At 68.4% G+C, this 54,991-nt stretch carries 59 protein-coding genes (2 of these 59 cut by a window edge); 27 read left to right on the top strand and 32 right to left on the bottom strand.

The window, feature by feature from the left end:
- A protein-coding gene (locus EV649_RS32305; RefSeq protein ID WP_241998950.1) for a transposase crosses the window boundary here: on the top strand, positions 1-1,229 show its 3' portion. Its footprint begins 571 nt before the window's first position; 1,229 of the gene's 1,800 nt are visible here — the last part of the coding sequence; its start codon lies off the left edge, out of view; the stop codon is at positions 1,227-1,229.
- The gene (locus EV649_RS32300; protein ID WP_130387443.1) at positions 1,226-2,551 is read left to right on the top strand and encodes an AI-2E family transporter; all 1,326 of its coding nucleotides are present in this window, start codon (positions 1,226-1,228) and stop codon (positions 2,549-2,551) included. The genes EV649_RS32305 and EV649_RS32300 overlap by 4 nt, the downstream gene beginning before the upstream one ends.
- Positions 2,552-2,622: 71 nt before the next feature.
- Here EV649_RS32300 and EV649_RS32295 read toward each other — a convergent pair whose 3' ends face one another.
- Positions 2,623-3,381, bottom strand: coding sequence for a phytanoyl-CoA dioxygenase family protein (locus EV649_RS32295; RefSeq protein ID WP_130387442.1), 759 nt, complete (start codon positions 3,379-3,381; stop codon positions 2,623-2,625).
- Positions 3,382-3,465: 84 nt separating this feature from the next.
- On the opposite strand from EV649_RS32295, the gene EV649_RS32290 reads away from it, so the two are divergent.
- Positions 3,466-4,200 (top strand): AraC family transcriptional regulator, encoded by a 735-nt coding sequence (locus EV649_RS32290; protein ID WP_198682810.1) that lies wholly within the window; start codon positions 3,466-3,468, stop codon positions 4,198-4,200.
- A gap of 1 nt (position 4,201) precedes the next feature.
- Here the strand turns inward: EV649_RS32290 and EV649_RS32285 are convergent, their stop codons facing one another.
- From EV649_RS32285 to EV649_RS32240, 10 genes are all read right to left on the bottom strand, one after another.
- Complete coding sequence (locus EV649_RS32285) at positions 4,202-4,954, bottom strand: ChbG/HpnK family deacetylase (protein ID WP_157996360.1); 753 nt, start codon at positions 4,952-4,954, stop codon at positions 4,202-4,204.
- A gap of 64 nt (positions 4,955-5,018) precedes the next feature.
- Positions 5,019-5,765, bottom strand: a complete 747-nt coding sequence (locus tag EV649_RS32280; protein ID WP_130387439.1) for a PIG-L family deacetylase — start codon at positions 5,763-5,765, stop codon at positions 5,019-5,021.
- Positions 5,766-5,775: 10 nt separating this feature from the next.
- Positions 5,776-6,651: a carbohydrate ABC transporter permease gene (locus EV649_RS32275; RefSeq protein ID WP_130387438.1), complete on the bottom strand. Its 876-nt coding sequence runs from the start codon at positions 6,649-6,651 to the stop codon at positions 5,776-5,778.
- Positions 6,648-7,586 carry a sugar ABC transporter permease gene (locus tag EV649_RS32270; protein WP_130387437.1) on the bottom strand — a complete coding sequence of 313 codons (939 nt, stop codon included), beginning with the start codon at positions 7,584-7,586 and terminating at the stop codon, positions 6,648-6,650. The genes EV649_RS32275 and EV649_RS32270 overlap by 4 nt, the downstream gene beginning before the upstream one ends.
- Complete coding sequence (locus EV649_RS32265) at positions 7,583-8,866, bottom strand: extracellular solute-binding protein (protein WP_130387436.1); 1,284 nt, start codon at positions 8,864-8,866, stop codon at positions 7,583-7,585. Before EV649_RS32265 ends, EV649_RS32270 begins: the two co-directional genes overlap by 4 nt.
- 1 nt (position 8,867) lies before the next feature.
- Positions 8,868-9,833 carry a GNAT family N-acetyltransferase gene (locus EV649_RS32260; protein WP_130387435.1) on the bottom strand — a complete coding sequence of 322 codons (966 nt, stop codon included), beginning with the start codon at positions 9,831-9,833 and terminating at the stop codon, positions 8,868-8,870.
- On the bottom strand, positions 9,830-10,936 hold the full coding sequence (locus EV649_RS32255; protein WP_130387434.1) for a DUF1343 domain-containing protein: 1,107 nt from the start codon (positions 10,934-10,936) through the stop codon (positions 9,830-9,832). Before EV649_RS32255 ends, EV649_RS32260 begins: the two co-directional genes overlap by 4 nt.
- A gap of 95 nt (positions 10,937-11,031) precedes the next feature.
- Complete coding sequence (locus tag EV649_RS32250) at positions 11,032-11,796, bottom strand: alpha/beta fold hydrolase (RefSeq protein ID WP_130387433.1); 765 nt, start codon at positions 11,794-11,796, stop codon at positions 11,032-11,034.
- 27 nt (positions 11,797-11,823) lie between these two features.
- Positions 11,824-12,117: a hypothetical protein gene (locus EV649_RS32245; RefSeq protein WP_130387432.1), complete on the bottom strand. Its 294-nt coding sequence runs from the start codon at positions 12,115-12,117 to the stop codon at positions 11,824-11,826.
- A 52-nt stretch (positions 12,118-12,169) separates the two neighbouring features.
- Positions 12,170-13,192 (bottom strand): acyl-CoA desaturase, encoded by a 1,023-nt coding sequence (locus EV649_RS32240; protein WP_130387431.1) that lies wholly within the window; start codon positions 13,190-13,192, stop codon positions 12,170-12,172.
- Between the two features lie 269 nt (positions 13,193-13,461).
- Between EV649_RS32240 and EV649_RS32235 the strand changes: the two genes are divergently transcribed.
- Entirely contained in the window at positions 13,462-14,760 is a 1,299-nt protein-coding gene (locus EV649_RS32235) for a sensor histidine kinase (RefSeq protein ID WP_130387430.1), read from the top strand.
- Positions 14,712-15,359, top strand: coding sequence for a response regulator transcription factor (locus tag EV649_RS32230; RefSeq protein WP_130387429.1), 648 nt, complete (start codon positions 14,712-14,714; stop codon positions 15,357-15,359). Before EV649_RS32235 ends, EV649_RS32230 begins: the two co-directional genes overlap by 49 nt.
- Here the strand turns inward: EV649_RS32230 and EV649_RS32225 are convergent.
- The 4 genes from EV649_RS32225 to EV649_RS32210 are packed head-to-tail and all read right to left on the bottom strand — an operon-like array spanning position 15,337 to position 18,587.
- Complete coding sequence (locus EV649_RS32225) at positions 15,337-16,080, bottom strand: amino acid ABC transporter ATP-binding protein (RefSeq protein WP_130387428.1); 744 nt, start codon at positions 16,078-16,080, stop codon at positions 15,337-15,339. The genes EV649_RS32230 and EV649_RS32225 overlap by 23 nt on opposite strands.
- Positions 16,077-16,928 carry an amino acid ABC transporter permease gene (locus EV649_RS32220; RefSeq protein ID WP_130387427.1) on the bottom strand — a complete coding sequence of 284 codons (852 nt, stop codon included), beginning with the start codon at positions 16,926-16,928 and terminating at the stop codon, positions 16,077-16,079. The genes EV649_RS32225 and EV649_RS32220 overlap by 4 nt, the downstream gene beginning before the upstream one ends.
- A complete protein-coding gene (locus EV649_RS32215; RefSeq protein ID WP_130387426.1) occupies positions 16,925-17,779 on the bottom strand; it encodes an ABC transporter substrate-binding protein in 855 nt (284 codons plus the stop codon). The genes EV649_RS32220 and EV649_RS32215 overlap by 4 nt, the downstream gene beginning before the upstream one ends.
- 10 nt (positions 17,780-17,789) lie before the next feature.
- Positions 17,790-18,587: a helix-turn-helix domain-containing protein gene (locus EV649_RS32210; RefSeq protein WP_241998949.1), complete on the bottom strand. Its 798-nt coding sequence runs from the start codon at positions 18,585-18,587 to the stop codon at positions 17,790-17,792.
- Between the two features lie 50 nt (positions 18,588-18,637).
- Between EV649_RS32210 and EV649_RS32205 the strand changes: the two genes are divergently transcribed.
- Positions 18,638-19,420 carry a phytanoyl-CoA dioxygenase family protein gene (locus EV649_RS32205; RefSeq protein WP_130387425.1) on the top strand — a complete coding sequence of 261 codons (783 nt, stop codon included), beginning with the start codon at positions 18,638-18,640 and terminating at the stop codon, positions 19,418-19,420.
- 2 nt (positions 19,421-19,422) lie between these two features.
- Here EV649_RS32205 and EV649_RS32200 read toward each other — a convergent pair whose 3' ends face one another.
- On the bottom strand, positions 19,423-19,791 hold the full coding sequence (locus EV649_RS32200) for a hypothetical protein (protein WP_130387424.1): 369 nt from the start codon (positions 19,789-19,791) through the stop codon (positions 19,423-19,425).
- A 130-nt stretch (positions 19,792-19,921) separates the two neighbouring features.
- On the opposite strand from EV649_RS32200, the gene EV649_RS41840 reads away from it, so the two are divergent.
- Positions 19,922-20,239: a hypothetical protein gene (locus EV649_RS41840; RefSeq protein WP_241998946.1), complete on the top strand. Its 318-nt coding sequence runs from the start codon at positions 19,922-19,924 to the stop codon at positions 20,237-20,239.
- Here EV649_RS41840 and EV649_RS32190 read toward each other — a convergent pair.
- Both EV649_RS32190 and EV649_RS32185 read right to left on the bottom strand, forming a co-directional pair.
- Complete coding sequence (locus EV649_RS32190) at positions 20,194-20,499, bottom strand: hypothetical protein (protein WP_130387423.1); 306 nt, start codon at positions 20,497-20,499, stop codon at positions 20,194-20,196. The genes EV649_RS41840 and EV649_RS32190 overlap by 46 nt on opposite strands.
- Before the next feature lie 16 nt (positions 20,500-20,515).
- Positions 20,516-22,294: a 3-hydroxybutyryl-CoA dehydrogenase gene (locus EV649_RS32185; protein WP_130387422.1), complete on the bottom strand. Its 1,779-nt coding sequence runs from the start codon at positions 22,292-22,294 to the stop codon at positions 20,516-20,518.
- 105 nt (positions 22,295-22,399) lie between these two features.
- Between EV649_RS32185 and EV649_RS32180 the strand changes: the two genes are divergently transcribed.
- Positions 22,400-24,484 (top strand): hypothetical protein, encoded by a 2,085-nt coding sequence (locus EV649_RS32180; protein ID WP_130387421.1) that lies wholly within the window; start codon positions 22,400-22,402, stop codon positions 24,482-24,484.
- Position 24,485: 1 nt separating this feature from the next.
- Here EV649_RS32180 and EV649_RS32175 read toward each other — a convergent pair whose 3' ends face one another.
- The 3 genes from EV649_RS32175 to EV649_RS32165 are packed head-to-tail and all read right to left on the bottom strand — an operon-like array spanning position 24,486 to position 26,139.
- Entirely contained in the window at positions 24,486-24,941 is a 456-nt protein-coding gene (locus tag EV649_RS32175; RefSeq protein WP_157996359.1) for an NUDIX domain-containing protein, read from the bottom strand.
- Entirely contained in the window at positions 24,938-25,810 is an 873-nt protein-coding gene (locus EV649_RS32170) for a class I SAM-dependent methyltransferase (protein WP_241998944.1), read from the bottom strand. The genes EV649_RS32175 and EV649_RS32170 overlap by 4 nt, the downstream gene beginning before the upstream one ends.
- A gap of 5 nt (positions 25,811-25,815) precedes the next feature.
- Positions 25,816-26,139, bottom strand: coding sequence for a hypothetical protein (locus EV649_RS32165; protein WP_130387418.1), 324 nt, complete (start codon positions 26,137-26,139; stop codon positions 25,816-25,818).
- Between the two features lie 49 nt (positions 26,140-26,188).
- On the opposite strand from EV649_RS32165, the gene nucS reads away from it, so the two are divergent.
- From nucS to glmS, 3 genes are all read left to right on the top strand, one after another.
- On the top strand, positions 26,189-26,848 hold the full coding sequence (gene nucS, locus EV649_RS32160; RefSeq protein WP_130387417.1) for an endonuclease NucS: 660 nt from the start codon (positions 26,189-26,191) through the stop codon (positions 26,846-26,848).
- 88 nt (positions 26,849-26,936) lie between these two features.
- The gene (locus EV649_RS32155; protein WP_130387772.1) at positions 26,937-27,215 is read left to right on the top strand and encodes a hypothetical protein; all 279 of its coding nucleotides are present in this window, start codon (positions 26,937-26,939) and stop codon (positions 27,213-27,215) included.
- A 60-nt stretch (positions 27,216-27,275) separates the two neighbouring features.
- Positions 27,276-29,096 carry a glutamine--fructose-6-phosphate transaminase (isomerizing) gene (glmS, locus tag EV649_RS32150; RefSeq protein ID WP_130387416.1) on the top strand — a complete coding sequence of 607 codons (1,821 nt, stop codon included), beginning with the start codon at positions 27,276-27,278 and terminating at the stop codon, positions 29,094-29,096.
- Between the two features lie 87 nt (positions 29,097-29,183).
- Here the strand turns inward: glmS and glsA are convergent, their stop codons facing one another.
- On the bottom strand, positions 29,184-30,623 hold the full coding sequence (glsA, locus tag EV649_RS32145) for a glutaminase A (RefSeq protein ID WP_130387415.1): 1,440 nt from the start codon (positions 30,621-30,623) through the stop codon (positions 29,184-29,186).
- Positions 30,624-30,786: 163 nt separating this feature from the next.
- On the opposite strand from glsA, the gene EV649_RS32140 reads away from it, so the two are divergent.
- Together EV649_RS32140 and EV649_RS32135 are read left to right on the top strand one after the other, a co-directional pair.
- Complete coding sequence (locus EV649_RS32140) at positions 30,787-31,902, top strand: mandelate racemase/muconate lactonizing enzyme family protein (protein WP_130387414.1); 1,116 nt, start codon at positions 30,787-30,789, stop codon at positions 31,900-31,902.
- The gene (locus tag EV649_RS32135; protein ID WP_130387413.1) at positions 31,899-32,585 is read left to right on the top strand and encodes a FadR/GntR family transcriptional regulator; all 687 of its coding nucleotides are present in this window, start codon (positions 31,899-31,901) and stop codon (positions 32,583-32,585) included. Before EV649_RS32140 ends, EV649_RS32135 begins: the two co-directional genes overlap by 4 nt.
- Here EV649_RS32135 and EV649_RS32130 read toward each other — a convergent pair.
- From EV649_RS32130 to EV649_RS32115, 4 genes are all read right to left on the bottom strand, one after another.
- Positions 32,566-33,816 carry a glucarate dehydratase family protein gene (locus EV649_RS32130; protein WP_130387412.1) on the bottom strand — a complete coding sequence of 417 codons (1,251 nt, stop codon included), beginning with the start codon at positions 33,814-33,816 and terminating at the stop codon, positions 32,566-32,568. The two genes, EV649_RS32135 and EV649_RS32130, sit on opposite strands and share 20 nt — an antisense overlap.
- A gap of 115 nt (positions 33,817-33,931) precedes the next feature.
- Positions 33,932-35,422 carry a tripartite tricarboxylate transporter permease gene (locus tag EV649_RS32125; protein WP_130387411.1) on the bottom strand — a complete coding sequence of 497 codons (1,491 nt, stop codon included), beginning with the start codon at positions 35,420-35,422 and terminating at the stop codon, positions 33,932-33,934.
- Positions 35,422-35,907, bottom strand: a complete 486-nt coding sequence (locus EV649_RS32120; RefSeq protein WP_130387410.1) for a tripartite tricarboxylate transporter TctB family protein — start codon at positions 35,905-35,907, stop codon at positions 35,422-35,424. Before EV649_RS32120 ends, EV649_RS32125 begins: the two co-directional genes overlap by 1 nt.
- Positions 35,904-36,905, bottom strand: coding sequence for a tripartite tricarboxylate transporter substrate binding protein (locus tag EV649_RS32115; RefSeq protein WP_130387409.1), 1,002 nt, complete (start codon positions 36,903-36,905; stop codon positions 35,904-35,906). Before EV649_RS32115 ends, EV649_RS32120 begins: the two co-directional genes overlap by 4 nt.
- 112 nt (positions 36,906-37,017) lie before the next feature.
- Between EV649_RS32115 and EV649_RS32110 the strand changes: the two genes are divergently transcribed.
- The 7 genes from EV649_RS32110 (at position 37,018) to mmuM (ending at position 43,992) form a co-directional block, all read left to right on the top strand.
- Positions 37,018-37,896, top strand: a complete 879-nt coding sequence (locus EV649_RS32110; protein WP_130387408.1) for a LysR family transcriptional regulator — start codon at positions 37,018-37,020, stop codon at positions 37,894-37,896.
- A gap of 52 nt (positions 37,897-37,948) precedes the next feature.
- Positions 37,949-38,863, top strand: a complete 915-nt coding sequence (gene kdgD / locus EV649_RS32105) for a 5-dehydro-4-deoxyglucarate dehydratase (RefSeq protein WP_130387407.1) — start codon at positions 37,949-37,951, stop codon at positions 38,861-38,863.
- Positions 38,860-40,179 carry an enolase C-terminal domain-like protein gene (locus tag EV649_RS32100; RefSeq protein ID WP_130387406.1) on the top strand — a complete coding sequence of 440 codons (1,320 nt, stop codon included), beginning with the start codon at positions 38,860-38,862 and terminating at the stop codon, positions 40,177-40,179. The genes kdgD and EV649_RS32100 overlap by 4 nt, the downstream gene beginning before the upstream one ends.
- Positions 40,180-41,004 carry a M55 family metallopeptidase gene (locus tag EV649_RS32095; RefSeq protein WP_130387405.1) on the top strand — a complete coding sequence of 275 codons (825 nt, stop codon included), beginning with the start codon at positions 40,180-40,182 and terminating at the stop codon, positions 41,002-41,004. It begins immediately after the preceding gene.
- A gap of 71 nt (positions 41,005-41,075) precedes the next feature.
- The gene (locus EV649_RS32090; protein WP_130387404.1) at positions 41,076-42,161 is read left to right on the top strand and encodes an esterase-like activity of phytase family protein; all 1,086 of its coding nucleotides are present in this window, start codon (positions 41,076-41,078) and stop codon (positions 42,159-42,161) included.
- A 42-nt stretch (positions 42,162-42,203) separates the two neighbouring features.
- Complete coding sequence (locus tag EV649_RS32085) at positions 42,204-43,130, top strand: FAD-dependent oxidoreductase (protein WP_130387403.1); 927 nt, start codon at positions 42,204-42,206, stop codon at positions 43,128-43,130.
- On the top strand, positions 43,114-43,992 hold the full coding sequence (gene mmuM, locus EV649_RS32080; protein WP_241998939.1) for a homocysteine S-methyltransferase: 879 nt from the start codon (positions 43,114-43,116) through the stop codon (positions 43,990-43,992). The genes EV649_RS32085 and mmuM overlap by 17 nt, the downstream gene beginning before the upstream one ends.
- A gap of 537 nt (positions 43,993-44,529) precedes the next feature.
- Here mmuM and EV649_RS32075 read toward each other — a convergent pair.
- Positions 44,530-45,897: a PLP-dependent aminotransferase family protein gene (locus EV649_RS32075; RefSeq protein ID WP_130387401.1), complete on the bottom strand. Its 1,368-nt coding sequence runs from the start codon at positions 45,895-45,897 to the stop codon at positions 44,530-44,532.
- Between the two features lie 38 nt (positions 45,898-45,935).
- A complete protein-coding gene (locus tag EV649_RS32070; RefSeq protein WP_241998931.1) occupies positions 45,936-46,715 on the bottom strand; it encodes a hypothetical protein in 780 nt (259 codons plus the stop codon).
- Between the two features lie 350 nt (positions 46,716-47,065).
- On the opposite strand from EV649_RS32070, the gene EV649_RS32065 reads away from it, so the two are divergent.
- A complete protein-coding gene (locus EV649_RS32065; RefSeq protein ID WP_130387399.1) occupies positions 47,066-48,133 on the top strand; it encodes an acyl-CoA desaturase in 1,068 nt (355 codons plus the stop codon).
- Positions 48,130-48,357: a hypothetical protein gene (locus EV649_RS32060; RefSeq protein ID WP_130387398.1), complete on the top strand. Its 228-nt coding sequence runs from the start codon at positions 48,130-48,132 to the stop codon at positions 48,355-48,357. Before EV649_RS32065 ends, EV649_RS32060 begins: the two co-directional genes overlap by 4 nt.
- Before the next feature lie 88 nt (positions 48,358-48,445).
- Here EV649_RS32060 and EV649_RS32055 read toward each other — a convergent pair whose 3' ends face one another.
- From EV649_RS32055 to EV649_RS32045, 3 genes are read right to left on the bottom strand one after another with little or no spacing between them, the layout of a single operon-like run.
- Positions 48,446-49,249 carry an ABC transporter permease subunit gene (locus EV649_RS32055; RefSeq protein ID WP_130387397.1) on the bottom strand — a complete coding sequence of 268 codons (804 nt, stop codon included), beginning with the start codon at positions 49,247-49,249 and terminating at the stop codon, positions 48,446-48,448.
- Positions 49,246-50,145: an ATP-binding cassette domain-containing protein gene (locus EV649_RS32050; RefSeq protein ID WP_130387396.1), complete on the bottom strand. Its 900-nt coding sequence runs from the start codon at positions 50,143-50,145 to the stop codon at positions 49,246-49,248. The genes EV649_RS32055 and EV649_RS32050 overlap by 4 nt, the downstream gene beginning before the upstream one ends.
- Positions 50,142-51,140, bottom strand: coding sequence for an NAD(P)-dependent alcohol dehydrogenase (locus EV649_RS32045; protein ID WP_241998928.1), 999 nt, complete (start codon positions 51,138-51,140; stop codon positions 50,142-50,144). Before EV649_RS32045 ends, EV649_RS32050 begins: the two co-directional genes overlap by 4 nt.
- A 97-nt stretch (positions 51,141-51,237) precedes the next feature.
- On the opposite strand from EV649_RS32045, the gene EV649_RS32040 reads away from it, so the two are divergent.
- From EV649_RS32040 to EV649_RS32025, 4 genes are all read left to right on the top strand, one after another.
- Positions 51,238-51,924 carry a TetR/AcrR family transcriptional regulator C-terminal domain-containing protein gene (locus EV649_RS32040; protein WP_241998926.1) on the top strand — a complete coding sequence of 229 codons (687 nt, stop codon included), beginning with the start codon at positions 51,238-51,240 and terminating at the stop codon, positions 51,922-51,924.
- A gap of 77 nt (positions 51,925-52,001) precedes the next feature.
- Positions 52,002-52,187 carry a hypothetical protein gene (locus EV649_RS32035; RefSeq protein WP_130387394.1) on the top strand — a complete coding sequence of 62 codons (186 nt, stop codon included), beginning with the start codon at positions 52,002-52,004 and terminating at the stop codon, positions 52,185-52,187.
- 69 nt (positions 52,188-52,256) lie between these two features.
- On the top strand, positions 52,257-52,718 hold the full coding sequence (locus EV649_RS32030; protein ID WP_130387393.1) for a carboxymuconolactone decarboxylase family protein: 462 nt from the start codon (positions 52,257-52,259) through the stop codon (positions 52,716-52,718).
- Positions 52,715-53,434, top strand: coding sequence for an isocitrate lyase/phosphoenolpyruvate mutase family protein (locus tag EV649_RS32025; RefSeq protein ID WP_130387392.1), 720 nt, complete (start codon positions 52,715-52,717; stop codon positions 53,432-53,434). The genes EV649_RS32030 and EV649_RS32025 overlap by 4 nt, the downstream gene beginning before the upstream one ends.
- On the opposite strand, the gene EV649_RS32020 is transcribed toward EV649_RS32025, so the two are convergent.
- Positions 53,408-54,409 (bottom strand): sigma-70 family RNA polymerase sigma factor, encoded by a 1,002-nt coding sequence (locus EV649_RS32020; RefSeq protein WP_130387391.1) that lies wholly within the window; start codon positions 54,407-54,409, stop codon positions 53,408-53,410. The genes EV649_RS32025 and EV649_RS32020 overlap by 27 nt on opposite strands.
- A 144-nt stretch (positions 54,410-54,553) precedes the next feature.
- Between EV649_RS32020 and EV649_RS32015 the strand changes: the two genes are divergently transcribed.
- Positions 54,554-54,991, top strand: the 5' portion of a protein-coding gene (locus tag EV649_RS32015) for an SDR family NAD(P)-dependent oxidoreductase (RefSeq protein WP_130387390.1). 273 nt of this gene lie beyond the right edge of the window; 438 of the gene's 711 nt are visible here — the first part of the coding sequence; the start codon lies at positions 54,554-54,556; its stop codon lies off the right edge, out of view.

Genomic DNA, 54,991 nt, shown 5'->3' with positions numbered 1-54,991 from the left:
GCGCGCTGCACGAGGCCGAGAAGATCCGGACCGCGATCCAGCGCGAGTCGGCGGCGCTGCGCGCGCGGCTGGCGGACGAGCGCGAGCAGCAGGCGAAGGAACTGGCCGACAAGCACCAGCAGATCGCGGCCGACACCGACAGCCTGACCACCCAGATGAAGGAGGCCGCCGAGGCGTCCGAGCGCCGGGTGGCCGAGGCGACCGAGCAGGCTCGCAAGATCCGTGCCGAGGCCGAGGAGTCGGCCGAGCGGACGCTCGCGCGTTCCCGCCGGGAGGCCGAGCAACTGCTGACCACCGCGCGCACCCGCGCCGAGGCCGAGCTGGCGAACGCGGCCGACGAGGCGGAGCGGTCCCGTACCGTCGTCGCTCGCGAGACCGAGCGTCTGGCGAAGCGGCGCGACGGCATCCTCACCCAGATCGCCGGCCTGAACGAGATCGCGAGCAACATCGCCCGGCAGGCCGCCGAACTGGACTCCGAGACTGCCGCGGCCCCGTACGTGAACCCGTTCGCGCGGCCGGCCGAGTCCCCCCGGACCCCGCTCGACGCGCCGGGCACGGGCGCCGGCAGCCCCTTCGCCGCCGACCCCTCGGCGGCGTTCTCCTCCGCCCCACCCGCCTCCACCTTCGAGTCGTCAGCCCCCAGCTCAACGCCGTCCGACTCAACTCCGTCCGACCCGGCGCCGTCCGACTCGGGGGATGACGACAGCCCTTTCCCGGCGACGACGCCGGCTGACAACCCGTTCCCGGGGGCGACGCCGGCAGCGGGATCCTCGCGCGAGGCGTCGTACGACACCGACGGACCGTTCACCGGTTCCAGCCCGTTCGTCGGCATCGGCGCCGGGGACGCCCGCGTCGACGAGACCCGGATCGACACCGGCCTGCGCATCGACCCGAAGGACGTCGGCGACCTCGCCGGCCAGACCAGCAAGACCGCCGGCGGCCCGGCCGACCCTGCTGCCGACGCCGCCGACCTGGCTGAGCTTGCCGCGCTTGCCGATGACGAGGACCTCGCCGAGACGGCCGGCTCCAAGGATTCGGACGGGGACGAGGAGCCGAAGGACTCGACGATGGTGGACGAGTTCCGGCTGGGTGACCTCGCGAGCGACGAGACTCGTGTCCAGACGCGGCGCTCCAGGTCGGCGAAGTCCTCCGACGACGAGTCGCCCGCGGACGACGAGAAGACCGATGTGGCCACCTCGCGCGCGCGATCCCCGAAGGACAAGATGTGACGCCATCCGGCGACGACACCTCCACAGCGACCCCCGACAAGGACCTCTCCGACGCCACGCGCGAAGCGAAGTCCGCCGCCGCGGAAGCCCAGGCCGCCGCCGACAAGAGCGAACAAGCCGCAATCGACGCCGACGATGCAGCTGACAGGGCTGCCGAGGAAGCGGACGACGCAGCTGACAAGGCTGCCGCTGCTGCTGCCGCCGAGCATGAGGACGGCGACACCAACCTCGCGGACGAACTGCTGATCGAAGAGCGGCACCCGTCGGTCGGGATGGGTACGCCGGGTCCGCCGCTGCGCCGGGGGAACCCGTTCACGTTCGGGTTCTTCGCGGCACTCGGCGTACTCGTCGCCTTGGGTCTGTGGAACGCGGCCGGCCAGGCCCGCTCGGTCCTGATCCTGCTCCTGGTCTCGATGTTCATCGCGGTCGGCCTGAACCCGCTGGTCGAGTGGTTCATGCGCCGCGGCCTGAAGCGCGGCCTGTCCGTCGGCGTGGTGTTCCTGCTGATGATCCTCGCGGTCGCCGGCGTCGCCGTCGCGATCGTCCCGGTCGTCTCAGACCAGATCAACAGCCTGATCAAGAACGCGCCCGAGTGGCTCGACCTGCTGACCAAGTCGAAGACGCTCAACGAACTGGACAACAAGTACCACTTCATCCAGAAGGCGCAGGACTACATCCAGGACCCGGCGCTGGCGCAACGCGCGTTCGGCGGGATCCTCGGCGTCGGCAAGGTGGTCGCGGGCGCGCTGTTCAACACGTTCACGATCCTGGTGCTGACGCTGTACTTCCTCGCCTCGCTCCCCACGGTGAAGCGTGCGGCGTACAGCCTCGTCCCCCGCACCCGCCGTACCCGCGTCTCGATCCTCGGCGACGAGGTCCTCGGCCGGGTCGGCGGCTACGTCAGCGGCCAGTTCCTGGTGGCGCTGACCGCCGGTGTCATGATGTTCATCTTCCTGGAGATCGTCGGGCTGCGCGAGTACGCCGTGGCGCTGGCGATCGTGGTGATGTTCTGCGACTTCATCCCGATGGTCGGCGGTCTGATCGGCGTCGTCGTGGTCTCGCTGATCGGCTTCACCGGCGGCGTCGGGATCGGCCTCGCCTGCCTGGTCTACGGTGTCATCTACCAGCAGGTCGAGAACTACTTCGTGGCACCGCGCATCATGCGCCGGGCCGTCGACATCCCCGGCGCCGTCACCGTCATCGCCGCCCTCCTCGGCGGCGCCCTCCTCGGCGTGGTCGGCGCCCTCCTCGCCATCCCCTCAGCCGCCGCCATCCTCCTCATCATCCGAGAAGTCTGGGTCCGCAAAGCCGACGCCTCCTAACCGACGAACTCACCCACTCGGGGAGAGTTACCTACCCGATCCGGGCAGGAACTCTCCCCAAGCCGTTGGTACTACCTGACGTCGAGGATGAAGTGTTGGGCGGGGGTTAGGCGGTTGTAGGTGTTGAGGCGGATGTAGGTCTGTTGGTCGAGTTGTTGGGGTTGGTGGCGGCGGGCGAAGTAGGAGTGCAGGGCTCGGCGGGGGTTGTTGGTGTGGTTCTGGGTGCCGCCGTGCCAGAGGTGGCTGTTGAAGATGACGACCGTGCCGGCTTCGCCGGTCAGTTGGATTTGGTCGGGGTGGTCGGCGCCCGGGTTGGGCATCTCGTCGCCGGGCATGGTGCCGCGGCGGTGCGAGCCGGGGACTACGCGGGTGGCGCCGTTCGACGGGGTGAAGTCGTCGAGGAGCCAGATCGAGTTGCAGACCTCGTACTCGCCCGGTTGGACGGGATGTCCGAAGTCCGCATGCAGGCCCTGGTGCCCTTCACCGGGTAGTGCCGCGCGGCTGTTGAGGGACGAGAGTTTGAACTCGCCGAGCACGTGCTGCATCGCGGCCAGTACGCGCGGGTGACTGAAGCACACCTCGAACCTCGGATCCTTGTTCACCAGATCCGCCAACCGGTCCGTACCCCGCTCCTGATGCACCTCGAGGCCGGCACGATCCCCTTCGGCCGCGGTCAGTTCGGCCAGTCGTTCGTTGATCGCGGCCACCTCGTCCGCCGTGAGAATCCCCTTCAGTGGAAGGAATCCGTCGCGGTCGAGCTGGTCCTTCTCGTCCTGCGTGAGTACGTCGTCCGTGACGCCGAGATCGCGTAAGGCGGTAGCCATATCCATCGCAGTGCTCCTTCACAGATGCACGAATCGATGCCAGCATCGTTCCGACGTACCTGGGAATCAATGCAGGAGGCGACAGGGCTTATGCACAAATCGCCACGACTGCTCGGCGCCGGCGTACACACCGCCGCGCCCGGCAAGGACTACCCGTCACACGCGCACACGTCATGGGAGCTCGTGTACTACGTTCGCGGCCGGATCACCTGCCCCGTCGGCGACGAGACGTACGACGCCACTCCGGGAACCGTGCTCCTCACCCCGCCGCACACCTGGCACGCCGAGCAGAGCCGCACCGGGTACGCGAACCGCTTCCTCCAGGTCGACGCCGCAACCACCCACCCGTGGCCGCGCCTGTGCTACGACGACACCGACCACACCCTGCGCCGCGTCTTCGATGCACTGGTCCGTGAAACCGAGAGCGAGGACCTCCGCTCGCTCCTCCTCGCCGAACTCGACCTCCGCCTCCGCCGCGCCGCGGACACCCCGCCCAGAACGCCCGCCGAACAACTCGTCGCCCAAGCCGAACAGCTCTTCGAGGAACGCTTCGCGGCCGGTCTCCGCATCGCGCACGTCGCAGCCGACCTCGGCGTCTCGCAGTCGGGCCTCCGGGCCGCGTTCACCCGCCTCCGCAACACCAGCCCACAGGCCGCCCTTCAGGCAGTACGCCTACGCCACGCGCTCGCCCACATCCGCAACTCGACGCTCCCACTCCAGGCCATCGCCGACCTCACCGGCTACCACTCAGTCAGCCACCTCACCCGCCACATCAAAGCCGCCACCGGTTCACCACCTGGCGCCCTGCGCATCAACGGCGCGTAAATCAGAAGGCAGCCTGGACCGTCGTGAGTTCGATGTTGTGGGACTCGATGGCCTGGCGGATTTCGGGGTCGAGGACCATTGCCTGGTCGGTGAGGCGGTATTCCTCGGCCCAGCGGTACGTGTAGGAGCCGGGGCGGTGGATCGCGGCCAGTTCTGGTTGTGCGGCGGCACAATGGGTGACGAGGAGGTGGACGCCGGGGGTCAGCTTGTCGAGGTAGTCGAGTAGCCAGGGCTTCTTGTCCGCGGCATCCCGATCGCTGAGCGTCTCGATCGACGCGAACCGTTTCGACTCCTCAGGCCCGTAGATGAACGGCTTCCCGAGTGCCGCCGAGACCTCGTCGTACGCCGCCGGCGCAGCCTGACCCATGTGTACGTCGAGATACTCGAGCGTCAGCCCTTCCGCCGCGAACTTCGCCGCCTGCGCCGACAACTCCCGTACCGCGTCCGCGTGACTGACCGCAGCCTTGGATTCCTCGACCGTACGCCGGAACGTGCCGTCCTCCCCCACCAACGACGCCCCGTCCGTCAACGGGCGCCACCGCAGGAAGTCCCACTCGCACGTCAGCGTCTGATGCACGCCCACCGGGATCGCGAACTCGCGTGCAAGCGCCGCCGCCTCGGTGAACCACGGACAGGCCGCCATGGTCGACGCCTGCGTCACGATCCCCTCGCGAAACGCCTGCACCGTCCCCACGTTGACCGCATGACACATCCCGAAGTCGTCACCCTGAACAACCAACTGAACCTGAGCCACGCCCACTCCTACCATCCGCCGACAGAGCCACCACCGACCGTACGACCAAACGCCGACAGATCTCCTATGGTCCGGCGAGTTTGGTGACCTCTGGGGACTGATTGGTGTGGAAGGCGCAGGCCCGCGGGTACGACGCCAGGCAGCCGCGGGTAGTCATCAGCGCGGTGTAGTAGTCGATGTACCGGAACCCGTACGTCTCGCCGCGGGCGAAGGCCTGGTGGCGGATCGCGGACACCCAGCGGTAGAAGGCCTCGTCGGAGATCGGGACGTACAGCGAAGGCGTGAAGCCCTCCATGTCCTCCCAGTTCTCGGCGTGCAGGAACGAGCGCACACCGTGCCGCGGCAGGGCGGCGAGCTTTTCAGCAAGTGCGGCGTACGGCGTGATGGCGGCGAAATCGTCCGCGGGATCGATGGGCAGGCCGGCCAGGAAGCGGGCGCGCTCGGCCAGCACGGCGGTGTGTTCGTGATCGCGGTGGATCGAGTGCTTCCAGTGCGTGATGATCGTGTCGGGCTGCTTCTCGCGGATGATCTGGGCGAGCTGCAGGGCCACGTCGTCGGTGTCGGGGAGAAAACCGTCGCTGTGGTCGAGGACCATGAAGTCCGCGCCGATCGCCTCCGCGAACGCCGTACCCTCTGCGATCTTCTGCTTCTTGTAGTCCGTCGGCGTCAGCCGCGGGTGACCGCGCTCCCCCGGCGTCAGCGCGACGATCGTCGCCGACGCGCCCTCCAGGAAGAGCTTGGCCAGCGTCGGCCCGGCGGTCAGGTCCATGTCGCCGATGTGCGCCCCGATGGCGAGCACTGATCTGGTCACAACGGTCTCCTCACTTCAGGCCACTGAGTACGACGCCACGCACGTAGTACTTCTGGAACACCAGGAACACGACCAGCACCGGCAGCGTGCTGATCACCAGGCCGGCCATCACGATCGGCATGGTGCGGTCCGGATCGAGGAAGCTCTGCAGCAACTGGATCCCGACCGGCAGCGTCTGCAACGACGGGTCGGACGACGAGATCAGCAGCGTCCAGATGTACTCGTTCCAGGTGCCGATGAACGTGATCAGCCCGAGCGTGATCGCCACCGGCTTGGTCTGCGGCAGCACGATCAGCCGCCAGATCTGCCACTGGTTCGCGCCGTCGATCTTGGCCGCCTCGAGCATCTCGTCCGGCAGCGAGATCATGAACTGCCGCATCAGGAAGATCCCGAAACCGGACACCGTGAACGGCAGGATCAGCGCGAGCAGGCTGGTCGTCAGCCCGCCGTCGCCGCCGCGCCCGAGGAAGTCGTTGCCGCCGGCCAGCGGCCAGTTCAGCATGATCAGGAATGTCGGGATCAGCAGCAGGAACGGCGGCAGCATCATCGTCGCGAGAATGAACCGGAAGATCACCGCCCGCCCGCGGAACCGCAGCTTGGCCAACGCGTACCCGGCCAGCGCCGACGTGATCAGCACCGACACCGTCACGCTGACCGTGACGATCACGCTGTTGCGGAACAACCGCGGCAGCTCGAGCTGCGAGAACGCCTCGCGATAGTTGTTCAGGTTCAACGACTCCGGCAGCAGCTTGTACGGGATCACGCCGTACTCGCCCGCGCCCTTGAACGAGCTCATCACCATGTCGAGGAACGGCATCACCATCGCGACGCCGCCGAGGATCACGACCAGGTACGCGAACCACGGGAACTTGCCATGCCGCCTCACGAGGTCTCCTCTCCGCGCCGCCGGGCGATCCACAGCTGCAGCAAGGTGATCGCCAGGATGATCACGAACAGCACCATCGCCATCGCGCTCGCCGTACCCCACGCGCCGTACTTGAACGCCCGCTGGTACATCTCGAACGCCGCGACGTTGGTCGCGTTCACCGGCCCGCCGTCACCCGTCATCACGATGATCAGCGCGAACGACTGCAACCCGCCGATGAACTGCGTGATCAGCACGAACAGCAGGGCCGGCCGCAGCAACGGCAACGTGATCGACCAGAACATGTGCCACGAGTTCGCCCCGTCCACCTCGGCCGCCTCGTAGTACATCTCCGGGATCGCCTTCAGCCCGGCCGTCAGGATCAGGACGGCGCCGCCGATCGAGGCCCAGGCCTGTACGACGGTCACCGACGGCAGCGCGTACGACGCATCGGACAGGAACCCGATGCTGTTCACGCCGAGCTTGTTCAGGACGCCGTTGATCAGCCCGGCCGGCTGGTACATCATCTTCCACACGTTGCCGATGGCCACGACCGTCGCGACCACGGGCAGGAAGTACAGCACCCGCCAGAACCCCTGGAACGCCAGCCGATCGATGCAGTAGGCAACCAGCACCGACCCGAACGTCGCCAGGAACACCGACCCGAAGGCGAACAGCAACGTGTTCACCAGGATCGGCTTGACGAACGTCCCGTCGAAGCTCAGGACGTCGCCGAAGTTCGCCGTACCGGCCCACTTCAGGGTCCCGAGATCGAAGCCGCCCCAGTCCGAGAACGCGAGCACGATCGCGAAGATGAACGGCAGGATCAGGAACACGCAGAAGAACACCAGCGCCGGCGCGAGGAACAGGTACGCCGCCCGTCCCTCGCGCTGCAGCTTGCCGACCCGCCGGGCCGGCACCGCCAAGGTGCCGACCCTGCCGACCGCGGACGTCATTGCGGCTTGACCGCCTTGGCGGCCTGCGACAGCGCGTCGTCCGGATTCTTGCCGTCGGCAAGCACACCCATGATCGCGTTGTGCAGCGCGGTCTTCGCCTCGTACGCACCCGGCTGGTTCGGTTCGGCCATCGCGTACGTCGCCGCGTCGTAGATCGGCGCCATGTTCGGGTCGGACAGTGTCTTCTTGTACGCCGCCTGGTCAGCGGTCCGCGGCGGGATGAGACCCTGGTCGGCCAGCCACTTGCCGGTCTCCGTGACAGTCCCGTCGGCGGCCTTGTGCTCGTTCATCCACGTGAGGAACTTCCATGCCTCGTCGCCGTGCTTGCTGCGCTGGTTCACGCCCATGAAGAACCCGTACGCCAGCGAGCCCTTGCTGCCCGCGGTCGGGCCGGGGATCGCCGTGACGCCGACGTCGGAGGAGTACTTGTCCTTCATCTGGGTCTTCAGGCTGCCGATCCACCAGCCGGCCTGGATCGCCATCGCGACACCGCCGCTGCGGAACTGCTTGGTCGGCATGATCGAGGGGTTGGTCGCCTTCGCGGCCGCGAGGTCGGCCTCGAACTTCAGGGCCGCCTTGCCCTGGGCGTTGTCGAACTGCGCCGTACCGTCCGAGCCGAGGAACTTCCCGCCGGCGGCGTCGAGCAGCGACAGGAACGGGTGCACGGACTTGTTGTCGCCGTCCTGGATCAGGCTCAGGCCCTCGACCTGGATGTTGCCCTTGGCATCGCGCTTGACCGTCTTCTTGGCCGCGTCGGCGAGCTCGGCCCAGGTGGTCGGCGGCTTGCTGACACCGGCCGCGGCGAGGATCTTCTTGTTGTAGAAGAGCACGTAGGTGTTCAGCTCGGTCGGGTAGCCGAGCAGCGTGTCGCCGGTGGTGACCGCGCCGAGCGCGGCCGGGCTGTACTCAGCCTTGATCTTCGTCGCGATGTCGTCCGGCACCTTGGCCACGACGTTCGCCTTCATCAACTGGCCGCCCCACAGGCCGTACGCGCTGACGATGTCGGCGCCGCGGCCGCCGGTCTGGCGGACCGTCATCGTGGTGAGCAGGTCGTCGAACTTGACCACCTGCGCCTTCACCTGGACCTTCGGGTTCTCCTTGTTCCACTGCTGGATCATCTTGTCCAGCCCTTCCTTGGACGGGCCGTCGCTGTAGTGGCTCAGCAGCGTCAGCTCGACCTTGTCACCGCTGCCGCCCGCATCGCCGCCACCGCCGCAGGCCGCGGCCGTGGCGAACAGTCCTAGCGCAACGGCAAGCCGCAGACCTCTGGAAATCCTCATGTCATTCCTTCCCGCCATCCGGGGGCAGGGGCGCCCGGAGGATGGTGAACGTGCGGGTGATGTCGAAACCTGTCTTCAGGTACAGCTGCCCGGCGGCGGACTTCTCGCCGGTCCACAGGAACCAGGCGCTGTGCGCGCCGGCGGCGACCATCCGCTCGAGTGTCAGGTGCAGCAGCACCTTTCCGAGCCCGGTGCCGCGGGAGGCCGGCAGGACGCCGAACGGTCCGAAGCGGTCGATCACCGCCTCGTATGTCCCGTGCATCGCCCAGCCGAGGATCGCTCCGCTGGGGTCGCGTGCCATCACGATGCGGTCGAGTAGCAGACCGGACACGGCGCCTTCGCGGATCGCGCGTGCCCAGTCCGGGTTGAACTCCGCGCCGGCGATCGCAATCAGCGCGGTCAGCTCGTCGCCGGATGGTGTACCAAAGCTGTAGCCCTCGGCCGTCAGCGCGTCGATCCGCTTGCGGACCTCGTCCGGAATGGCATACCCGACGAGGCTGCGGTCCATCGCGACCGCGTCGTACCGGCGCTCGAAGCCGAGGCCGGCGAGCAGCCGGGCCGCGGCCGGATACCGGTCCGCATCGAGGCCAGGGAGGAAGTAGTTCGGCGTGTACGACGAGAAGTACACCTCGGACCGTCCGTGGGACCGGAGCCAGTCCATTGCCGCAGACAACAACTCGCGCCCGAGGCCGCGACCGCGATGCTCCGGATGCACGAAGAAGAACGGGATCCAGCCCGAGGCGGGCTCCAGGTCGTCGGCGTCGACAGCGATCAGCCGGCGGACGGCGTACGCTGCCCCGACGATCTGATCATTGATCACAGCTACCTGCAGACCGGCCGCGTCGAAGTTGCGGTCGAGCAGGAACAGGTCGCGGAACCGCTGGTAGTTGATCGGGTCGGCCGGCGCCGCGGCGGTCCAGGCCGCAGCCAGCGCCGGCCCGTCGCCGACCTGGAACGAACGGATCATCGGGCAGTCCCTTCGTAGAGCAGTACGCCATCGCGTACCCACTCGGCCGGTGTGGTTGCCGCGGGCAAGAGCTCGACCGGGTCGTCGCCGGCCTCCAGCGCTTTCCGCAGCGAGTCCGAACCCCACAGCTTGTCGAGCGACGGCAGCAGACCGAAGTCGTCGGGATAGAGCTCGTTCAGCACCCGCAGCATCACCAACGCGGTCCGCACCGGCTCGAACGCATCGCGGTCCACGACGTGCAGCTGTACGCCGGACAATGCCTGGCCCGCGTACTTGTGGAACACCGGCTCGAACCACGTCCGCCGGAAGATCACCCCGGGCAGCCCACACGCGCGCAACGCCGGCACCAGCCGGTCGTCGACGTACGGCGCCCCGATCGTCTCGAACGGTCGCGTCGTACCGCGGCCCTCACTGAGGTTCGTGCCCTCGAACAGGCCGGTCCCGGGGTATACCAAAGCTGTCTCCGGTGTCGGCATGTTCGGCGACGGCGGCACCCACGGCAGACCGGTCCCGGTCGACGTACGGCTCCAGCCCTCCGCCTCGACGACCGTTGCCGCACCCAACTGAAGGGCGAGCTCGCCGACCGTCAGCCCGTGCCGGAGTGGGATCGGCGCCCGTCCGACGAAGCTCTCGAACCCGGGCTGCAGCATCGGGCCCTCGACCCGTACGCCGCCGAGTGGGTTCGGCCGGTCCAGCACCACAAATGGCATACCAAGGCGGGCAGCCGCCTGCTGGCAGTCGTACATCGTCCAGACGTAGGTGTAGAACCGCGTCCCGATGTCCTGGATGTCGAACAGCAGCACGTCGACACCGGAGAACAGGTCGTCGAGCTCGGCCACCGTACGCCGGTAGGTGTCGAACACCGGCAGCCCGGTGTCGGGGTCGACGCCTTCGCCTTCGCTCTCACCCGCTTGCGCCGTACCGCGGAGGCCGTGCTCGGGACCGAACAACGCCGTCAGCGGCAACCCGGCCGCACGCAACGCGACCGAGGTCGGCGTGAGGTCCGGCAGCACGCCGGTGAAGTTCGTGATCAGTCCCAGGCGCCCGTCCGGCACCAACCCCGGGTCCTCGGCCAGACGCTGCGCGCCGGTCCGGACCACCATCGCTACCACCAACCCAGATCGTGGATCCTGCAGGAACTGGGTTGAAAACTTACCGATATGTTCAGGTGGAGGTCAATGGATTACTTACAGCCGTTTTAACCGAGAAAAGGTGTGAGCGCGGCCAGGAAGTCGTCGAGGCGCTCGGCGTGCACCCAGTGGCCGGCTTCGGGAACTTCGGCGTACCGAACGTGCGGAAAGTACGCCGCGATAGTCGCGCGGTGGTCCTGCTGGACATAGTCGGACTTACCGCCGTAGATGAACAACGTCGGCCCGTCGTACCGCCGCCCCTCGACCGCGGGCCAGCCGGAGATCGCCGGCAGCGCGGCCTCGATCACGGGAAGGTTCGGCCGCCACCGGGCGCCGTCGGCGTCGAGGATCAGGTTCTGCAGCAGGAAGGCGCGCGTCCCCGGCGTCGGTACGGCGTCGGCGAGCTGGGCGTCGACCTCCGCGCGACGAGTGATCGAGGACAGGTCGGCGTTCCGCATCGCGCGGGCGTACTCGACGAACGCCGGCGGATACGCGACCGGCGCCGCGTCCACGACGACGAGCCGCTCGACCACCACGGGGTACTGCAGCGCGGTGAGCATCGCGGTCTTGCCGCCCATCGAGTGCCCGACGAGCGCGACCGGCCCGACCCCGAGCGACTCGATCGTCTCGCGGACGTCGTCGGCCATCTCCGGGTAGCTCATCGTCTCGACATGCGGCGAGGTCCCATGGTTGCGCAGGTCGAACGCGAACACCCGGTGCCGGTCGGCGAGCCGGCGCGCGGCGGTCATCCAGTTCCGGCCCGAGCCGAACAACCCGTGCATCACCACGACCGGCGTACCAGTCTCGCCGTACGCCGTGACCGAAAGCTTCATGCCCAACAACCTTTCACCGAGCAACCTTCACCGACTGCGCTGCCAGCAGGCCGTGTGCCAGTGGCGCCGCTCGTCCAGCGATTGGCTGCCACCGATCGCACCGAGCAGGCTGGGGTTCTCCGGCCACACCACGACATGCGGGGTGGCCGGCAGGATCTGCTGGTCGCAGCCCGGGCAGCGGTACGACTTCGCGGACGCCGAGCCGGACACCCGCCGGACGTTCCACTCACCGTCGGCCTTCGCCTCCCGGCTCTGGGTACCACCAAGGAGCGGCCGGTCATTGACCGGCCGCTGCCACTTGGAAGGCCTTCTGCGCGACATAGCTCTTCCAGGCTATCCGTATGAGCCAGGTCACTCCGGCAGGAGGCAGAGCTCAGCTCGCGCGGAGTTCCTCGCCGACGTCGTGCATGTGGCGCAACCCCATTCGGTACGAATCGATCAGACTCGTTGAAACGTAGGGCATTGCGATGCTCTCGCAGTACTTGCGCACGATCGGCTGGGCGAACCGGAGGTTGGCGCGCGGCATGCTCGGGAAGAGGTGGTGCTCGATCTGGTAGTTCAGCCCGCCCATCATCCAGTCGGTGACCAGACCGCCGTTCACGTTGCGTGAGGTGAGCACCTGCTTCTCCAGGTGGCCCCAGTTGGTGTCGTCGTCGGGCATCTCCATGCCCTTGTGGTTCGGCGCGAACACGCTGCCGAGGTGCAGCCCGAAGATCATGTGGTGGACGACCGCGAAGACGACCGCCTGGCCCGGCGACAGGATCAGGAACAGCGCGGTGAAGTACAGCGCCAGGTGCGCGGCCATCAGGCCGATCTCCGTCTTCTCCGTACGCCGGCGGGCGAGCAGGAAGCGGATGCCCGACACCTTGAGGTTGAAGCCCTCCAGGGTGAGCAGCGGGAAGAAGATCCGCGCCTGGTTGCGGGTCAGCCAGCCTTCGAGGCCCTTGCGGCCGGAGGCCTGCTCAAGGGTCCAGACCAGTACGCCCTCGCCGACGTCCGGGTCCTTGTCGGTGTGGTTCGGGTTGGCGTGGTGCCGGTTGTGCTTGTCGTTCCACCAGCCGTAGCTCATGCCGAGCATGAGGTTGGCGTGCAGCATCCCGATCCAGTCGTGCAGCTTGCGCGAGCTGCCGATCTGCTGATGCCCGGCGTCGTGCCCGAAGAACGCCGCGCGGGTGGTCAGGATCCCCATCGGCAGCGCCAGCAGCAATGCCCACCACGAGCTGCCGATCACCGCGACGGCCGCCCAGGTCAGGCCGAGCAGAACCACGTTGATACCGATCGCCATCGCGTAGGCCGCCGTACGGCGTTCCAGCAGGCCGGCGGCCTTGATCTCCCGTAACAGCGGGGAAAACTCGGAACGGCGGGTAGCAGCAGGTGACGCGACAGGCTGTGCCATCAGGTCCTCGTCTCGGTAGCGGGGGAAGGCCTAGGCGTACAGCCGCGGCCAGCGTAATGCATCAAGCCTCGTCGCCCTAACCTCCGAAAGCATGAGAGTTACTACCCAAATACCGGGGGGTGACAGCCCTCCGGCTGGAGGGGAGTTAACTCCACCGCGCCTGAGGAAACGCTGAGTCATGATGGAGACATGGACGAACGCAGTGAGTTCATCAGAAGGCACAGCGCATCTCGTGTCTCATCCGCGCCCGGAGCGAAGCGAGGACGTGGATGAGCACCGTTGCCACGACTGAAGCGCCGCCGATGCGCTACCCGAAGCTTGCGCAGCCGTGGATCGCGCTGTTCCTCGCGATCCTGGCCGAGTTGGGCATCGCCCTGTTCGTGCTCAGCGTGGTGTCCGTCCCACTGATCGCCGTGTGGGTCGGGATCCCGATGCTGCTGGTCGTCGTACCGGCTGCGCGGTGGTTCGCCAACTGCCACCGCACGCTGCTGGCCGGCTTCCTCGGTGAGCGGATCCCGCGCCCGTACAAGAAGCCTCCGATGCCCGGCATGCTGATGCGCCTGCGGACGATCCTGACCGATCCGCAGACCTGGCGGGACATCGTCTGGTTGCTGGTGAACGCGGTCATCGGGTTCACGCTGTGCCTCTTGAGCGCCGTACTGTTCCTGGCCGGGCTCTTCTACCTGGTCTACCCGCTGCTCGTCGGCGTCACCCCGGAGGGTGTGTTCACCGAGCCGTTCGGCGGCCTGTTCACGGTGAACTTCTGGACCAGCTTCCTGGTGATGCCGGTGGCGCTGATCGCGTTCGTGATCTGGCAGGCCGCCGGTGAGCGGCTGCTGAAGGCGAACGCGTTCGTGGCTCGTTCGCTGCTCGGCCCGACCGAGAGCGCCAAGCTGGCGATGCGGGTCCGCGAGCTGGCCGAGTCCCGGGCGGAGACCGTCGACACCCAGGCGGCCGAGCTACGCCGGATCGAGCGCGACCTGCACGACGGCGCCCAGGCCCGGCTCGCCGCGCTCAGCATGAACCTCGGCATGGCCGAGGAGATGGTGGCCCGCGACCCGGCCCAGGCGGCTGCACTGCTCACCGAGGCCCGCGAATCCGCGAGTACGGCGCTGTCCGAGCTGCGTGACCTGGTCCGCGGAATCCACCCGCCGGTGCTCGCCGACCGCGGTCTGGACGGCGCGGTCAAGGCGCTCGCGATGTCCGTCCCGTTCAAGGTGGACGTCACCTTCGACGTACCGGGCCGTCCGCCCGCGCCGGTCGAGTCAGCGGCGTACTTCGCGGTGGCCGAATGCCTCGCGAACGCGGTGAAGTACTCGGCGGCGACCACCGCCTGGATCCAGATCACCCACGAGGACGAGAAGCTGCACATGATCGTCGGCGACGACGGCGTCGGAGGTGCCGTGATCAGGCCCGGTGGCGGTCTGTACGGTATCGAGCGGCGGCTGGCCGCCTTCGACGGTACGTTGACCGTGGTGAGCCCGAGCGCCGGGCCGACCACCGTGATCATGGAGCTGCCTTGCGAGTCCTCATCGCTGAAGACCACGCCCTCCTCCGGGACGGCCTGATCCGCCTGCTGGAGGCGCACGACTTCGAGGTCGTCGAGGCGGTCGACAACGGGCCCCGGCTGGTGCCCGCGCTCGTGGAGCACCGCCCGGACGTCGCAGTGGTCGACGTACGGCTGCCACCGACGTTCACCGACGAGGGCCTGCGGGCCGCGATCGAGGCCCGCAGCCAGGTCCCGGGGCTGCCGATCCTGGTGCTCTCGCAGTACGTCGAGCAGCTCTACGCGCGGGAGTTGCTGACCGGTGGCGGAGGCGGTGTCGGGTACCTGCTCAAGGACCGGGTGTCGAACGTCGCGGACTTCCTCGACGCGGTACGCCGGGTCGCCGCCGGCGGGACCGCGATGGACCCGGACGTGATCGGTCAGCTGCTGGCCAGGAACACCCGCGACGAACCGATCAGCCGGCTCACGCCGCGCGAGTCCGAGGTCCTCGGCCTGATGGCCGAAGGCCGCTCGAACGCCGCGATCGCCGCAGCCTTGTTCGTCACCGAGAAGGCCGTCAGCAAGCACACGAACAACATCTTCTCGAAGCTCGACCTGCCCCCGTCCGAGGACGACAACCGTCGCGTGATGGCAGTCCTCACCTACCTGTCGTCCCGCTGACCCGCCGCAGGAACTCCTGGGTGCGGGCCTCGCGGGGAGCGTCCAGGACCTGGGCGGGTGGGCCGATCTCGAGTGGCCGACCGTGGTGCAGGAAGCAGACCTGGTCGGCGACCTCGCGGGCGAAGGCCATTTCGTGGGTGCAGACGAGCATCGTCATCCCCTCGGACTTCAGCTCGCGGAGCAGGTCGAGGACCTCGCCGACGAGTTCGGGGTCGAGCGCCGACGTGACCTCGTCGAGCAGCATCAGCTGCGGCGAGTTCACCATCGCGCGAGCGATCGCGGCGCGCTGCTGCTGACCGCCGGACAGCTCGTCCGGCTTGGCCGACGCCTTGTCCGCGAGGCCGACGCGCTCCAGCATCTCCAGCGCCCGGGCCCGTGCCGTGTCCCGCGGCACCCGGTGCACGCGGATCGGCGCCAGCGTGATGTTGTCCAGCACGGTCAGGTGCGGGAACAGGTTGTACGCCTGGAACACGATCCCGATCCCGGACCGCACCTTGTCCGCGTCGACCCGCGGATCCGTGATGTCCGCGCCGGCCAGCTCGATCACGCCGTCGTCGACCGTCTCCAGCAGGTTCACGCACCGCAGCAACGTCGACTTCCCGGACCCCGAGGCCCCGATCAGTACGACGCACTCCCCCGCCGCGACCTCCAGGTCCATTCCGTCCAGTACGACGTTCTCGCCGTACGCCTTCCGCACACCGCGGAGACTGAGCAAACTCATACCGGCCCGCCTCCCCCGCCGTACCAGCCCTGTCGTCGGGCGACGTAATCGGTCAGCCGGGTCAGCGGGATCGTCAGCGCGACGAACAGCAGCCCGGCGACGACGTACGGCGTGAAGTTGAAGTCCTCGGCCGTCTCCAGTTGCGCGGCCCGGATCGCATCGATGACACCGAGCACCGCGATCAGCCCGGAATCCTTCTGGAGACTCACGAAGTCGTTCAGCAGCGGCGGCAGCACTCGCCGTACGGCTTGTGGAAGGACGACGAAGCGCAACGTCTGCCGGTAGGTCAGCCCGAGCGACCGCGCCGCCGCCCGCTGCGACGGATGCACCGACTCGATGCCGGCCCGGAACACCTCGGCGACGTACGACGAGTAGGTCAGGACGAGGGCCGCGCCGCCCCAGATCACCGCCTGGTTCGGCAAGCCGCGCAACTGCAGAGCCGGTACGCCGAAGCCGAGCAGGAAGATCACCAGCAGCAACGGCAGACCGCGGAACACGTCCGTGTAGGCGGCCGCGAATACCCGCAGCGGGAAGAAGATCGGCCCCCGCAACGTCCGCATGATCGCCAGCGTCAGCCCGAACACCACGATCAGCACCGCGCAGACCAGCATCACGCGCACGTTCAGCCAGAGGCCCTCGGCAACGACCGGCAACGCCTCCCAGCCGCGGTGGACGTCGAAGAACGTCGCCCGGACCCGCGGCCAGCCCGGCGTGGAACCGATGCCCACGACAACCAGTGCGAGCAGGATCACCGAGCTGACCACCGCGATCACCGTCGACCGCCGCGCCCGCCTGCGCCGGTACGCGATCCGCTCGCGCTGCAGCGCCGACGGTTGCCAGGTACTCACGAGAGTTCGGGCGCGCCGGACTCGGTCAGGTACTGCTTCTGCAGGTTCGCCAGGGTGCCGTCGGACTTGAGCGCGTCGACCGCCTGCGTGATGCAACCGGTCAGCTTCGAGTTCTTCTCGAGCACGAACCCGAACTGCTCCGCCTGCCCACCGGCCGGCAACTGCCCGACGATCTTGCCGTTGTCGAGCTGCGCCGCGGTCATGTAGAACGCGGTCGGAAGGTCGACAACGATGCCGTCGATCTGCTTGTTCTTCAGCGCCTGCACGGCCAGGTCGTTGGTGTCGAACACGGCCGGCTTCTGCTTCGGCTTCACCTGGTCGCGCAGCGCGGTATAGCTCGTCGTACCGACCTGGGCTCCGAGCTTCGCATCAGCGAGGTCGGCGACGGACTTCGCGTTCGCGATCTTGCTGCCCGCGGTGGTGATCACGGTCTGGCGTACGTCGTAGTAGCCGGAGGAGAAGTCGACCGCCTTGCGTCGGTCCTCGGAGATCGACACCTGGTTCACGTCCAGGTCGAACGCCTTCGGGCCGGGCGCGAACGCGGTGTTGAACTGCACGGTCTGCCACTTCACCGCGGTCTGCTCGAACCCGAGCTTCTTCGCCACCGCGTAGGTGACCGCCGACTCGTATCCCTTGCCGTTGCTCGGGTCGTCGCCGCTGAACCACGGTTCGTACGCCGGTTTGTCGGTGCCGACCGTCAGCGTGCCGGCCGTCTTCACCGCCAGCTTGTCCTTCGCACAGGCATCCGCCCCCGACGGCGTCGAGGACCCGGACGAGCTCTCCTCCGGCGCACACGCCCCCAGCCCCACGACCGCCAGTACCGCCAGCCCCACCACAGCACGCGTTCTCATGGGCAGAACTCTAAGACCTGCGACGGTACGCCGTGGGGCTTGATCCAGTGTGCAGACGGAAGCGGGTCGCGAAGTAGAGCGGGTCGGCGTACCCGACCTGGGCCGCGACCGACGCGACCGACCGGCTGGTGAGCTCCAGGAGCCGCGCCGCGGCATCCAACCTGCGGCGTTCGACGAACTGTTGCGGGCTGACGCCGAGCTGCTCGCGGAACAGGTGCGCGAACCGTGACACCGACAGATTCACGGCACGAGCCAGCCGCGGTACGTCGAGGCTCGCGGTCAGGTCCTGGTCGATCAGCTCGATCGCGCGCAACAGGCGGTCGTCGATCTGCACGGCCTTCGGGTTCTGGGTGTCGCACCACAGCAGCGCCGCCTCCAGCGAGTTGGCGCTGAGCTGCTCGGCCTGCGGCAGGACGCTGTGTTGATGCCGTACGGCGTCGCGCAGGTGGTCGGCGATGCGCTCGAAGGTCGGCGCGGCGGGATGGAGCTGAACGATGCCGGGAGCAACTTCCGGCCAGTCGAGCAGCGGCAGCCAGTCCGGCTTCGGGTGCATGTGCGCGTACCGGAAATGCCAGCGGTCACCGACCGTGGCGTAGTCGTGCAGGGTGCGCGGGCGGACGAGGGTGACGCTGCCCGGCGCGGCCGCGACCTGACCGAATCGTCCCTGGCCGTCGAGGGTCTGGACCAGCAGCCAATCGGTCGTTCCGCGCCGCCGATACGTCGCGTAGTCAGGGCCTTCGTCGAACTCACCGGTCACCAGCCGGCGAACCACCGGATGCGGCGCCTCAGCAGGATATCGAAGGTTCACAGCTCGATAGCTTATCGCTGCGCCCGGCTCGGCCGCCGCATCCTGGAGACATGACAGTCGTGGACATCTACCAGCGGGACGGCATCGTCCAGGTCCCCCAGTTGCTCGAACCCGACGAGGTCGAGCGGATCAAGACAGTCTTCATGGAGCAGGTCGCCGTCGACCACTCGCTCGCGATCGACGACGGCGTACCGGATGACGACCCGCTGGCGAAGTACCCGCGGTTCGTGCACCCGCACCGGGCGAGCGACACCGAGGCAGGGAAGGTCGCGATGGAGCTGATGCTCGACGACCGGATCCTCGATGTCGTGCAGGCGCTGATCGGCCCCGCGCTCGGCGCCCAGTCGATGTTCTACTTCAAGCCGCCGGGTGCCCGCGGGCAGGCGCTCCACCAGGACAACACGTTCCTGCGCGCCGACCCGGAGACCTGCCTCGCGGCCTGGATCGCCGTCGACGACGTGGACGTGGACAACGGCGGGCTGGCGGTCGTCCCCGGCTCGCACAAGACCGAACTGGTCTGCCCGGAGCCCGCCGACCTGACCGAATCCTTCACCAGCGTCGAGGTCCCGGTGCCGGACGGCCTCAGCAAGGTGCAGACGAAGATGAAGGCCGGCGACGTCCTCTTCTTCCACGGCAGCGTCGTCCACGGCTCCCGCCCGAACTCCACCGACGACCGCTTCCGGCGCTCGCTGATCTTCCACTACATCCCGGAGGACAGCGTCGAGATCGCGGCCTTCTACAACCCCCTGGTCCGCCCCGACCGCCGCGAAACAGTCCTCCCCGAAGCCATCGGCGGCGGCCCCTGCGGCGAGTACGCCGAGATGGAGCCCTGAGCTCAGGCTCCCGCGACTGCCCCGGTGCCGACCGTCCACCCGGTCGTCGAGAGCCGTCCGACGAGTCGGGCGGCTCGGACCATCTCGTCGACCTGCGGCTCCAACTCGTCGCCTCGCGCACGCAGCGAGCGCGCCGTGTCGACGAAGCGCTGGTGCTCCTCGAGCGTCGGCGGACGATCCCGTTCGGCGATGAGCGCCGCCCTGGCCCCGAGCGGTGCCTGCATGGTGCCGTCGGCGTTGCGATGGTTCTCGTAGAGCACGTTGCCCGCCCGGTCCACGACGTAGATGTCGTCGGCGTACCCTCCTGCCTCGACCGCGTGCGCCGCGTCCGGTACGCCCGGGTAGACCTGGTCGTGCAGATCGAGGTCCACCCATCGGCTTCGCCCGATCCCCGGTCTCCAGCCACGCGCTGGTCACCACGTCGTACGGCGGATCGGCGGACAGCAGGCTGTCCAGACACCGTTCGCTCAGGTCCGGCGGGAGGCTCCGCACCACGTTGCTGTGGGCATCGATACCGCCGTCCCGCAGCACGGCGTCGTACCGCGGATGTGCCCCGGCATCGTCGTCGGCCTCGTACGACGCGGCGGTGTCAGGTCCGAGTGCCGTCTGGACGAGGTCCTGGACAGTCGACTTGGCCGCGCCCGGCTGACCGCCGATCACGACAGCGACCGGCGGCACGCCGGGACGCCGGTCCGGGCGTCGCGGCGGCGTGACTTCCGCGATCCGCCGGCTGACGACTTCCTCGGACTCGGCCGGGGACAGGGTCAGCGAGGTCATCCGTCGAGGTCGGCGCGCAGACGGACCAGCAGGTCGGGGTAGGTGTCCAGGATCTCGCGGCGCTCCGCGTCCGACAGCGTGAGCCGGCCGCGGAACCGTTCCGTGTGGACGGCGCGTTGCGCCTCCAACTCGGTACGGCGAGAGTCGTCGGTCTCCTCGCTGACGAGCGAGTTGTAGCACGCGAGCACCGCGCGAATCAGGTTGCGAACGCGCTCCTGCTCTTCACGCTGCTCGTGCGTCAGCGGCTCGACCAACCGCCCACCGATTGCTTCGGTGAGGTGTTTCCGCGGCTCGTCCGGCACAGAGCCAGCCTAGCGATCAATTGCTGTAGTCGCGGAAGCCGCGGCCGGTCTTGCGGCCGAGGTAGCCGGCCGTGACCAGGTGCTCCAGCAGCGGGGCCGGGGCGAACCCGGGCTCGCGGAACTCCAGGTACAAGGTGCGCTGGATGGCGAGCGAGACGTCCAGCCCGACCACGTCGAGGAGGGCGAACGGGCCCATTGGCAGGCGGCAGCCCAGCTTCATCGCGGCGTCGATGTCGTCGACGCCGGCGTAGTGCGCTTCGAGCATCCGGACCGCGTCGTTCAGGTACGGGAACAGCAGCGCGTTCACGATGAAGCCGGCCCGGTCGCCGCAGCGCACCGGGTGCTTGCCTGCGGCAACAGCAACGGCAGCCACCGTGTCGGCGACCTCAAGTGCGGTGCTGACGGTACTGACGACCTCGACGAGCTGCATCACCGGTGCCGGGTTGAAGAAGTGCAGCCCGACCACGTCGCTCGGCCGCTTGGTCGCCATCGCCAGGTCGATCACCGGCAGACTCGACGTCGTGGTCGCCAGGATCGCGCCCGGCTTACAGATCTCGTCGAACGTCTCGAACAGCGCCTGCTTGACGCTGAGCTCCTCGACGACGGCCTCGATCACCAGGTCGACACTCGCGAGGTCGTCGAGCTTCGCCGTACCGGTCACCCGGCGCAGCGCCGCGTCCCGCTCCTCCGTGGACAGCTTGCCGCGCTGGACGCCCTTCTCCAGCGAGCGCTCCAGCACGCCGCGGACCCGGTCGACCTTCTCGGTACCGCGGGCGACGTACAGCACGTCGTACCCGGCCTTGGCGAGGACCTCGACGATGCCGACCGCCATCGTGCCGGATCCGACGACGCCGACCTGCTTGATCGGCCGGACAGCGATCTCGTCACCGTTGCGGTGCGGGGTGTTCTCGTCGTCGACCACGACCGGCGAGTCCGCCGACTCGTAGGTGTAGAAGCCGCGCCCGGTCTTCCGGCCGAGCAGGCCCGCGGTGACCATCTGCTTGAGGATCGGGGCCGGCGCGTGCAGGCGGTTGCGGCCCTGCTTGTACATCGTGTCGAGAATCTCGTACGCCGTGTCGAGGCCGATCAGATCGAGCAACGCCAGCGGGCCCATCGGGTACCCGCAGCCGAGCCGCATCGCCGCGTCGACGTCCTCACGGGTCGCATAGCGGGACTCGACCATGGAGACCGCGTGGTTCAGGTACCCGAACAGCAGCGCGTTGGCGATGAACCCGGCGCGGTCCGCGGCGACCACCGGGACCTTGTCGAGCCGGCGGGCCAGCGCCTGCACGTCCTCGACCACGTCCGGCTCGGTGACCACGGTCTTGATCACCTCGACGAACTCCTGCACCGGCGCCGGGTTGAAGAAGTGCATGCCGACCACGCGCCGCGGGCGCTGAGTGGCGACGGAGATCTCGGTGACCGACAACGACGAGGTGTTGGTGGCCAGGATCGCGTCGTCGCGGACGACCTTGTCCAGTGCGGCGAAGATCTCGCGCTTCAGCTCGAGCCGCTCGACGACGGCCTCGATCACCAGGTCGCAGTCCGCCAGCGCCTCCAGTGAAGTGGCGAAGGTGACTCGGTCGAACAGCGCCTGCTGATCCTCGACCGACAGCTTGCCGCGCTTCACGGCCCGGTCGGTCGAGTGCTGGATGTGCCCGCGGCCGCGCTCGACGGCTTCCTCGTCACGCTCGACACCGACGACCGTCAGGCCGTTGCGCGCGAACACCTCGGCGATCCCGGCGCCCATCGTGCCGAGACCCACCACACCCACCGTCGTCAATTCCCGAGCCATGCCGTGCACTATGCCAGTCCAGGCACTGGTAAGCCCATGAGCTGGGTCACCGGGGAGGTCAACCTCACACGCCGCCTGACCTCGCCGCGGCCGATAGTTGTGCGCATGTTCGCCCGGATCCTGGCCGCTGCCGCGGCCCTCTGCCTGCCCGCAACGGCGGCGGCCGCGGCGGACCCGGGCTCAGCGGTCCCAGGCTCGGCAGTTCCGGGCGCGGTGGTCACCGCGCCCGTGGTGGTCGTCGGCATCGCCGGCCTCACCTGGGACAACCTGACCGAGGACGGCGCACCGACGCTGTGGCGGATGCTCGGCGACGGGGCCGACGCCGCGGCGATGACGGTCCGCACCGTGCACTCACCGCCGTGTCCGCTGGACGGCTGGCTCTCCCTGTCGGCCGGCCGGGCGGCCACCGATCCGCAACCCCACCGCGACCGCGACTGTACGGCGATCCCACCGGTGGCCGCCGGCACCGTCGACGGCTGGGCCAGGCTGGTCACGGCACAGCATGCCTCGGTGTACGACCCGACAATCGGCCTGCTCGGTACGACGCTTGCCGCCAGCAACGTCTGCGCCTCCGCAGTCGGTCCTGGCGCCGCGGCGGCCCTTGCCGACCGGCAGGGCCGGGTGGCCAGGTACTACGCCACCGCGCAGGCCGCCCGGTGGGACTGCCCGGTGACCGTGGTCGATGCCGGCGTACTCGATCGCCGCCGCGACCCCGGACGAGCGCTCCGGCAGGCCGATGACACGGTCCGCGAGGTGCTCGAGCGTGCGCCGTCCGATGCGACCGTGATCGTCCTCGGCGTCTCCCAGCCGGTGCACTCGACGCTGGCGATGAGCGCCGTACTGGTCACCGGCCCCGGCAAGGGCGACCAGCTTCTGACCGCGCAGTCGACGCGGTGGCCGGGCATCGTCCGGTTGCTCGACATCCCCTCGACGATCGTTGACGCCGTCGGCGTGACCGAGCCCAACGACTTCACCGGCGCACCACTGATCGCCGCAGGTCACCGCCCTTCGGCGGAGGACACCGCCAGGAAGCTCGGCGACATCACGCAACGTGACCGCGATCTGCGCCGGAGCTCGGGCTGGTTCGTCAACGGTCTGGCCGCGGCCGTCCTGCTGGCGATCGGTGCACTGGCGTTGCTCCGGCGCTCCGGGCGCAATCCACGGGCGGCCGAGTTCGGCCTGCTGGTGCTCGCCGCACTGCCGTTGTGTTCGTACCTGGTCCGGCTCATCCAGTGGTGGCGCTGGCCCGTGCCGTTGGTGGCGTTGTGGCTGGGGATGCTCCTCGGCGCGGTGGCGACCGCGCTCGTCCTCCGGCGGCTGCCAAGAGCCGTCACTGTCCTGTCAGGTGTCACGGTCGCCGTCCTCGCCCTCGACGCGGTCACCGGCACGGTCCTGCACCACGGGAGTCCGCTCGGACCGTCGCCACTCTCGGGCGGGCGGTACTACGGCTTCGGCAACACCACGTTCGTCGTGTTCGCCGTCCATGCCGTGATCTTCGCGGCCGGCGTCGCCAGGTGGCTGAGGGCCCGCTCCGGTGCGTCAGTCGCGGCCGGTGCCGTCGCAGCGATCGGTCTGGTCACAGTCGCCGTCGACGCGTGGCCCACCTGGGGAGCGGACGTCGGCGGCGGCTTCGCGATCGTCCCGGCCTTCGCCCTGCTCACGCTCGACGTTCTCGGCCGGCGGATCGGGATTGGCCGCCTGCTGCTCACCGGCGCCGCCGCGGTCGCCGCGGTGGCCATGATCAGCGTGCTCGACTGGCTTCGCCCGGCCACCTCGCGCTCACACGCCGGGCGGTTCGTCGAAGACCTCCTGAACGGCGGCGGTATCGACGTCGTGACCCGCAAGGCCGGCTACGCCATCGGTTCGCTGTCCGCCGGACCACACCTCTGGCTGGCGGGTGCCCTGCTGCTGTACCTGATCGCTGTCGTGGTCGCGCGCCGCCAGGTGGCGCCGGCCTGGTTCGAACGGGCCGTCGCCCGGAGGAGGTACCTCTGGGGTTGCTTCGTCGCCGTCGTGACCGTCGCGGCCATCGGCTCGGCCGCCAACGACTACGGTCTGCGCATCGCCCTGCTGACCTTCGCCGTCGCCGGGCCACCTTTGGCGCTGACGATCGCCCGGACCTGGACCAGAACCGACGGGACCAGGACCGAGGAGACCAGCGCCCCGGAGCTGGATCACCGGCGAGGCTGAGTCAGCCGGACTCCTCCAGGACCACCGGGGTCTCCATCCACCCTTCGAGCAGCCACCACGGGTCGGGCGCGGTCTGCAGCGCGGTCGCGATCGGCCGCGGCCGGAGGTCGCAGGCGGCGAGGTCTGTCACCGGCAGCCACACGGCGCGATAACTCCCCCGCTCCGAGTCGACCGGGCTGTCCAGCTCCGGACCGTCCCCGGTGCCGAACTCGCCGCCGATCATGTCGGCGACGAAGTAGTGCTGCGTGCTGTCGCCGAAGTGGACGACCGCGACGGCAGCACGGATCTTCACCAGTAGGCCGAGTTCCTCGTGGACCTCCCGGCGCGCGGCCTCCGCAGGGCTCTCTCCGTCCTCGACCTGACCGCCGGGCAGCACGTGATAGGTCCGCCCGTCGCGAACCCGCTCGATCGCGGCGATCCCGTGTTCGCTGAGCAGTACGACGCCGGCGCGGATCACGATCGCGTCGCCAGGATCTGAAACCAGGTGCCGATCCTCGAGTCGCCGCGCTCCAGCCGCGCGACCGTCCAGCCGGTCGCGGTCAGCAATTCGCGGAGCGGATCTTCCTGCCAGAGAACGAAATGTCGTGGCAGATCCAGGTGCCGGTTCGACCATTCCTCGCCCTTGCCCTCCCGGGTCGCGAACGCGAGGATCGGCGCGGAACGGGCCGCCTTCCGCAGTACGGCGGCCAGTTGGGCGCGATCGAAGTGCAGGAACACCGCGCTCGAGTACACCGCGTCGTACGGGCCGCCGTAGCCGTCGGTGAGCGCGTTCAGGTGGTCGGCGGCGTACCCGTCGGATCGCATCATGTCGACGAACGCCTGCGTCGCGTCGGTACGGCGTACGACGTACCCACGGCTCTCGAGCTCGATCGCGTCCTTGCCGGTGCCGCTGCCGAGTTCGAGCACCTGACTACCCGGCGCGAGGCGTTCGGCGAGCAGGTCGATCAACAGTCGGTTGGGGTCCTTGGGGATCGAGTCGCGGAACTTGCCGGCGGCCTGTTCGTACGCCGCGAGTGTGAGCTCGTTGTCCGACGCGACCCGGGTCCAGCCGTCGCCGGTGTGCTCGACGACGGCGGGCAGTTTGAGACCGAGATCCAGCCCGAGGACGACGACGGTCTCGCCGCGATGCAGGTCCGCGATCGACTGCAGCTCGGCGTCCGGCCGCTGGGTCAGCTCGGGTACGACGGTCAGCCGCACCGCGAGTGCCTCGGCCAACCGAGCGCCCGCAGCCGCCTCGAACGAACCGGCGTACACCTGCACGACGCGCTCACCGACCACCGCGTCCTGGACGTCACCGGGCAGCAGCAAGATCCGAGCTGGACACATGAGATTCATTGAGCGACGTACTCCAGGGCCTCGGCGGCGTAGTCCGGCCAGACGGCGGACTGGTCGAGCGGGATCCTTACCCACTCCTTCATCGGCCGACCCATCCCAGGATCGAACTGCTCCGCGCCGGGGACCGCCAGCGCCTTCTCCCGCGGCTCGGGCGGGAGCTTGAACGTCATCGCGTCGCCGTACATGCCGGCGAGGACCTTCTTGCCGATCTTCAGGCACGGCATCCCGAACATGCTGCCGCGGACCACTCCGGCCGCCTCGAGCCCGGCCGCAACCGCGTCGTACGCCGCGACCGCCTCGTCGCTCACCTTCGGCATCATGCTCACCACCTTCCCACTCCGGGAGCCCAGTGCACTACGGTGCTTTCTCGTGCGCTTGGTGATTGCTACGTGTTCTGTTGACTACTCGGGGCGGCTGACGGCTCATCTGCCGATGGCGCCCCGGCTGCTGATGGTGAAGGCGGACGGATCCGTGCTGATCCACGCCGACGGCGGGTCGTACAAACCGCTGAACTGGATGTCGCCGCCGTGCAAGCTGACGGAGGACGAGGGGGTCTGGAGCGTCACCAACAAGGCTGGTGAAGAGCTCCGCATCACCATCGAGGAGGTGCACAGCGACACGGCGTACGAGCTCGGGACGGATCCCGGCCTCATCAAGGACGGTGTCGAGGCGCACCTCCAGGAGCTGCTCGCCGAGCACGTCCACACGTTCGGCGAGGGCTGGACGCTGGTACGCCGGGAGTACCCGACCGCGATCGGCCCGGTCGACCTGCTGCTCCGCGACGCCGACGGCAAGCACGTGGCGGTCGAGATCAAGCGCCGCGGCGAGATCGACGGCGTCGAGCAGCTGACCCGGTACGTCGAGCTTCTGAACCGCGACCCGCTGCTGGCCCCGGTCCGCGGGATCTTCGCCGCCCAGCTGATCAAGCCGCAGGCACAGTTCCTCGCCACCGACCGCGGCCTCGACTGCCTCACCGTCGACTACGACGCCCTCCGCGGCATGGAGTCCGACGTCCTCCGCCTCTTCTGAACATCAGCTCCTGACAAAGCAGGTATTTTGCCCGATTTCGGGCAGATGCTTGGCGTTGGCCCCGGAAAGACTGCATGGTGGACGCGTGATCAGTGAGGCGGCGGCGGAGCCGGTCGACGAGCTGGCCGATCAGGTCAGCCGCACGACCGGACTGTCGGCGGATGTCGCGCGGCGCGTGGTCGCCGACGTACTGGCCTATTTCACCGAGACGACCGAGGAGTACGTCCGGCGCCGGCACCGTGAGCTACAGACGTACGGCGCCCGCAACGACGAGATCTTCGCCCGTCTCGGCACCGAGCTCCGGCACTGGCCGGTCCGCTCACCCGAACTCTCCGCCCGCCAGCTACGACGGATCGTCTACGGCTGACGGAGCAAATCCCGGGGCAAATCACGGGGCACACGCAGACCTACGAAGGGGCACCACTACATGTGCGGAATCGTCGGGTACGTCGGCACCAAGCCGGCCGCGCCCATCCTGGTGGACGGACTGGCCCGCCTCGAGTACCGGGGCTACGACTCGGCGGGCGTTGCCGTCCTCGGGTCCAGCGAGCTGAAGGTGCACAAGGACGCCGGCCGGGTCCGTGAGCTGGAGGCGTCGCTGCCGAAGCGCTTCGGCGGCAAGCTCGGCATCGGCCACACCCGGTGGGCCACCCACGGCGGCCCGAGCAAGGACAACGCGCACCCGCACGTGAGCGGTAACGAGCGGATCGCGGTCGTGCACAACGGCATCTTCGACAACGCCGGTGCGATCCGTTCGCAGCTCGAGGACGCCGGCGTCAAGCTGCGCTCCGAGACCGACACCGAGGTGCTCGCGCACCTGATCGAGCAGGCCGACGGCGCCACCCTCGAGGAGAAGGTGATGGCCGCCCTGCGCCGGATCGAGGGCACCTACGGCATCGCGGTGATCGACCTCGACTTCCCGGACCGGATCGTGGTCGCCCGCAACGGCAGCCCGCTGATCCTCGGCATCGGCGACGGCGAGATGCACATCGCCTCCGACGCGGCCGCGCTGATCCGCTACACCCGCCAGGTCGTCTACTTGGACGACGGCGAGCTCGCCACCGTCCGCGCCGACGGCTACCGCACCTTCACCCAGGACGCCTCCCCGACCACGAAGACCGCGAAGACGGTCGAGTGGGAGGCCGAGGAGTTCGAGCGCGGTCTGCACGAGCACTTCATGATGAAGGAGATCCACGAGCAGCCGGACGCGGTCAGCCGGGTCATCCGGGGCCGTCTGGACGAGCGCTTCCACACCGTGCACCTCGGCGGCCTGAACATGGACGCCCGCGAGGCGCGGGAGATCAAGCGGGTCAAGATCCTCGGCTGCGGTTCGGCGTACTACGCGGGTCAGATGGGCGCGCAGTTCATCGAGGAGGTCGCGCGGATCCCCGCCGACGCGGAGCCGGCGTCCGAGTTCCGGTATCGCAACCCGGTGGTCGAGCGGGACACGCTGTACGTCGCCGTGTCGCAGTCCGGTGAAACCCTCGACACCCTCGTCGCGGTGCAGGAGCTGAAGCGCAAGGGCGGTCGCGTGATCGGCCTGGTGAACGCGGTCGGTTCGAGCATCGCGCGTGAGGTCGACGGCGGCGTGTACCTGCACGCCGGCCCGGAGGTCTCGGTGGCGTCGACGAAGGCGCTGACCAACATGGCGGTCGGGTTCGCGATGCTCGGCATCCACCTCGGCCGGATCCGGGACGTCTCCCCCGCCGACGGTCGCCGGCTGATCGAGGGCCTGAAGAAGCTGCCGGCGGACATCGCCGCAATCGTCGCCCAGGAGGAGGAGCTGGCCAAGATCGCCGGCCGCCTCGCCAAGCACGAGAGCCTGTTCTTCGTCGGTCGGACCCGCGGGTACCCGGTGGCGCGCGAGGGTGCGCAGAAGCTGAAGGAGATCTCGTACCGGCACGCCGAGGCGTACCAGACCTCCGAGCTGAAGCACGGCCCGCTCGCGCTGATCTCGCCTGACGTTCCGAGTGTCGCGATCGTCCCCGACGACGAGCTGCTGGACCGCAACATCGGCGCGCTGCACGAGATCGGCGCCCGCTCCGGCCCGCTGTACGTCGTCACGCACCCGGGTGTCGAGGTTCCGGACGGGGTCGCGGCGAAGATCGTCGTACCGAAGAACGAGCCCGAGCTGGACCCGATCCTGCTGACGATCCCGCTGCAGATCATCGCGTACTACGCCGCGGTCGCGCTTGGCCACGACGTGGACAAGCCGCGCAACCTGGCGAAGTCGGTCACCGTCGAGTAGCGGACCGCCAGGCCATCACAACTGCGACACCACGGCCCCCGTCACGCTCAGCGTGGCGGGGGCCGTTCATTTGTGATGGCCTGGGGATCAGAGCTGCTGACCAGGTTGCTCGGCGCGGCGCCCCGCGGTTCCGGCCTTCGCCCCGTCGGCGGTCTTCACCGCGACGCCGCCCGACCCGGCCCGGGCCACGCCGCCGAGTGCGCGGTCGGCGGCGCTCGCCAGCTCGGCGCGCTTGTCGGCCTCGTTCATGTGGCCGCCGATCCCGTGTGCGGCGACCCGGCCGGCGCTCATGCCTTGGTACGGGTGCAGGCCGAACTCGTTGACCAGCCGCTTGCACACCTCGACCCCACGCACCGAGTTGCCGACCGCATCCAGCCGCGGTGAGAACACCACGACGGCCATGCGCTTCGACGGCACCACCATCATGATGTTGCCGGACACCCCGCTCTTGGCCGGCAGTCCGACCTGGTTCGAGAACTGCCCGGAGTCGTTGTACATCCCGCTGTGGCCCATCACCGACAGCACGCGGGCGGCGGTCTCCGCAGAGAACACCTGCCGGCCGCTCAACGGCGCGACGCCACCGCCCGCGAGCGTGGCACCGGCCCTGGCCAATCGATCGGCGTTCATGGTGAGCGAGCAGACCATCGTGTAGAACTCGTTGGCGTCTTCCGGAGCACGCCGGTCCGTCGGAGCGGCGCCGTACAGCTTCCCGGCCTTCGCCAGCGCGTTGGCGAACGCTGCGTTGCCGAATCCGGTGTCCCGCTCGGCCGCGAACGTCGCACCGAGCAGCTGCGGCCGATCGCCCGTCATCCCCTTCCACGCCTCCTGCACGGTGGTCAACCGGTCGGACAGATCCCGGCCGGAGTCGACCAGCGCGAGCGTCCCGATCGCTCCGGCGTTGATCATCGGATTGTGCGGTCTGCCGTCCCGGCTCAGCGACAGCAAGGGATCGTTGAAGGGGCCACCGCTCTGCTCCTGGCCGATCCAGCGGTGCACCTCCTCCGGGCCGAGCTGCTCCAAAGCGATCGCGTAGCTGAACGGCTTCGACGTCGACTGCACGCTGAACTCTTCCGCGGTGTCGCCGATCGAGAACACCTGGCCGTCGGCGGTGCAGATCGCGATCCCGAACTTCTCCGGATCGGCGTCGCGCAGGGTCGGGATGTAGTCCGCGACCGCACCGGACCGCTCGTCCAGCAGGTCGGTGTGGATCCGCTCCACCGCTCGCGCGAACTCCTCGAACTCGTCCCCCGGAACCGCGAGCTCACCCGTCAGCGTTCGCTGGATCACCGCGTGCTGCGCGACCTCGGCGAACGTGTCGAAGTCGAGCTGCACCGGTTGGGCGTACGGCGTGATCGCCGGCCGGCCGGCGGCGTCACGGACGCCGTCCAGCGCCGCACGGACCCGCGGATCGTCCGGCATGATCCCCGCCCGACCGAGCGTGTTGAGCAACTCCCAGGACCAGATCCGGCCGTCGCCGTCCTCGTCGATCTCCACGTACGACCGGAGCAGCTTCTCCGAAACGTCCATTGGCTGCTTCCTTCCCCAGATGGCGGCAGGCGGGCGCGCACGACCACTCTGTCGGCGCGCAGCAGCTTGTCTTTCTCGTGTTTCCAGGGGAGTCACCTGGTGTTACGGCAACGTCAAACGAGCCCGTTGTAGGACAAGTTGACTACTTGTATGATCACTGCCCATGGACCGCATCCGCCAGGTGAAGCTCTCGTCCGTCGTCCTCCCGCTCGACCAGCCGATCAGTGACGCCAAGGTGCTGACCGGGCGGCAGCGGCCGATGACCGAGGTGGTGTTCCTGTTCGCGGAGATCGCGACCTCGGACGATCAGCACGGCGTCGGGTTCAGCTACTCGAAGCGGGCCGGCGGACCGGCGCAGTACGCCCATGCGAAGGAGATCGCGGCCAACCTGATCGGCGAGGATCCGTCCGACATCGGGAAGGTGTACGACAAGCTGCTGTGGGCCGGCGCCTCGGTCGGCCGGTCCGGTGTCGCGACGCAGGCGATCGCCGCGATCGACATCGCGCTGTGGGACCTGAAGGCGAAGCGCGCCGGCCTGCCGCTCGCGAAGCTGCTCGGCGCGCACCGCGACTCGGTCCGCGCGTACAACACTTCTGGCGGGTTCCTGCACGCCCCGATCGAGGAGGTGAAGGAGCGCGCGTCGAAGTCGCTCGCCGACGGGATCGGCGGCATCAAGATCAAGGTCGGCCAGCCCGACAGCCGGATCGATCTCGACCGCGTTCGCGCCGTACGAGAACACCTCGGCGACGACGTACCGCTGATGGTGGACGCGAACCAGCAGTGGGACCGTCCGACCGCGCTGCGGATCGGCCGCGTGCTCGAGCAGTTCGGTCTGGTCTGGATCGAGGAGCCGCTGGACGCGTACGACGCGCTCGGGCACGCGGAGCTGGCGGCGGCGCTCGACACCCCGATCGCGACCGGCGAGATGCTGTCCAGCGTCGGCGAGCACGTGCGGCTGATCGAGGCCCGCGCGGCCGACATCATCCAGCCCGACGCGCCCCGGATCGGCGGCATCACGCCGTTCCTCAAACTCGCGACGCTGGCCGACCACAACGGTCTGCAGCTCGCGCCGCACTTCGCGATGGAGATCCATCTGCACCTCGCAGCGGCGTACCCGCGCGAGCCCTGGGTCGAGCACTTCGAGTGGCTGAATCCCTTGTTCAACGAGCGTCTCGAGACGGTCGACGGGCGGATGCTCGTCCCCGACCGGCCGGGTCTCGGGTACACGACGACCGAGCAGTGCGCGCGCTGGACCGTGGACAGCTGCGAGTTCCGGTGAGCGGTCTGGCGGATCAGATCGTCGAGGATCTGAAGCGACGGATTCTCAGCGGCGGGATCGCGCCGGGCGAGAAGCTGCCGGGTGAGAACGGTCTGGTCGAGGAGTTCGGGGTCAGCCGGACCGTCGTGCGTGAGGCGGTCTCGCGGTTGCAGGCGGCCGGGCTGGTGGAGACGTTCCAGGGGCGTGGTTCGTTCGTGCTGGAGGTCCCGGAACGTACGCCTGGATTGCGCGAGGTCCGGTCGCACCGCGACGTACTCGACTTGATGGACTTCCGGATCGGTGTCGAGAGCGAGGCGGCGGGGCTGGCGGCGGTACGGCGTACCGACCATCAGCTGAAGGGGATCGAGCGGGCGCTGGACGACTTCCGGCGGGTCGGCGACGATCCGGGGCGATCGGTGGAGGCCGACTTCGCGTTCCACCTCAAGGTCGCCGTTGCCTCGGGCAACCGGTTCTACGGGGACCTGATCGGGGAGCTCGGGCCGATGATGATCATGCTGCCGCGGACCCGGCTCGACCCGGCGTACGAGATGTCGGACCCGGAGCACCTGACCCGCGTGGTGCACGAGCACGAGAACATCAGCGCGGCGATCGCGCGGTCCGAGCCGGAGGCGGCGCGAGCGGCGATGCGGGTGCATCTGTCGAGCACGCGACACCGGTTGCTGACTACCAGCGTGCCGTATTAGGGCTGAACTCCGGGTCGACCGTGCGCATGTACGTCGTGTCATCGCGCTTCCGGATCCCGCACGCCAGGTACTGCTCGTGCAACGTCCCCAGCGCATCGACATCCAACTCGACGCCCAGCCCGGGCCCACCAGGCACCCGCACGCTGCCGGACTCGAACGCCAGTACGCCGGGCTTGATCACGTCCTCCGTCTTCCACGGGTAGTGCGTGTCGCAGGCGTACGTCAGGTTCGGCGTCGCCGCGGCCAGATGCGTCATCGCGGCGAGACTGATCCCGAGGTGCGAGTTGGAGTGCATCGACAACCCCATCCCGAACGTGTCGCAGATCCCCGCCAGCAACTGCGACCGCCGCAGCCCACCCCAGTAGTGGTGATCCGACAGCACCACCTGCACAGCGTCCGCGAGCACCGCCGGCTTCAAGTGCGCGAACGCGATCACGCACATGTTGGTCGCCAACGGAATCTCGGTCTGTCGCGCAACCGCCGCCATACCGTCGATCCCAGGCGTCGGATCCTCCAGATACTCCAGTACGCCGCTCAGCTCCCGAGCGACCTCCACCGACGTGTCCACGGTCCACGCACAGTTCGGATCGATCCGCAGCTTGTGCTCCGGGAACGCCTCGGCGAGCGCCCGCACAGCCTCGGCCTCCTGCGCCGGCGGGAACACGCCACCCTTCAACTTGATCGCCGTGAAGCCGTACTCCCCGATCATCTTCTCGGCCTGCCGCACGATCCCGTCCGGATCAAGCGCCTCGCCCCACGCGTCCGCTTCACCACCTGGATGAGCGGCCCACTTGTAGAACAGATACGCACTGAACGGCACCTCGTCCCGGACTGCTCCGCCGAGCAGGTCCACCACCGGGAGCCCCAACTGCTTGCCCTGGAGATCGAGCAACGCGACCTCGTACGGCGACAACACCACGTCGACCGGGTCCTGCAGATTGAGCATCCCCCCGACCTGCGCCCCACCACCGCTGGTCAGTACGTCGCTCACCCGCTGACGCAGCCCGTTCACGTCGAAGATGTCCAGCCCGGGCAGTACGTCGGCGACGGCACGCAACCGCGCCAGATGATCGTCGGCGGCGTACGTCTCCCCCAACCCGACCAGCCCGTCGTCCGTCCCCACCTGGACGATCGTCCGCAGCGCGAACGGCTCGTGGACACCGACCACGTTGAGGAGCGGCGGGTCCGCGAACGCGACCGGGGTGAGTTCGACGCGGGCGATCCTGGTCATGGGGCCTCCCGGCCTGGACTGAGGAGCGGAGGGAGCGCAGCGACCGGAGCGACGAGGGAAGGCCGGGAGTTACAGCCCCATGACCCGCCGCGACGGAGTCGCGGCATCAGTACTGTCATACGAGTTCCCTTTCCTTACGTCGACGTACCAGCACACGCACCGCGGGCAGGGTCAGGACGATGATCAGCGCCACGAGGACCGTGCCGGAGATCGGCCGGGTGAAGAAGCCCATCGGGTTGCCGCCGAAGATCAGCAGCGACTGCCGGACCGCGGTCTCCATCACGCTACCCAGGACGAACGCGAGCACCAGCGGCCCCGGCTCGAACCCGAACTTCTTCATCAGGTACCCGAGGACGCCGAACACGATCACCAGGAACATGTCGAACACCTGGTTCGCCACCGTGTAGACGCCGAGCAGCGTGATCAGCACCGTGATCGGCGCGAGTACGGCGGGCCGCACCTTGAGGATCTTCACGAACACCCCGACCAGCGGGATGCTCATGATCAGCAGCAGGATGTTGCCGAGGTACATCGAGTTGATCACACCCCAGAACAGATCCGGGTGCTCGGTCACCAGTTGCGGACCTGGCGCGATTCCCTGGATCAGCAGCGCGCCGAACATCAACGCCATCGTCGCGTTCGCGGGGATCCCCAACGTCAGCAGCGGGATGAACGACGAGGTGGCGGCGGCGTTGTTCGCCGTCTCCGGCGCCGCGACCCCTTCGACCGCGCCGCGACCGAACCGCTCGGGCTCCTTCGCCCGCCGCTTCTCCACCGCGTATGCGACCAGCGACGACAGCGTCGCGCCACCACCTGGCAGTACGCCGAGCACGAAACCGATCACCGAGCCGCGGCCGATCGCGCCGCGCGCCTGCCGCAGGTCGGCCCGGGAAGGCCAGACATTCGCGACCGCCGCCGGCGCCTGCACCTTGTGGTGCCGTTCCTCCAGGTTGTAGAGGATCTCGCCGAGCCCGAACAGACCCATCGCGATCGGCACGAAGTCGATGCCGTCGGCAAGATTCAGGCTGTCGAACGTGAACCGGCTCGCCCCGGTGAACGTGTCCCGCCCGACCGTTGCCAACAGCAACCCGAACCCTGCCGCGATCACCGCCTTCAACCGGCTGCCGTTCCCCACGGTCGCCACCAGCAGTACGCCGAACAACGACAAGGCGGCGTACTCCGGCGGACCGAAGTCGAGGGCCACGCTCGCGACCACCGGTGCGAGCAGTGTCAGCCCGATGATCGACACCGTGCCGCCGATGAACGATCCGATCGCTGCGATGCCGAGCGCCGTACCGGCTCGTCCTTGTTTGGCCAGCGCGTGTCCGTCGAACACTGTGACCACGGACGACGCCTCGCCCGGTAGCCGCAGCAGGACCGACGTGATCGTGCCGCCGTACTGCGCGCCGTAGAAGATGCCGGCGAGCATGATGATCGCGGACACCGGCTCCACGCCGTACGTGATCGGCAGCAGGATCGCGATCGTCGCGGCCGGGCCGAGCCCGGGGAGGACGCCGATCAGCATGCCGATCACGACACCGATCAGGCAGTAGAGGAGGTTCGCGGGCTCCAGGACGACGCCGAAACCATCAACGAAGCCGCCCATCAGATCAACCTGGGCAGCGGGATCTGAAGGATCAGCACGAAGAGGACGTAGAACGCGGCGACCGTGCCCACGCTGATCGCGACCGACGACACCCAGGACTCCTTGCCGAGGAATCGCAGCCAGACGAAGGTCAGCAGCAGCGACGGGATCTCGAACCCGATCAACGGCAGCACGGCCGCGAAGACCACGAGCGTCAGTACGGCGACCGCCGTCTGAACACTCGCCCGCGAGAACTTCTCGGTGTCCGTCCCGTGCCGACCGACCAGTGCGAGGGCGATCGACAGCACGGTCACGACAACGCAGACCACGAACGGCCACAGGCCCGGCCCCGGCTGGGTCAACCGACCCAACCCGAGCGCGAGCGACCCGATCACTCCAGCGATGCCGACGACAGCGGCGACGACCGCAGCCCCGAGCTGGGACCACGGGCCCGCGTGCGGCGGCCGATCCTCGGCGAGCTCTTCCCGCAGAGCGGCTTCACTCACTTCTTGGCCGCCAGCGAGATCCCGAACTGCTCGAGCTGTCCCTTGTACTTCGTCGCGTACCCGTCGAGGATCTTCCGCACCTCGTCCGGCGACACCTCGATCGGCGTCAGGCAGTGCGCGTCGTTGAACTTCTTGTACGCATCGGTCGCGTAGGTCTTCTTCGCCGCGTCGGCCAGCTTCGTCTTGACGTTGTCCGGCGTACCCTTCGGCGCCGTGAGGAAGCGGTACTGCGACACCACGACGTCGTACCCCTGCTCCTTGGCGGTCGGTACGTCGGGCAGGAACTTGATCCGCTCGCCCGAGAAGACCGCGAGCGGGACGACCTTCTTCGCCTTGATCTGCTCGATGCTGTCGCCGACCTGGATCGTTGCCACGTCGACCTGACTGCCGAGCAACGCGGTGAGCGCCGGGGCGCCGCCGTCGAACGGTACGTCGGTTGCGGGGATGCCGGCCTGCTTGAACGTCAAGGCGGACGCGAGTTGCGCGCCGGTGCCGACACCGGTGGTGCCGTACTTGATGTTCTTGCCGGCCTTCTTCAGGTCGGCGATCGTCTTGTAGCCGGAGCCGACCGGCGCGATCAGCACGTAGTCGTCCTGCGAGATGCCGCCGAGCAGGTCGAAGTCGTCGAGTTTCACCACCTCGTTGGCCGACACCGCGAGCGGAGTGATGGTGAACAGCGACGCGTTCTGGACCGCGATCTTGTAGCCGTCCGGCTTCGCGGCCTGCAGTTCCTTGGCGTTCAGCGCGCCGTTCGCACCGGGTTTGTTGACCACCGGCACCGAAACACCGAGTTCCTTGCCGACGCCCTCCGCGATCGCTCGCGTGATCAGGTCGGTACTACCGCCGGGAGAAGCACCGACGCTCATCTGGATGTTGCCGGTCGGATAGTCACCCTCGCCGCCGGTGGAGGTCGTCTTGACCCCACCGCAACCGGTAGCCAGCAGGACAGAAGCACTGACCGCCATCACCAGGACCTGGCGGTTGAGCTTGAACAGCATCGGAATCCTCCTCCGCGGAGAGTGGTCGTCCAGCTCGATTGCGTGAGCGTAGGGACGCTCGATCATGCGTGTCCAAGGCCGATGTGGCATCGAGTGATACCTTTCCTGCATCATGTTTTCGCTCGACCAGCTGAGCGCGTTCGTCGCGGTCGCCGAAGAACTGCACTTCGGTCGCGCCGCCGACCGGCTGAACATGACCCAGCCGCCGTTGAGCCGTCAGGTGCAGAAGCTCGAGCGGGCCGTCGGTGCGCGGCTGCTCGAACGCGACAACCGCAAGGTCGAGCTGACCGAGGCCGGGCAGGCGTTCCTCACCGAGGCGCGCCGCCTGCTCGCGCTGGTCGAGACCGCGGGTGATCTCGCGCGGCGAGTGGACCAGGGCGCGGCGGGGACGCTGCGGCTCGGGTTCACGGCTACGTCGGCGATCCGAACCCTCGGGCCGCTGCTGCGCCGGCTGTCCGAGGAACTGCCGGACGTCGACGTGATCCTGCACGAGCGGGTCACTCCCGCGCAGATCGACGGGCTCCTGCGCGGTGAGCTGGATCTCGGGCTCGGACGGCCGCCGTTCGACTCCGACGTACTGGACTCCCGGATCGTCTTCCGCGAACCGCTGTGTGCTGTTGTCCCCGGCAACCATCGGCTCGCCGCGCTCGGCCGGCCGTTGACCTCGGCGGACTTCAGCGGGGAGCAGGTGATCAGCTACTCGCCGACCCAGGCCCGGTACTTCCACGAGCTGACTGTGCGGTTCCTCGCCGCGTCGCATCCGCGGATCGAGCAGCGGGTGCAGCAGATCCTCACCGTGATCCTGCTGGTCGCCGCCGGTCGCGGCGTCGCGCTGGTACCGGCGTCGGCACGGCACCTCGGCGTCGAGGGCGTGACGTACTGCGCCCTGGACGGGCCGGGCCAAGCGGTCGAGCTGCATGCGATCTGGCGGCGGGACGCGACCAGCCCGGTCCTGCAGCGCGTCCTCACGATGCTCCCAGAGCATCATTAGATCCAAAATCGATCTTGGACAGGTATCCACGCGGCTTCCTACGCTGAGCGGCGTGACCCACTACTCCCCCACCGAACTCGCCGCCCAGCTCAAGACCGGCTTGCTCTCGTTCCCCGTGACGCACTTCCACGCGGACCTCAGCTTCAACGAGGCTGGGTACCGCGAGCACTTGTCCTGGCTCAGCCAGTTCGACGTCGCGGGCCTGTTCGCCGCTGGCGGGACCGGCGAGGGGTTCTCGCTGACGCCGGCGGAGATCGACACCGTCGTACGGACCGCTGTTTCGGAGGTGAACGGGCGGGTCCCGGTGATCGCGCCGGCGACCGGTGGAACCGCCTCCGCGGTGGCGGGCGCCCAGGCGGCAGAGGCGGCTGGTGCGGACGGGGTGCTGCTGTTCCCGCCGTACCTGACCGAGGCCGGTCAGCGTGGTTTGATCGAGCATGTGTCGACGGTGTGCCGCAGTACATCGCTCGGAGTGACGGTGTACAGCAGGGCGAATGCGATCCTCGACGACGTGACGGTGGCCGAGCTCGCGGACCGGAACCCGAATTTGGTATGCCTCAAGGACGGGGTCGGGAACGTCGAGCAGATGACGCGGACGTACGCGCGGGTCGGCGAGCGGCTCACGTACGTCGGCGGGCTGCCGACGGCGGAGACCTTCGCGCTGCCGTTGCTGCAGCTCGGGTACAGCACGTACTCGTCGGCGATCTTCAACTTCGTGCCTGAGTTCGCGCTCGGCTTCTACGCCGACGTGATCGCCCAGGACCGCGATTCGGTCTACCAAAAGCTGCGGGAGTTCGTCATTCCGTACCTCGACATCCGCGATCGGACCAAGGGGTACGCCGTTTCGATCGTGAAGGCCGGCGTCAACGTGATCGGGCGCGGCGCCGGTCCGGTCCGGCCGCCGTTGCAGGACCTCAGCGATGCGGAGCTCGCGCAGCTCGCCGAGTTGATCAAGAAGGTGAAATGACGCCTACCGTCACGTCGGTGGAGGTCGTACCGGTTGCCGGGTACGACAGCATGCTGCTGAATCTGAGCGGCGCGCACGGTCCGTTCTTCACCCGCAACGTCGTGATCGTCACCGACAGCGCGGGCAACACCGGCCTCGGCGAGGTCCCTGGCGGCGCGAAGATCGCCACCACGATCCGCGACGCCGCTCCGCTTCTCGTCGGCCAATCACTCGGCAGGCATCGGCAGCTGATCCGCTCGGTCTCCAGTACCTTCGAGGGTCTCGACAGCGGTGGCCGCGGGCTGCAGACGTACGACCTCCGGACGACGGTGCATGCGGTGACCGGGCTCGAGTCGGCGCTGCTCGATCTGCTCGGGCAGCATCTCGGCGTACCGGTCGCTGATTTGCTCGGTGACGGGCAGCAGCGCAGCGCGGTCCCGGTGCTCGGATACCTGTTCTATGTGGGGGACGTTACGCGGACGGACTTGCCCTACCGGACGGATGGTGACGATGACAGGTGGTCGCAGCTCAGGCGGAAGCCTGCCCTGACCGCCGAGGCAGTTGTCGAGCTGGCCGAGGCGGCGCAGGAGCGGTACGGGTTCGCGGACTTCAAGCTCAAGGGTGGCGTCTTCGATCCTCATGTCGAGGTGGACGCGGTCCGGGCGCTGCACGAGCGGTTTCCGTCGGCGCGAATCACGGTCGACCCGAACGGCGCGTGGCTGGTCCGCGAGGCCGTCGCGGTCTGCTCGGGTCTGGACGACGTACTGGCGTATGTCGAGGATCCGTGCGGCGCTGAGTCCGGGTTCTCCGGGCGCGAGACGATGGCCGAGTTCAAGCGGCAGACCGGTCTGCGGACGGCGACCAACATGATCGCGACCGACTGGCGCGAGCTCGCGCACGCGATCCGGACGGACGCGGTCGACATCCCACTGGCGGACCCGCACTTCTGGACGATGGCCGGATCGGTGCGGGTCGCCCAGCTGTGTCACGACTTCGGGCTGACCTGGGGTTCGCACTCCAACAACCACTTCGACATCTCGCTGGCGATGTTCACCCACGTCGGCGCGGCCGCGCCGGGTGACATCACCGCGCTTGACACCCACTGGATCTGGCAGGACGGGCAGGCGCTGACGAAGGAGCCGCTGCAGATCGCCGGCGGCGAGATCGCCGTACCGACGCGGCCCGGGCTCGGGATCGAACTCGACCACGACGCGCTGGCGACCGCGCACGAGCTGTACCTGGAGCACGGCCTCGGCGCACGGAACGACGCGATCGCGATGCAGTACCTGATCGAGGACTGGGAGTTCGACCCGAAACGGCCTTGTATGGTGCGGTAGATGAGGATCTTCTTGTCAACGGACATGGAAGGTACGGCGGGGGTCGTCGACTGGAGCCAGTGTCGCGGACCCGGTCCGGAGTACGAGTACTACCGGGGTCAGTTGCAGGCTGAGGTGAACGCGGCGATCGACGGCGCGCTGGCCGCGGGCGGGACCGAGTTCCTGGTGAACGACTCGCACTCGACGATGCAGAACCTGCGTCCGGACGAGCTGCACGGCCGCGCGAGCTACCTGTCCGGGAAGCACAAGCCGCTGTACATGATGCAAGGCCTCGACGACTCGTTCGACGCCGCGTTCTTCGTCTCGTACCACGGGTCGGCGGGGTCGACGTCGTCCGTGCTGCACCACACGTACAACCCGCGCGCGATCGCCGAGGTCCGGCTGAACGGCGCGATCACCGGTGAGGCCGGGATCAACGCGCTAGCAGCGCTGGCGCACGGCGTTCCCGTCGTACTGATCTCGGGCGACCGGGTGACGATCGACGAGGCACAGGCGTTCTGCCCGGAGATCGAATCGGTCGTGGTGAAGGACTCGGTCTCGCACAACGCTGCCCTGTCGGTGCATCCGGAACGGGCCCGGGAGCTGATCCACGACGGTGCCCGCCGCGCGCTCGCCCGGTTGAGCGACATCCGGTTGCCGAGCATCCCGCTGCCCGCCGAGCTGACCGTTCGCTTCCACAACGGCGCGTTCGCCGAGCTGGCCTGTGAGCTGCGCGGCGTCGAGCGGCGCGAAGAGAAGGTCGTTGCCTTGCGCAATGATGACCCGCTGCAGCTGTACCGGACCTTCATCGCGACCGTTCTGCTCAGTCGCGGCGTCAGCGAGTAACCATGCGTTCAACTGCCGTTGCGCGGGATAGGTTTTGATCGCAGCTGTCGACACCCCCTAAGGAGTCCGGAATGCGTTGGCACCAGCCGCTGGCCGCAGCAGTCGTCCTGACCGCCCTCACCACGACGCTCACCGCGTCCGCGACTCCGGTCCAGCAGGGCGGTGCCTGTTCGTCGGACGCGACGCTCCTCGGGTTCAGCGATGCGCTCGACAAGACGACGTACGACGGGCAGCCGGTGGCGGGGCTGTCGGCACTCAACGTGACCGGGCCGCACAGCGCGGTCGCGCTCGTCGACAACGTCGCGACCACGCCGGCCCGGGTGTTCGATCTGAAGGTGAACAGCGAGCCGACCTCGGTGCAGGTCGATGGGATGACGATTCTCCGGCGTCCGGACGGTACGCCGTACAACGGTGGCGACTTCGACGGTGAAGGGCTCGTCGTCGAGCGGGGCGACCGGACCATCCTGGCGACGTCGGAGCGGGAGCCGTCGATCCGTCGCTTCCGGCTGTCGGACGGCAAGCAGATCGGTCAGCTGCCGGTGCCGGCCCGCTTCCAGGTCGCGCCGGCCGGTGAGGCGACGAGCAACGCGACATTCGAGTCGCTGGCGGTCAGCCGTGACGGTCTGTCGCTGTACGCCGGCATGGAAGGCCCGCTCGCCTCGGACGGGACCGACGCCGACAACCGCACGCGGAACCGCATCATCCGGTACTTCGGTCTGCCCGGACACGAGTACCGGCCGGTCGCGCAGTACGCGTACAAGCCGGACCCGGGACTCGCGCTCGTCGAGCTCGCGTCGGCGAGCCCGACCGAACTGGTGTCGATGGAGCGGACGTACACGCCGGGCGTCGGGAACACGATCCGGGTGTTCACGGTGTCGCTGCGGCGGGCAACCGATGTCACAAAGGTCGCTTCGCTGGCAGATGCGCCGTCATCCGTCTTCCTGGAGAAGAAGCTGCTGTTCGACCTGGTGGATTGCCCGCCGTCGGGCGCGGTCGCGAAGCAGCCGCAGCCGAACCCGTTGCTGGACAACGTCGAGGCGCTCGCGCTCGGCGGGTACCTGCCGGGCGGACGGCGGCAGCTGTTCCTGATGTCGGACGACAACAACGGCGCCACCCAGATCACCCGCTTCTACTCCCTGGCCGTCGACCTCCACTAGCGATTCCTGGCGTGATCACGGTGTGTAGGTAAGACTGTGGGAATGCGCGTGATCGTGGTGGGTGCGGGCGTGATCGGGCTGAGCTGTGCCATCCGGCTCGCCGAGGGCGGGTACGACGTGGCGGTGTTCGCCCGCGATCTGCCGTTGGAGACGACCTCGTCCGTAGCGGCCGCGATCTGGTACCCGTACCTGTCGGCGCCGGAGGACCGGGTGGCCGGCTGGTCGCGGGCGACGTACGAGGAGTTCGCGAAGCTGGCGGAGATCGAGCCGTCGGTGCAACTGCGGCACGGGCGCGAGTTCCTGGTGGAGCGGACGCCGGATCCGCGCTGGGCCGACGTACTGCCGGATCTCACGCGGGTCGCGTCGCCGCCGGCCGGGTTCGTGGACGGGTGGGCCTTCACGGCGCCGGTGATCGATATGCCGGCGTACCTGCCTGCGTTGGTGAAACGGCTTGAAGCTGCCGGCGGGACCCTGACGCGGGCCGCGCTGTCCGCGTTGCCGACCGGGGCCGATCTCGTGGTGAACTGCACCGGGCTGGGCGCGCGGCTGACCGCGAGCGATCCGACGGTGACGCCGGTTCGTGGACAGGTGCTGACGGTTGAGCCGTGTGGGCTGACCGACTGGCTGGTCGCGGACCGTTCGCCGGACGAGCTGACGTACGTGGTTCCGCGCCAGAACGACGTGGTCGTCGGCGGCACCAGCCAGCCCGGCGACTGGAACATGGCCGTCGACCCGAAGACGACCGCGGAGATCATGGAGCGGGCGGCCGAGCTGGTTCCTCAACTGCGCAAGGCGAAAATCATCCGGCAACGCGTCGGGCTGCGGCCGGCGCGACCGGCGATCCGGTGCGAGCTCGTACGCACCCGCTCCGGCGAGCCGATCATCCACTGCTATGGGCACGGTGGCTCCGGCGTCACGCTCTCCTGGGGCTGCGCGGACGAGGTGTTCGAACTTGTCCAAAGCGTCTGACCAGTTGGTCATCCTGGACGGCGGTCTGTCGAACGCCCTGGAGGACCGCGGCCACGACCTGTCCGACGCACTATGGTCGGCCCGCCTGCTGCGTGATGCGCCTTCGGAGATCGCCGCCGTACACCGCGCGTACTACGAGGCCGGTGCGATGGTTGCGACCACAGCGAGCTACCAGGCCAGCGTGGTCGGCTTCGAACGCGCCGGCGTCGAACGCGGCGAGGCCGAACGCCTGATCACAAGCAGCATCCACATCGCCCTCGCCGTGCGCGACGAGTTCCCCGGACGGCTTGTGGCCGCGTCCGTCGGTCCGTACGGCGCGATGCTCGCCGACGGCTCGGAGTACCGCGGCCGGTACGGCGTGAGCTCGCAGGTCCTCCGCGACTTCCACGGCCCGCGCCTCGAGCTCCTCGCCGCGGCCGGCCCCGACCTGCTCGCTGTCGAAACCATCCCTGACGCCGAGGAGGCCGAGGTCCTGGTGGAGCTACTGCGCGAACTCGATTTCCCCGCGTGGTTCTCGTACTCGATCGAGGGCGACCACACCCGCGCGGGCCAACCACTCACGGAAGCCTTCGCGATCCCGGCCATTCCGCAAGTTGTTGCTGTAGGCATCAACTGCTGCAAACCCACCGACGTCCGGGCCGCCGTACAAACAGCCGTCGCAGTATCCGGCAAGCCCGCGATCGCCTACCCCAACCACGGCGAGTCCTGGGACGCAATCGCCCGCACCTGGCTCGGCAACGGCACAGGCCCGGCAGCCCTCGCACCCGGGTGGGTGGAGGCAGGAGCGACATACATCGGAGGCTGCTGCCGAGTCGGGCCGGATGACATCCGCGCCCTCGCAACGGATCTTTCCGGAACATAAAAGTCACCTGGTGCCGAGAAGTTTCCGGAGATCGCGGGGTGCGCAACGCGGACGGGCAATCGACGTGCCACGGCTCGCGGGGCGCGCAGCGGAACTGGTGGATGAGCACAGGCCATTTCGGCTCTTGCGACCGGTGAGCGGGTGATCGACGGGATCCAACCCGGCGCCGGGCCTGGTGTGATGTGCAAGCTCGACAGGATGTGTCAGGTGGACGGGTAGCGCACCTGAGCGTGAACGCGCCCGCGCGTACACCGTCTCACCGGTGCACTACTTGTCGAGCTTGCACATCACACCACCGCGACCAGCCGAGCCGCCACCAACCCGACCATCCAGCCGGCAACCCGGTGCGGCAGCCCCAGCTCAGGCCTTCAGCAGGTCGCCACTGGCGGGTTATGTCACCGCTGGCCTGTTACATCCCGCCATCGGACACATAACCCGCCAGCCGGCAACACAAGCACCCGCACCTCCGGCAGGAAGCGCGATTCCTGTGTGGTTTCCCCAGTTCTTGTGCAAACCCCCGGTTGGCGGCGCGGCGGGCTAGACGCCTAGGACCTGGCAGAGGAGGTCTAGGGCTCCGGGGTAGGCGTGGTCGGGTGGGGTGCCGTAGCCGACGATTACTGCTTGGCGGGTGGCTGGGGTGGGGTTGAAGTGGTACGTCGTGAGCGTGGCGAGGCCGAGGCCCTGGCGGGCGGCTCGGGCGACCATGTCTTCGGCGTCGCCGGGGACGTCGAGCAGGACGTGCAGGCCGGCTGAGATGCCGGCGACCTCGACTGTGGGTGCGCGGACCGCGAGCAGTTCGACGAGGCGGTCGCGGCGGCGACGGTAGTGCAGGCGAGAACGTCGTACGTGCCGGTCGTAGTGGCCGGAGGCAATGAACTCCGCGAGGACGAGCTGTTCGAGGGTCGCGGTCTGGAAGTCCGCCGTCCGCTTCGCCGCGACCACCGGCTCGATCAACCGCTGCGGCAGCACCATCCACGCGAGCCGCAGCCCCGGCGCGAGGCTCTTGCTCGCCGTACCCGTGTACACAACCCGCTCCGGATCAAGCGCCTGCAACGCCCCGACCGCCTGCCGGTCGTACCGGAACTCGCCGTCGTAGTCGTCCTCGATCAGCACCGCCCCCGACTCCCGCGCCCACTCGACAGCAGCGGTACGGCGCTCCGGCGCGAGCGGCACGCCCGTCGGCATCTGATGCGCCGGCGTGAGCAGCACGCCCTGCCCGGTCAACCCGGTCGTCTGCGCACCCAATTCGTCGACCGGTACGGCGACCACGTCCAGCCCGCGGGCCCGGATCACGTCCCGATGCAGCCCGTACCCGAACTCCTCGACCGCGATCGTCGTACCGCCGAGCGTCTTGATCGCCTCGCTGAGCAGACTCAGCGCCTGCACGTACCCCGAGCAGATCAGGATCCGCTCCGGATCGGCCCGCACCCCGCGCGCCCGGGCCAGGTAGTCCGCCAGCACCCGCCGCAACTCGATCCGGCCGCGCGGATCTCCCAGCCCGAACGCCTCGTTCGGCGCCGCGGTCAACGCCTTCCGCGCCGCGGCCAGCCACTCGGTCCGCGGGAACGTCGCCACATCCGGTGACCCTGGCGTCAGGTCGTACCGAAAACTCCGGGCCTCGGGCAACGAAACCACCGGTGACGGTGGTACGGCGGCCCGGTTGGCGACCACTGTCCCGGATCCTTGCCGCGCCGTCAGCCACCCCTCGGCCACGAGCTGCCCGTAGGCATCGGCCACCGTGTTCCGAGCGATCCCGAGATCGCGAGCCAGCGACCTCGACGACGGCAACCGGGTCCCCGCCGCCAACCGCCCACTCCGGATCGACTCGTGCAACGCCCGCACCAGGTCGCCACGCCCCCGGGTCGCAGTCAACTCGAGATGCAGGTCCGCGCCTCCGTCCTCCATAGAAGGGGACCTTAGCCGCGAACCTGCCCGGTGATGAGTTATTCGCCGAAAAGTGCGTCGAAGTCCAGAGTGGCCCAGCGGAAGTAGACCGGGGCGTCGAAGGTGCCCGGGATCTTGCCGAGGCCTTGGATGACCGTAGACGTGCCCGACGCGTGGCCAACGGCGTACAGGTACGCCGAATGGGTGTCCTTGTCGATGCCGACCAGCAGCGTGCCCTGGTTACCGCACTTCTCCGCGACCAACGACTCGAAACCTTGCCACGTCGAGCCGCGCACCTTCTTAACCACCGGCTTCATCGGCGCGCTCGTCGGGATGTGGATGGTGTAGAGCGCGCCGCCCCTGGTGGTGGCCAGGAACGTGTCGTAGGTCGCCGTCTTGCTGATCAGCACCATCGTCTTCACCGCGGCGAATCCCGGGGCGGACGTGCGTTTGCCCCAGACACCGTTGGCGTCGTGGGTCCACCGGAACAGGACGCCGTCGTTGCGCAGCCCGTACTCGTTCGTCCGCTGACCCGTTCCGCGGTACGGCTCGTAGCGAGATTGCGCCAGAGCGATGAAGGGTCCCCAGCCGCCACCGATCCGTGCCACGCTGACCGACTCGGGAACCAGACTGTCGTACGCCGTGCTGTACAACGCCGAGCCGATGACCACGTAGCCGTGAACCCGCAGGCCGCCGGGAGTCGGCTCTTCGACCATGGTCGTGCTGAGCCGCGGCTGCCCGTCGGGATACAGGTCACCGATGATGACGCTGACGCCCCCGTTCGTCGGCGGCGACGTCGCGACAACGTCCTGCCACTGGTGGTCACCCGTCGCCGACACCGAACCCAGGCCCACCTTGCACTGTGCCGAGGCCGCACTAGGCGCCGAGGCTGTTCCGATCGCTGTTCCTGGGAGCAGAGCCGCCGCAAGAACGGCCGCACCCAGCACCCCTGTCGTTCTCGATCCGATCTTCATCGAAGCCCCCTTGATCTACTGAGATTGATGCGATCGGGGGGCCGAAAGTTGCGATCAGGCGGCCTCCTCGGTCGGCACCGGAATTTCTCTCCGCCCCGGAACGTTGAAACCTTCAGACCAGAGTTTCTCGTCTTCGTGACGGCGCCCGGACCCGCGTTGGAATGCCGCCGTGGAACACCATCGGCCCGACCCGGCCCGACGATTCGAGGATCTCCATGGCTCCGGCTACCCTCCTGAACCACCCCAAACGATCCAAAGGCAGCGACTTCGCGCCGCTGCTCCGCGAGATCAAGACGTCCGGCCTCCTGGAACGGCGTACCGGCAGGTACCTGGTCTCGATAGCGGTCAACCTGCTGTGTCTTGCCGCGGTCGTCGCAGGGCTGATCCTGCTCGGCAACTCGTGGCTGGTGCTGCTGCTCGCCGTGCCTGCCGCGCTCTTCACCACGCGAGCGGCGTTCTTCGGCCACGACGCGGGACATCAGCAGATCGGGCGCTCGCGCCGTCTCCATGACGCCGTCGGCCGGCTGCACGCCAACCTGCTGCTCGGGATGAGCTACGACTGGTGGAACGACAAGCACAACCGCCACCACGCGAATCCGAACCACACGGACAAGGATCCCGATGTCGGCGCCGGCGTACTCGTCTGGACGCTCGACCAGGCCGAGGGCCGCACCGGCCTGTACGGCTGGCTGAGCCGTAACCAGGCCCGGATCTTCTTCCCGCTGCTGACCCTCGAAGGCATCAGCCTGAAGATCTCCAGCATCACGTATCTGCTCGGCCGCCGGCCGCGGCGCACCGCCGTGATCGAACTCGGCCTGATCGCCGCCCACCTGACTGTGTACCTCGGCGGGCTGCTGCTGATCATGTCGCCGCAGAAGGCCATCGTCTTCGCCCTGATCCACCACGCCCTCTTCGGGCTGCATCTCGGCAGCGTGTTCGCCCCGAACCACAAGGGCATGGAGATGCCGGACGGCGAGACCGGCTGGGGACACCTGGAGAAGCAGGTCCGTACGTCGCGGAACGTCAACGGCAACCCGATCACCGACTGGCTCATGGGCGGCCTGAACTACCAGATCGAGCACCACCTGTTCCCGAACATGCCGCGGGCCAACCTGCGGCACGCACAGGGTGCCGTCCGTGCCTACTGTCAACGCGTCGGAGTTCCGTACCTGTCCACAGGCGTCATCGACTCGTACGCCCAAGGTCTGCGCCATATGCACTCCGTCGGCGAGCACCTTCGCCAGGCGGCGGCCCTGCCGACCGGGGCGGTGCAGACCTCATGACCGAACCTGTCGACCACGACACCTACCGGCTGGACCACCTGCAACTGCCCGCCCACGTCCACATCCGGATCCACGGCGACTGGCGATCGGGATGGCTCATCGCCTCCGACCACCAGCTGTCCGGGTGGCACGGCCTCGTCCAGTACCAGGACGAAGAGGGCCAACCCGAGACCACCACGTGGTTGCCCGCGGAAGAGATCGCCGCCGCCGTCGGCGGCGGGTGACGGCCCAGGTCAGGTCATCATGCGGTGAATCCGATGATGGCGATGTCTTCGGCGTCGGCAGGCACCATGAAACCGGACTGTATCGCGCCTACTTGACCTCGGACCGCATCACCAGCCGGAGTCCGATCAGCAGCGGTACGACGAGCCACACCGTCCCGGTGACGGCGATGTTCGCCCACTGCTCCCCGGTCAAGGACTTGTCGAAGACGAACAGGCCGCTCTGGGCGAACTGGATGTCCACCCACGGCTGCACCTCACTGAACCACCGCGAGCCGGCCGCCAGCAGGCTGAAGATCGTGGGCAGCAGGAAGGTGAGGACGAAGTACGCCACGACCGCTCCGATCGAGGCCCGGATCAGGACGCCCAGCATGAAGCCGACCAGCAGGCTGAGGACCATGCCGAGGACGTAGTACAGGCATTGGGTGATCGTCACGTCCCACCGCGGTGTGGTGCCGGTGACGGCGGCGCCCAGCAGGTTGCCGAGGGCCCCGACCGCGAAGGTCAGCGCCATCGCCGCGATCGCGATGACGACCGACGAGATCGCCTTGGCGGCAATGATCCGGCTCCGGTGCGGGATCATCGTGAAGGTGGCCAGGCCGGTGCGCTGGCTCCACTCGCCGGTGACGGCCAGGATCGCGACGATCGGCAGGATGACGACCACCGGGAAGCGGATCGCGGTCGCGAACGTGGAGTAGGTGAGCTCGTCGTCCGTGGCGAACAGGATGACGCCGGCGGCGGCCAGTACGGCGGAGATCGCGATGCTGGCGATCAGCCAGAAGCCCGATCGGGTGTCGAACATCTTGCGCAACTCGACGGAGATGATCCGGCTCAGCGGGACCGTGCGAACGTCGGTACGGCGCGGCTGGACTGCTGGAACTGCGATGGCGGTCATGCCGGCGCTCCTTCGCGCTGACTGGCGGAGGTGAGCTCGAGGAACATCTCTTCCAGGCCGGCGCCTTCGGCGGCCCGCAGTTCGGTCAGAGCGATACCCGCCTCGAGCGCCACCGTCCCGACCAGGGCCGCGTCCGCGTCGGTGTGCAGCGCGCCGTCGCCGGTCGCACTGGTGGTGAGTCCCCAGTCCTTCAACGCCTGCTCGAGCCCAGCCAGGTGCGCCGCGCGAACGACGGTGCCGGCCGCGTGCAGCAGATCGGTCTTAGCTCCTTGGGACACGATCCGTCCGTGGCCGATCATCACGATGTCGTCGGCGATGACCTCGATCTCGTGCAGCAGGTGCGAGGACAGCAGCACGGTTCCGCCGCGATCGGCGTACCCGCGCAGCAGGTCCCGCATCCAGCGGATACCGGCCGGATCCAGGCCGTTGGCGGGTTCGTCGAGGATCAGTACGCCGGGATCGCCGATCAACGCGGCCGCGATGCCGAGCCGTTGGCGCATACCGAGCGAGTACTCCCCTACCCGCCGCGACGCCTCGTCCGGGGTGAGACTGACCGCGGCCAGCATCTCCTCGACCCGGGTCTTGGGCAGGCCCATCAGTCGCTGGGCCAAGGTCAGGATCTCTCGGCCGGTGCGACCGGCGTGCTGTGCGGAGGCGTCCAGCAGGACGCCCACTTCGAGCCCGGGGTTCGGCAGGTCCGCGAACCTGCGCCCGAAGACCGTGGCGGTCCCGGACGTGGCGCGGGTGAGTCCGACCATGATCCGCATCGTGGTCGACTTGCCGGCCCCGTTCGGACCGAGGAACCCGGTCACGCGGCCCGCGGAGGCGGTGAAGCTGACGTCGTCGACGGCAAGCGTCGTGCCGTACTTCTTCGTGAGTCCTTCGACGGTGATCATGCGACGAACCCGGTGATGGCGATCTTGCCGCGGGCCTCGCCGGTGACCAGACGGCGCATCGCGTCCGGGACCTGCTCCAGCGGGTACGTGCGGTCCAGGCTGGGCACCACCTGGCCGGCTTCGATGAGTTCGGTCAGGCGAGCCAGGTCGGCACCGCGCTCCTTGTTGACGAACGTCGCCAGGCGCTGACGGATGAACAGCGAGAGAACCACGGCACGCAACTGCCGGTTCATGCCGCCGGTCGGGCCACCGCCGTCCTCACCACCGGTGATGACGGCCGTCCCGGTGGCAGTCAGCGCGCGCCGCAACCGGGAAGGTGTCGGGTTGCCTGCGATGTCGATGATCAGGTCGTAGCGATGCGGACCCTCGGCGAAGTCCTCGCGCTTGTAGTCGATGACGTGGTCGGCCCCGAGCGCCCGGACCAGGTCAAGCTTGGACGTACTCGCCACCCCGGTCACCTCGGCGCCGAAAGCCTTGGCGAGTTGTACGGCGTAACTGCCGACGCCACCTGATGCTCCGATGACCAGCACGTGCTGACCAGGCGACACCCGGCCGACCGTCAACGCTTCCAGCGCGGTGAGTCCGGAGATCGGTACGACGGCGACTTCCTCGAAGGAGAGGTTCGCCGGCTTCCGCACGAGCTTGTCCGCGCGCCCCACGGCGTACTGCGCGAACGAGCCGGGTGCGACGCCGTACACCTCGTCACCGACCGCGTGCGTGGTCACTCCTGAGCCGATTGCCTCGACTGTGCCGGCGACATCTCGTCCCAGGACCGGATTGCGCGGCCGGCGGAGTCCGAAGGCGAGCCGGAGCGGGTACGGCGTACCCGTCATCAGATGCCACGTGCCGCGGTCGAGACCGGCGGCCTGCACGCGGACGAGCACCTCGTTGGCGCCTGGTTCGGGCCGGGCGACGTGGTCGGGACGCAGGACGTCGATCGAGCCGTACCCGTCCTGGACGAACGCCCGCATGGTGGTCGTGGTGGTCGTAGCCATTGGGTCCCCTGGTGGATCGAGGCGCCCCCAGTGCACCGGCTTCGTACTAAGTACGGCCAACGTATCGTACTTTGTACGAAACGGCTATGATCCAGTTGTGGACGAGCCGAAGCAGCGGGCGCGACTGAGCCGGGAACGGGTACTGCAAGCGGCCGTCGAGGTGGCCGACGCGGGTGGACTGGCGGGACTGACGATCCGCTCGCTGGCCCAGGAGCTCGGCGCCAAGCCGATGTCGGTCTACTACCACGTGGCCGGCAAGGACGAGATCCTCGACGGCATCATCGACCACGTCTTCAGCCAGATCGAACTGCCGTCCGCCGACGGCGACTGGCAGACGGAACTGCGGCGGCGGGCGGCGTCGGCGCGGGACGTACTGCGGCGTCATCGCTGGGCGATCAGCCTGATGGAATCCCGGACCTCGCCGGGCCCTGCCACCCTGCGCCACCACGACGCGGTCATCGCCACGCTCCGGGCGGCCGGCTTCTCCCTCGAGATGACCGCGCACGCCTACGCCCTGATCGACAGCTACACCTACGGCTTCGCGCTCCAGGAGGCCGCGTTGCCGTTCGAAGGGCCCGACACCGTGGCCGACGTGGCGGAGTCGATCATGCAGGACTTCGACGCCGACGCGTATCCCCACCTCGTCGAACTGGCCACCGGCTACTACTTCAAGACCAGCTATGACTTCGGCGACGAGTTCGAGTTCGGCCTCAACCTCATCCTCGACGGCCTGAGCGCGGCATTACTGCCCGCGGCTAGCGCTTTCCGGACCAGACAGGAGTAGTGTCGAGGTAGTTCCGGAATCCGTTGACATCCGCTTGAGGTGCCGGCCGCACCGGCCCTCTCCCCCCAGGGGATGTCATGTCTGCATTTCGTCGTACTCCGACCACACCCGAGCCCGCGGCCACAGTGCCCGCGCCGCCGCCGACCGACGACCTGGCACCGCTGGGGTCGGCCGTGGACGAGCTCCTCAAGCCGATCCAGAGGCAGGCGGGGAACCCGATGAGCCGTTCCTGGCGCCGTCTGGTGCGTCGCCCCAAGGCCTGACAATTGGCCCCCTGATCTCTGCGGGGATTGGACCATGGGGTTGGGCCGGTTCATGTCTAGGTTGAAGGCATGAGCACAACAACACGGCGGGTCAAGCTCGCCAACCTGGTGCCGGACTTCTATAAGGCGATGATCGAGCTGGACCGGGTGTCGGACGACGGGCTCGACCCGAAGCTCGCGCATCTGGTCCGGATCCGGGTCTCGCAGATCAACGGGTGCGCATACTGCACCGACATGCACTCGCTCGACCTGCTGCAGTTCGGCGAGGACCAGCAGCAGCGGATCACGCTGCTCCCGGTGTGGCGCGAGGCGCCGAAGTTCTACACCGAGCAGGAGAAGGCCGCGCTGCAGCTGGCCGAGGCGATCACGCTGATCAGCATCGACCACGTCCCGGACGACGTGTACGAGGTTGCCGCGCAGGCGTTCGACGAGAAGGATCTGGCGCAGCTGATCGCACTGATCATCACCATCAACATGTGGACCCGGATCGGGGTGACCGGGCGGATGGAACCCGGCCACTACAAGCCATGACCGCCGAACTGTTCAGGGCCCTCCATCACGGCGGCACTCCCCTCGTTCTTCCGAACGCTTGGGACCCGGTGAGCGCACGCCTGGTCGCCGAGGCCGGCTTCTCCGCGGTTGCCACCAGCAGCGGCGCGGTCGCCCGCGTCCTCGGGTACGACGACGGGCAGCTGACCCCGCCGGAGAAGATGTTCGCGGCCGTGGCGCGGATCGTCCGCGCGGTCGACGTACCAGTCACCGCCGACCTCGAAGCGGGGTACGGCCTGCCGCCCAAGGAGTTCGCGGAGCGGTTGCTGGAGACCGGCGCGGTTGGCTGCAACCTCGAGGACTCGGTCGATGGCGCGTTGGTCGACAGCGCCCAGCAGGCGGATTATCTGGCCGAAGTACGCGCCGCCGCGGGGGCCGAGCTGGTGATCAATGCGCGCGTCGACACTTTCGTCCGACCGGTGGACGACCCGGTCGCAGAGGCGGTACGGCGGGGGCGCGAGTACCGGCGCGCCGGAGTGGACTGTGTCTATCCGATCCTCGCGCCGCTCGACCAGCTGGCCCAGGTGGCCGAGGCCGTCGGCGGCCCGATCAACGGGCATGCGAAGACCGGTGGACCGACGCCGACCGAGCTCGCCGCGGCTGGCGCGACGCGGATCTCCTACGGGACGAGCGTGCACGAGTACGTGATGGCCCAGCTCCGGGAGCTGCTCCTAACTCTCGGCGAGGGTCCGCGGTAGACCGAAGTACGGCGCGACCGAGGTCTCGAAGTGGGTGATCTCGTCGATCCGGTCCCCGGCGATGCCGATCACCAGCACCCCGATCAGGTGCAGGCCGCCGGTGACCGGGTCACGCAGATACTCGCCCCAGGCCGGTTGGCAGTTCGCGCCCACCGGGACCATGGCGGCGATCTGCCGCCGGTGCCCGGCCAGCGCCGTGAAGAACCGGTGCGCGGCCTCGGTGCCCTGGTACTCGAACGGCAGCGGCGGCATCCGTACCCACGCGTCACTGGTCATCAGCGCGACGAGCGCATCGACGTCCTGCGCCGTGAACGCCTCGACGAACCGGTCGGTCAACGCCCGCTCGTCCGTGCCACCGTGCACAGGCGATCGGTCGGTCGCCTTCGCGTCCATCGTCGCCCGGGCACGAGCAAGCGCGCTGTTCACCGCGGCCTCGGTGAGACCGAGCAGTTCCGCCGTCTCACTCGCCCGATAGCCCAGTACGTCGCGCAGCAGCAGTACGGCGCGCTGATTCGGAGGGAGCAGCTGTACCGCGGTGATGAAAGCAAGCGAGATCGCCTCACGGGACTCGTACCGCGCCTCAGGCCCCGGTAACTGATCCGGAAGGCCCTCCAGCAGGACATCCGGATACGGCTGCAGCCACAGCACCTCCCCTGACCGTGACGGTTCCGGCGCCGGAACCGGAACCGGAAGCGGGACCGCGGGCACCGGTCGGCGCGACGTCGACCGCAGTGCGTTCAGGCACCGGTTGGTCGCGATGCGGTAGAGCCAGGTGCGGACCGAGGACCGCCCCTCGAAGCCGCTCAGCCCGATCCATGCCGAGAGCAACGTTTCCTGTAACGCGTCCTCCGCGTCCTGCAGCGACCCGAGCATTCGGTAGCAGTGCACCTGCAGCTCACCGCGATGCGGCTCGACCAGCGCCGCGAACGCTTCCCGGTCACCTTCGCGCGCTCGCTGGAGCAGCTCGTCAGGCATTCGTCACCTCCGTCGTCATTCTCCTCGCACTGGTTCTGACACCGCGGCTTCCCCGAACTGATCGATCCTCGAACGACCAGTTCATGTCTGCACCGCCGTCTGTCTCCTGTGCAAGCACCGTGAGAACTGAACGGAGAAGACATCATGCCGAACCCCTTCGCGGACCGCAGCGTCCTGATCACCGGAACCAACCGAGGCATCGGGCGTGCGCTGGTCGAGGAAGCCCTGCGCCGAGGCGTCAAGCACGTGTACGCCGGTACGCGGGTCCCCCTCACGCACGCCGACGCACGCGTGACCTATCTGAGCCTGGACGTGACCGACGAGGCCCAGATCGAGGCAGCGGCGAAGACCGTCGACTCCCTCGACGTCCTGATCAACAACGCGGGCCTCGCGGCGTACGACGACCTCGGGGACCGCGCATTGCTCGAGCAACATCTGGCCGTCAATCTCTTCGGGCCACATGCCGTCACCACCGCGTTCCTGCCCCACCTCGTCGAGGCGCAGGGATCGATCGTCAACGTGCTGTCCATGGCGGCGATCGCGCCGATCCCGATCATCCCGGCGTACTCGATCTCCAAGGCG

The sequence above is a fragment of the Kribbella sp. VKM Ac-2569 genome (assembly GCF_004216905.1).
Lineage (GTDB): Bacteria > Actinomycetota > Actinomycetes > Propionibacteriales > Kribbellaceae > Kribbella.
The sequence above is the reverse complement of the archived record's forward strand: the minus strand, read 5'-3'. Positions and strand labels throughout refer to the sequence as shown.

What these genes read in the sequence shown, in the direction of transcription:
- EV649_RS32045 (WP_241998928.1), bottom strand. Translation starts at nt 51,140, where the DNA reads ATGGCTACGACCACCACGACCACCATGCGGGCGTTCGTCCAGGACGGG.
- EV649_RS32235 (WP_130387430.1), top strand. Translation starts at nt 13,462, where the DNA reads ATGAGCACCGTTGCCACGACTGAAGCGCCGCCGATGCGCTACCCGAAG.
- EV649_RS32205 (WP_130387425.1), top strand. Translation starts at nt 18,638, where the DNA reads ATGACAGTCGTGGACATCTACCAGCGGGACGGCATCGTCCAGGTCCCC.
- EV649_RS32110 (WP_130387408.1), top strand. Translation starts at nt 37,018, where the DNA reads ATGTTTTCGCTCGACCAGCTGAGCGCGTTCGTCGCGGTCGCCGAAGAA.
- EV649_RS32090 (WP_130387404.1), top strand. Translation starts at nt 41,076, where the DNA reads ATGCGTTGGCACCAGCCGCTGGCCGCAGCAGTCGTCCTGACCGCCCTC.
- EV649_RS32290 (WP_198682810.1), top strand. Translation starts at nt 3,466, where the DNA reads ATGCACAAATCGCCACGACTGCTCGGCGCCGGCGTACACACCGCCGCG.
- EV649_RS32215 (WP_130387426.1), bottom strand. Translation starts at nt 17,779, where the DNA reads ATGAGAACGCGTGCTGTGGTGGGGCTGGCGGTACTGGCGGTCGTGGGG.
- EV649_RS32250 (WP_130387433.1), bottom strand. Translation starts at nt 11,796, where the DNA reads ATGAAGCTTTCGGTCACGGCGTACGGCGAGACTGGTACGCCGGTCGTG.
- EV649_RS32065 (WP_130387399.1), top strand. Translation starts at nt 47,066, where the DNA reads ATGGCTCCGGCTACCCTCCTGAACCACCCCAAACGATCCAAAGGCAGC.
- EV649_RS32165 (WP_130387418.1), bottom strand. Translation starts at nt 26,139, where the DNA reads ATGATGCCGAAGGTGAGCGACGAGGCGGTCGCGGCGTACGACGCGGTT.
- EV649_RS32075 (WP_130387401.1), bottom strand. Translation starts at nt 45,897, where the DNA reads ATGGAGGACGGAGGCGCGGACCTGCATCTCGAGTTGACTGCGACCCGG.
- EV649_RS32035 (WP_130387394.1), top strand. Translation starts at nt 52,002, where the DNA reads ATGTCTGCATTTCGTCGTACTCCGACCACACCCGAGCCCGCGGCCACA.
- EV649_RS32095 (WP_130387405.1), top strand. Translation starts at nt 40,180, where the DNA reads ATGAGGATCTTCTTGTCAACGGACATGGAAGGTACGGCGGGGGTCGTC.
- EV649_RS32255 (WP_130387434.1), bottom strand. Translation starts at nt 10,936, where the DNA reads ATGGTGGTCCGGACCGGCGCGCAGCGTCTGGCCGAGGACCCGGGGTTG.
- glmS (WP_130387416.1), top strand. Translation starts at nt 27,276, where the DNA reads ATGTGCGGAATCGTCGGGTACGTCGGCACCAAGCCGGCCGCGCCCATC.
- EV649_RS32295 (WP_130387442.1), bottom strand. Translation starts at nt 3,381, where the DNA reads ATGGATATGGCTACCGCCTTACGCGATCTCGGCGTCACGGACGACGTA.
- EV649_RS32115 (WP_130387409.1), bottom strand. Translation starts at nt 36,905, where the DNA reads ATGCTGTTCAAGCTCAACCGCCAGGTCCTGGTGATGGCGGTCAGTGCT.
- EV649_RS32265 (WP_130387436.1), bottom strand. Translation starts at nt 8,866, where the DNA reads ATGAGGATTTCCAGAGGTCTGCGGCTTGCCGTTGCGCTAGGACTGTTC.
- EV649_RS32170 (WP_241998944.1), bottom strand. Translation starts at nt 25,810, where the DNA reads ATGTGTCCAGCTCGGATCTTGCTGCTGCCCGGTGACGTCCAGGACGCG.
- EV649_RS32020 (WP_130387391.1), bottom strand. Translation starts at nt 54,409, where the DNA reads ATGCCTGACGAGCTGCTCCAGCGAGCGCGCGAAGGTGACCGGGAAGCG.
- EV649_RS32055 (WP_130387397.1), bottom strand. Translation starts at nt 49,249, where the DNA reads ATGACCGCCATCGCAGTTCCAGCAGTCCAGCCGCGCCGTACCGACGTT.
- EV649_RS32085 (WP_130387403.1), top strand. Translation starts at nt 42,204, where the DNA reads ATGCGCGTGATCGTGGTGGGTGCGGGCGTGATCGGGCTGAGCTGTGCC.
- glsA (WP_130387415.1), bottom strand. Translation starts at nt 30,623, where the DNA reads ATGGACGTTTCGGAGAAGCTGCTCCGGTCGTACGTGGAGATCGACGAG.
- EV649_RS32060 (WP_130387398.1), top strand. Translation starts at nt 48,130, where the DNA reads ATGACCGAACCTGTCGACCACGACACCTACCGGCTGGACCACCTGCAA.
- EV649_RS32030 (WP_130387393.1), top strand. Translation starts at nt 52,257, where the DNA reads ATGAGCACAACAACACGGCGGGTCAAGCTCGCCAACCTGGTGCCGGAC.
- EV649_RS32125 (WP_130387411.1), bottom strand. Translation starts at nt 35,422, where the DNA reads ATGGGCGGCTTCGTTGATGGTTTCGGCGTCGTCCTGGAGCCCGCGAAC.
- EV649_RS32245 (WP_130387432.1), bottom strand. Translation starts at nt 12,117, where the DNA reads ATGTCGCGCAGAAGGCCTTCCAAGTGGCAGCGGCCGGTCAATGACCGG.
- EV649_RS32140 (WP_130387414.1), top strand. Translation starts at nt 30,787, where the DNA reads ATGGACCGCATCCGCCAGGTGAAGCTCTCGTCCGTCGTCCTCCCGCTC.
- EV649_RS32025 (WP_130387392.1), top strand. Translation starts at nt 52,715, where the DNA reads ATGACCGCCGAACTGTTCAGGGCCCTCCATCACGGCGGCACTCCCCTC.
- EV649_RS32050 (WP_130387396.1), bottom strand. Translation starts at nt 50,145, where the DNA reads ATGATCACCGTCGAAGGACTCACGAAGAAGTACGGCACGACGCTTGCC.
- EV649_RS32185 (WP_130387422.1), bottom strand. Translation starts at nt 22,294, where the DNA reads ATGGCTCGGGAATTGACGACGGTGGGTGTGGTGGGTCTCGGCACGATG.
- EV649_RS32240 (WP_130387431.1), bottom strand. Translation starts at nt 13,192, where the DNA reads ATGGCACAGCCTGTCGCGTCACCTGCTGCTACCCGCCGTTCCGAGTTT.
- EV649_RS32180 (WP_130387421.1), top strand. Translation starts at nt 22,400, where the DNA reads ATGTTCGCCCGGATCCTGGCCGCTGCCGCGGCCCTCTGCCTGCCCGCA.
- EV649_RS32225 (WP_130387428.1), bottom strand. Translation starts at nt 16,080, where the DNA reads ATGAGTTTGCTCAGTCTCCGCGGTGTGCGGAAGGCGTACGGCGAGAAC.
- EV649_RS32100 (WP_130387406.1), top strand. Translation starts at nt 38,860, where the DNA reads ATGACGCCTACCGTCACGTCGGTGGAGGTCGTACCGGTTGCCGGGTAC.
- EV649_RS32270 (WP_130387437.1), bottom strand. Translation starts at nt 7,586, where the DNA reads ATGACGTCCGCGGTCGGCAGGGTCGGCACCTTGGCGGTGCCGGCCCGG.
- EV649_RS32260 (WP_130387435.1), bottom strand. Translation starts at nt 9,833, where the DNA reads ATGATCCGTTCGTTCCAGGTCGGCGACGGGCCGGCGCTGGCTGCGGCC.
- EV649_RS32130 (WP_130387412.1), bottom strand. Translation starts at nt 33,816, where the DNA reads ATGACCAGGATCGCCCGCGTCGAACTCACCCCGGTCGCGTTCGCGGAC.